This window comes from Aureibaculum luteum, from assembly GCF_003449015.1.
GTDB classification, from domain to species: Bacteria; Bacteroidota; Bacteroidia; order Flavobacteriales; family Flavobacteriaceae; genus Aureibaculum; species Aureibaculum luteum.
In genome coordinates this window covers 519,044-576,714 of record NZ_QRGD01000002.1, presented here as the reverse complement: position 1 = coordinate 576,714, position 57,671 = coordinate 519,044, and the positions used below count along the sequence as shown (strand labels likewise).

The 57,671-nt window shown below is 31.6% G+C and carries 52 protein-coding genes (2 of these 52 running past the window's edge); 23 read left to right on the top strand and 29 right to left on the bottom strand.

What is annotated here, in order from left to right:
- Window positions 1-1,426 carry the 5' portion of a circularly permuted type 2 ATP-grasp protein gene (locus D3P13_RS07730; protein ID WP_117880819.1) on the bottom strand. The gene continues 17 nt to the left of window position 1, outside the view, so only the first 1,426 of its 1,443 coding nucleotides appear in the window; the start codon lies at window positions 1,424-1,426; its stop codon lies beyond the left edge, outside the window.
- Between the two features lie 230 nt (window positions 1,427-1,656).
- Here D3P13_RS07730 and D3P13_RS07725 point away from each other — a divergent pair, with 230 nt between their 5' ends.
- The 5 genes from D3P13_RS07725 to D3P13_RS07705 all read left to right on the top strand — a co-directional run bounded on the left by D3P13_RS07725 (window position 1,657) and on the right by D3P13_RS07705 (window position 5,358).
- On the top strand, window positions 1,657-2,475 hold the full coding sequence (locus D3P13_RS07725) for a DUF1853 family protein (RefSeq protein WP_117880817.1): 819 nt from the start codon (window positions 1,657-1,659) through the stop codon (window positions 2,473-2,475).
- Between the two features lie 153 nt (window positions 2,476-2,628).
- A complete protein-coding gene (locus D3P13_RS07720) occupies window positions 2,629-3,174 on the top strand; it encodes a hypothetical protein (protein ID WP_117880815.1) in 546 nt (181 codons plus the stop codon).
- Between the two features lie 183 nt (window positions 3,175-3,357).
- Window positions 3,358-3,786 (top strand): hypothetical protein, encoded by a 429-nt coding sequence (locus D3P13_RS07715; RefSeq protein WP_117880813.1) that lies wholly within the window; start codon window positions 3,358-3,360, stop codon window positions 3,784-3,786.
- 56 nt (window positions 3,787-3,842) lie between these two features.
- Window positions 3,843-4,454: a hypothetical protein gene (locus tag D3P13_RS07710; RefSeq protein WP_117880811.1), complete on the top strand. Its 612-nt coding sequence runs from the start codon at window positions 3,843-3,845 to the stop codon at window positions 4,452-4,454.
- Complete coding sequence (locus D3P13_RS07705; RefSeq protein ID WP_117880809.1) at window positions 4,432-5,358, top strand: HTTM domain-containing protein; 927 nt, start codon at window positions 4,432-4,434, stop codon at window positions 5,356-5,358. The genes D3P13_RS07710 and D3P13_RS07705 overlap by 23 nt, the downstream gene beginning before the upstream one ends.
- Window positions 5,359-5,364: 6 nt before the next feature.
- Here D3P13_RS07705 and D3P13_RS07700 read toward each other — a convergent pair whose 3' ends face one another.
- Window positions 5,365-7,365: a tetratricopeptide repeat-containing sensor histidine kinase gene (locus D3P13_RS07700; protein WP_117880807.1), complete on the bottom strand. Its 2,001-nt coding sequence runs from the start codon at window positions 7,363-7,365 to the stop codon at window positions 5,365-5,367.
- A 179-nt stretch (window positions 7,366-7,544) separates the two neighbouring features.
- Between D3P13_RS07700 and D3P13_RS07695 the strand changes: the two genes are divergently transcribed.
- From D3P13_RS07695 to D3P13_RS07680, 4 genes are all read left to right on the top strand, one after another.
- The gene (locus D3P13_RS07695) at window positions 7,545-7,898 is read left to right on the top strand and encodes a hypothetical protein (protein WP_117880805.1); all 354 of its coding nucleotides are present in this window, start codon (window positions 7,545-7,547) and stop codon (window positions 7,896-7,898) included.
- A gap of 58 nt (window positions 7,899-7,956) precedes the next feature.
- Complete coding sequence (locus tag D3P13_RS07690) at window positions 7,957-8,646, top strand: hypothetical protein (protein ID WP_157972858.1); 690 nt, start codon at window positions 7,957-7,959, stop codon at window positions 8,644-8,646.
- 74 nt (window positions 8,647-8,720) lie between these two features.
- On the top strand, window positions 8,721-9,365 hold the full coding sequence (locus D3P13_RS07685) for a response regulator transcription factor (protein WP_117880801.1): 645 nt from the start codon (window positions 8,721-8,723) through the stop codon (window positions 9,363-9,365).
- Between the two features lie 203 nt (window positions 9,366-9,568).
- Window positions 9,569-10,906, top strand: coding sequence for a hypothetical protein (locus tag D3P13_RS07680; protein WP_117880799.1), 1,338 nt, complete (start codon window positions 9,569-9,571; stop codon window positions 10,904-10,906).
- A 106-nt stretch (window positions 10,907-11,012) separates the two neighbouring features.
- Here D3P13_RS07680 and D3P13_RS07675 read toward each other — a convergent pair whose 3' ends face one another.
- From D3P13_RS07675 to D3P13_RS07660, 4 genes are all read right to left on the bottom strand, one after another.
- Window positions 11,013-12,293 carry an aminotransferase class V-fold PLP-dependent enzyme gene (locus D3P13_RS07675; protein WP_198679988.1) on the bottom strand — a complete coding sequence of 427 codons (1,281 nt, stop codon included), beginning with the start codon at window positions 12,291-12,293 and terminating at the stop codon, window positions 11,013-11,015.
- A complete protein-coding gene (locus D3P13_RS07670; protein WP_117880797.1) occupies window positions 12,293-15,295 on the bottom strand; it encodes a WD40/YVTN/BNR-like repeat-containing protein in 3,003 nt (1,000 codons plus the stop codon). The genes D3P13_RS07675 and D3P13_RS07670 overlap by 1 nt, the downstream gene beginning before the upstream one ends.
- 69 nt (window positions 15,296-15,364) lie before the next feature.
- The gene (locus tag D3P13_RS07665; protein ID WP_198679987.1) at window positions 15,365-16,609 is read right to left on the bottom strand and encodes a WG repeat-containing protein; all 1,245 of its coding nucleotides are present in this window, start codon (window positions 16,607-16,609) and stop codon (window positions 15,365-15,367) included.
- A gap of 91 nt (window positions 16,610-16,700) precedes the next feature.
- Window positions 16,701-17,315, bottom strand: a complete 615-nt coding sequence (locus D3P13_RS07660; protein WP_117880793.1) for a hypothetical protein — start codon at window positions 17,313-17,315, stop codon at window positions 16,701-16,703.
- 161 nt (window positions 17,316-17,476) lie between these two features.
- Between D3P13_RS07660 and D3P13_RS07655 the strand changes: the two genes are divergently transcribed.
- Complete coding sequence (locus tag D3P13_RS07655; protein WP_117880791.1) at window positions 17,477-18,106, top strand: TMEM175 family protein; 630 nt, start codon at window positions 17,477-17,479, stop codon at window positions 18,104-18,106.
- Between the two features lie 27 nt (window positions 18,107-18,133).
- On the opposite strand, the gene D3P13_RS07650 is transcribed toward D3P13_RS07655, so the two are convergent.
- Both D3P13_RS07650 and D3P13_RS07645 read right to left on the bottom strand, forming a co-directional pair.
- Complete coding sequence (locus D3P13_RS07650; RefSeq protein ID WP_117880789.1) at window positions 18,134-18,676, bottom strand: DUF4251 domain-containing protein; 543 nt, start codon at window positions 18,674-18,676, stop codon at window positions 18,134-18,136.
- Between the two features lie 103 nt (window positions 18,677-18,779).
- Window positions 18,780-20,891 carry a M3 family metallopeptidase gene (locus D3P13_RS07645; protein ID WP_117880787.1) on the bottom strand — a complete coding sequence of 704 codons (2,112 nt, stop codon included), beginning with the start codon at window positions 20,889-20,891 and terminating at the stop codon, window positions 18,780-18,782.
- Window positions 20,892-21,189: 298 nt separating this feature from the next.
- Here D3P13_RS07645 and D3P13_RS07640 point away from each other — a divergent pair, with 298 nt between their 5' ends.
- The gene (locus tag D3P13_RS07640; RefSeq protein WP_117880785.1) at window positions 21,190-22,113 is read left to right on the top strand and encodes a M23 family metallopeptidase; all 924 of its coding nucleotides are present in this window, start codon (window positions 21,190-21,192) and stop codon (window positions 22,111-22,113) included.
- A gap of 10 nt (window positions 22,114-22,123) precedes the next feature.
- Here D3P13_RS07640 and D3P13_RS07635 read toward each other — a convergent pair whose 3' ends face one another.
- Window positions 22,124-23,560 (bottom strand): T9SS type A sorting domain-containing protein, encoded by a 1,437-nt coding sequence (locus D3P13_RS07635; RefSeq protein ID WP_157972857.1) that lies wholly within the window; start codon window positions 23,558-23,560, stop codon window positions 22,124-22,126.
- A 129-nt stretch (window positions 23,561-23,689) separates the two neighbouring features.
- Here D3P13_RS07635 and D3P13_RS07630 point away from each other — a divergent pair, with 129 nt between their 5' ends.
- Window positions 23,690-23,911, top strand: coding sequence for an RNA-binding S4 domain-containing protein (locus tag D3P13_RS07630; RefSeq protein WP_198679986.1), 222 nt, complete (start codon window positions 23,690-23,692; stop codon window positions 23,909-23,911).
- Window positions 23,912-23,929: 18 nt separating this feature from the next.
- On the opposite strand, the gene tamL is transcribed toward D3P13_RS07630, so the two are convergent.
- The 5 genes from tamL to D3P13_RS22490 all read right to left on the bottom strand — a co-directional run bounded on the left by tamL (window position 23,930) and on the right by D3P13_RS22490 (window position 33,431).
- The gene (gene tamL, locus D3P13_RS07625) at window positions 23,930-26,257 is read right to left on the bottom strand and encodes a translocation and assembly module lipoprotein TamL (RefSeq protein WP_317124790.1); all 2,328 of its coding nucleotides are present in this window, start codon (window positions 26,255-26,257) and stop codon (window positions 23,930-23,932) included.
- On the bottom strand, window positions 26,254-31,257 hold the full coding sequence (locus tag D3P13_RS07620; RefSeq protein ID WP_117880777.1) for a translocation/assembly module TamB domain-containing protein: 5,004 nt from the start codon (window positions 31,255-31,257) through the stop codon (window positions 26,254-26,256). Before D3P13_RS07620 ends, tamL begins: the two co-directional genes overlap by 4 nt.
- A gap of 164 nt (window positions 31,258-31,421) precedes the next feature.
- On the bottom strand, window positions 31,422-32,339 hold the full coding sequence (locus D3P13_RS07615; RefSeq protein WP_117880775.1) for an EamA family transporter: 918 nt from the start codon (window positions 32,337-32,339) through the stop codon (window positions 31,422-31,424).
- A 36-nt stretch (window positions 32,340-32,375) separates the two neighbouring features.
- On the bottom strand, window positions 32,376-32,696 hold the full coding sequence (locus D3P13_RS22495) for a DUF6695 family protein (protein WP_117880773.1): 321 nt from the start codon (window positions 32,694-32,696) through the stop codon (window positions 32,376-32,378).
- Between the two features lie 63 nt (window positions 32,697-32,759).
- Window positions 32,760-33,431 carry a DUF6695 family protein gene (locus D3P13_RS22490; protein ID WP_117880771.1) on the bottom strand — a complete coding sequence of 224 codons (672 nt, stop codon included), beginning with the start codon at window positions 33,429-33,431 and terminating at the stop codon, window positions 32,760-32,762.
- A 454-nt stretch (window positions 33,432-33,885) separates the two neighbouring features.
- On the opposite strand from D3P13_RS22490, the gene D3P13_RS07600 reads away from it, so the two are divergent.
- Window positions 33,886-34,722 carry an OmpA/MotB family protein gene (locus D3P13_RS07600; protein ID WP_117880770.1) on the top strand — a complete coding sequence of 279 codons (837 nt, stop codon included), beginning with the start codon at window positions 33,886-33,888 and terminating at the stop codon, window positions 34,720-34,722.
- A 336-nt stretch (window positions 34,723-35,058) separates the two neighbouring features.
- Here D3P13_RS07600 and D3P13_RS07595 read toward each other — a convergent pair whose 3' ends face one another.
- From D3P13_RS07595 to D3P13_RS07570, 6 genes are all read right to left on the bottom strand, one after another.
- Window positions 35,059-35,496: a cold-shock protein gene (locus D3P13_RS07595; protein ID WP_117880768.1), complete on the bottom strand. Its 438-nt coding sequence runs from the start codon at window positions 35,494-35,496 to the stop codon at window positions 35,059-35,061.
- Between the two features lie 87 nt (window positions 35,497-35,583).
- The gene (gene lpxD, locus D3P13_RS07590; RefSeq protein ID WP_117880766.1) at window positions 35,584-36,576 is read right to left on the bottom strand and encodes a UDP-3-O-(3-hydroxymyristoyl)glucosamine N-acyltransferase; all 993 of its coding nucleotides are present in this window, start codon (window positions 36,574-36,576) and stop codon (window positions 35,584-35,586) included.
- 65 nt (window positions 36,577-36,641) lie between these two features.
- Window positions 36,642-37,943, bottom strand: coding sequence for an MFS transporter (locus tag D3P13_RS07585; RefSeq protein ID WP_117880764.1), 1,302 nt, complete (start codon window positions 37,941-37,943; stop codon window positions 36,642-36,644).
- Window positions 37,944-38,043: 100 nt separating this feature from the next.
- Window positions 38,044-39,309 carry an MFS transporter gene (locus D3P13_RS07580; protein ID WP_117880762.1) on the bottom strand — a complete coding sequence of 422 codons (1,266 nt, stop codon included), beginning with the start codon at window positions 39,307-39,309 and terminating at the stop codon, window positions 38,044-38,046.
- Between the two features lie 218 nt (window positions 39,310-39,527).
- On the bottom strand, window positions 39,528-41,423 hold the full coding sequence (locus D3P13_RS07575) for a CocE/NonD family hydrolase (protein ID WP_117880760.1): 1,896 nt from the start codon (window positions 41,421-41,423) through the stop codon (window positions 39,528-39,530).
- A 147-nt stretch (window positions 41,424-41,570) separates the two neighbouring features.
- Window positions 41,571-42,326, bottom strand: coding sequence for an endo alpha-1,4 polygalactosaminidase (locus D3P13_RS07570; protein ID WP_117880758.1), 756 nt, complete (start codon window positions 42,324-42,326; stop codon window positions 41,571-41,573).
- Between the two features lie 191 nt (window positions 42,327-42,517).
- On the opposite strand from D3P13_RS07570, the gene D3P13_RS07565 reads away from it, so the two are divergent.
- Window positions 42,518-44,590 carry a S9 family peptidase gene (locus D3P13_RS07565; protein WP_117880756.1) on the top strand — a complete coding sequence of 691 codons (2,073 nt, stop codon included), beginning with the start codon at window positions 42,518-42,520 and terminating at the stop codon, window positions 44,588-44,590.
- Window positions 44,591-44,763: 173 nt separating this feature from the next.
- Here D3P13_RS07565 and D3P13_RS07560 read toward each other — a convergent pair whose 3' ends face one another.
- Entirely contained in the window at window positions 44,764-45,333 is a 570-nt protein-coding gene (locus tag D3P13_RS07560) for a non-canonical purine NTP diphosphatase (RefSeq protein ID WP_117880754.1), read from the bottom strand.
- A gap of 182 nt (window positions 45,334-45,515) precedes the next feature.
- Here D3P13_RS07560 and ppgK point away from each other — a divergent pair, with 182 nt between their 5' ends.
- From ppgK to D3P13_RS07540, 4 genes are all read left to right on the top strand, one after another.
- Window positions 45,516-46,256, top strand: coding sequence for a polyphosphate--glucose phosphotransferase (ppgK, locus tag D3P13_RS07555; RefSeq protein WP_117880752.1), 741 nt, complete (start codon window positions 45,516-45,518; stop codon window positions 46,254-46,256).
- Between the two features lie 9 nt (window positions 46,257-46,265).
- The gene (locus tag D3P13_RS07550; RefSeq protein WP_117880750.1) at window positions 46,266-47,468 is read left to right on the top strand and encodes an SH3 domain-containing C40 family peptidase; all 1,203 of its coding nucleotides are present in this window, start codon (window positions 46,266-46,268) and stop codon (window positions 47,466-47,468) included.
- A gap of 88 nt (window positions 47,469-47,556) precedes the next feature.
- Complete coding sequence (locus D3P13_RS07545; protein ID WP_117880748.1) at window positions 47,557-47,748, top strand: cold-shock protein; 192 nt, start codon at window positions 47,557-47,559, stop codon at window positions 47,746-47,748.
- 117 nt (window positions 47,749-47,865) lie between these two features.
- A complete protein-coding gene (locus D3P13_RS07540) occupies window positions 47,866-48,426 on the top strand; it encodes a sugar O-acetyltransferase (protein ID WP_117880746.1) in 561 nt (186 codons plus the stop codon).
- Here D3P13_RS07540 and D3P13_RS07535 read toward each other — a convergent pair.
- From D3P13_RS07535 to D3P13_RS07515, 5 genes are read right to left on the bottom strand one after another with little or no spacing between them, the layout of a single operon-like run.
- A complete protein-coding gene (locus D3P13_RS07535; RefSeq protein ID WP_117880744.1) occupies window positions 48,423-48,842 on the bottom strand; it encodes a 6-pyruvoyl trahydropterin synthase family protein in 420 nt (139 codons plus the stop codon). The genes D3P13_RS07540 and D3P13_RS07535 overlap by 4 nt on opposite strands.
- Window positions 48,839-49,366, bottom strand: coding sequence for an isopentenyl-diphosphate Delta-isomerase (gene idi / locus D3P13_RS07530; protein ID WP_117880742.1), 528 nt, complete (start codon window positions 49,364-49,366; stop codon window positions 48,839-48,841). Before idi ends, D3P13_RS07535 begins: the two co-directional genes overlap by 4 nt.
- Before the next feature lie 18 nt (window positions 49,367-49,384).
- Window positions 49,385-49,651, bottom strand: a complete 267-nt coding sequence (locus tag D3P13_RS07525) for a hypothetical protein (protein ID WP_117880740.1) — start codon at window positions 49,649-49,651, stop codon at window positions 49,385-49,387.
- 5 nt (window positions 49,652-49,656) lie between these two features.
- Window positions 49,657-50,604, bottom strand: a complete 948-nt coding sequence (locus D3P13_RS07520) for a hypothetical protein (RefSeq protein ID WP_117880738.1) — start codon at window positions 50,602-50,604, stop codon at window positions 49,657-49,659.
- Window positions 50,601-51,062 carry a TlpA family protein disulfide reductase gene (locus D3P13_RS07515; protein ID WP_117880736.1) on the bottom strand — a complete coding sequence of 154 codons (462 nt, stop codon included), beginning with the start codon at window positions 51,060-51,062 and terminating at the stop codon, window positions 50,601-50,603. Before D3P13_RS07515 ends, D3P13_RS07520 begins: the two co-directional genes overlap by 4 nt.
- A 75-nt stretch (window positions 51,063-51,137) precedes the next feature.
- Here D3P13_RS07515 and D3P13_RS07510 point away from each other — a divergent pair, with 75 nt between their 5' ends.
- The 5 genes from D3P13_RS07510 to D3P13_RS07490 all read left to right on the top strand — a co-directional run bounded on the left by D3P13_RS07510 (window position 51,138) and on the right by D3P13_RS07490 (window position 54,028).
- Complete coding sequence (locus D3P13_RS07510; RefSeq protein WP_232829153.1) at window positions 51,138-51,848, top strand: peptidylprolyl isomerase; 711 nt, start codon at window positions 51,138-51,140, stop codon at window positions 51,846-51,848.
- Between the two features lie 250 nt (window positions 51,849-52,098).
- Entirely contained in the window at window positions 52,099-52,734 is a 636-nt protein-coding gene (locus D3P13_RS07505; RefSeq protein ID WP_117880734.1) for a DUF1801 domain-containing protein, read from the top strand.
- A gap of 104 nt (window positions 52,735-52,838) precedes the next feature.
- Complete coding sequence (locus tag D3P13_RS07500) at window positions 52,839-53,372, top strand: RNA polymerase sigma factor (protein WP_117880732.1); 534 nt, start codon at window positions 52,839-52,841, stop codon at window positions 53,370-53,372.
- Between the two features lie 11 nt (window positions 53,373-53,383).
- Window positions 53,384-53,800, top strand: a complete 417-nt coding sequence (locus D3P13_RS07495; protein ID WP_117880730.1) for a hypothetical protein — start codon at window positions 53,384-53,386, stop codon at window positions 53,798-53,800.
- A gap of 9 nt (window positions 53,801-53,809) precedes the next feature.
- On the top strand, window positions 53,810-54,028 hold the full coding sequence (locus D3P13_RS07490) for a hypothetical protein (protein ID WP_117880728.1): 219 nt from the start codon (window positions 53,810-53,812) through the stop codon (window positions 54,026-54,028).
- A 120-nt stretch (window positions 54,029-54,148) separates the two neighbouring features.
- Here the strand turns inward: D3P13_RS07490 and D3P13_RS07485 are convergent, their stop codons facing one another.
- The 3 genes from D3P13_RS07485 to D3P13_RS07475 all read right to left on the bottom strand — a co-directional run.
- Window positions 54,149-55,831, bottom strand: a complete 1,683-nt coding sequence (locus tag D3P13_RS07485; RefSeq protein WP_117880726.1) for a SulP family inorganic anion transporter — start codon at window positions 55,829-55,831, stop codon at window positions 54,149-54,151.
- A 37-nt stretch (window positions 55,832-55,868) separates the two neighbouring features.
- Entirely contained in the window at window positions 55,869-56,348 is a 480-nt protein-coding gene (locus D3P13_RS07480) for a hypothetical protein (protein ID WP_117880724.1), read from the bottom strand.
- 85 nt (window positions 56,349-56,433) lie between these two features.
- Window positions 56,434-57,671, bottom strand: the 3' portion of a protein-coding gene (locus D3P13_RS07475) for a HAMP domain-containing sensor histidine kinase (protein WP_117880722.1). 142 nt of this gene lie beyond the right edge of the window; the window shows 1,238 of its 1,380 coding nt (coding positions 143-1,380); its start codon lies off the right edge, out of view — the gene reads right to left on this strand; the stop codon is at window positions 56,434-56,436.

Here is a 57,671-nt window from a genome sequence, read left to right as displayed (position 1 = left end):
TGTCTTTACTACCTCCTCCTTGAGAACTATTTACTACTAAAGATCCTTTTTTTAAGGCTACTCTCGTCAGTCCTCCAGGTGTTATATCAACTCCATCTACTCCGTTAAGGGCAAAAGGCCTTAAGTCAACACAACGAGGTGTCAGTTGCCCATCAATACTGCAAGGTGCCGTTGAAAGTCTTAGAATAGGTTGTGCAATAAAACCGGCAGGATTTTTATCAACGGTATTAAAATAATCTTTTATTTCTTCATCATCTGCTTCATGACCCATTAGCATTCCATAACCACCACTACCATCTGTTTTTTTAATGACCATGGTTTTAATATTATTCTTTACGTGTTTATATTCCTCAGGATTAGCCAATTGATAAGTTTCTATATTTTTTAAGAGAGGTTCTTCATTCAAATAGTACTTTATCATGTCAGGAACATAGACATAAATAGCTTTATCGTCAGCAACACCGGTACCAGGAGCATTTACTATGGCAACATTTCCTTTTCTATAGACGGCCATAATACCAGCTACCCCTAAAGTACTGCTTGCATTAAACTCTAATGGATCTAAAAACTCATCATCAACACGTCTATAAATAACATCAACTCGCTGTAAACCATTGGTTGTTTTCATATAGACATGATGGTCTTTTACCAATAAATCTCTTCCTTCTACCAATTCTATTCCCATTAACCTTGCTAATGTGGTATGCTCGTAATAAGCTGAATTATAAATACCAGGTGTTAACAGCACAATATTAGGTTCATTCTGATCTGAAAGTTCCTTTAATTTTTTATACAACAAATCAGGATAATTAGCTACTGATCGAATATTGTTTCTAGGTAAAATTCCAGGATAAATTCGTTTTGAAATTTCTCTATTCTCAAGCATATAACTAACCCCAGAAGGGGTTCTTAAATTATCTTCTAACACATAAAATTCACCATCATTATTTCGTATTAAATCTACTCCGGCAATATGAACATATATATCATGCGGCACATTAACACCCATCATTTCACGTAAAAAATTAGGACAATCAAAGATTAATCCAGCAGGAATAATTCCATCTTTAATGATAAATTGGTCGTGATAAATGTCTTTTATAAATAAATTAAGTGCTTTTAAACGTTGTTTAATGCCTTTATCTATTTTATCCCATTCTGATGCTGTGATAATTCGTGGTACAATATCGAAAGGGAATATTTTTTCAATACCTTCATTATCACTATACACGGTAAAGGTTACCCCTTGACTCATAAACAATTGCTTTGAAAGCTCTTCCTTTTTATCTAATATTTCTGTAGTAACACTTTTTAAATAGGTATTAATTATATCATATTGTGTTCTTATTTCAGTGTTGTTCTTATACATTTCATCATATGTATTGGGAACTCCGTCGTAGGACGAAAAAAGCTTATCGTTTTTCATAATCTATAACTAGTATGGTAAATATAATATTATATTTTCAACAATAAATATTATTATTTAAAATATATTCATTAATACTGGTATTTTGTTTAATTATCTGTAAATCGAAGTGTATTTGAGTTTTTCACACAAAAAAGGTTTTTATTTTGAAAATTCAACAAAATTTTAGTTTGGCTACTTATTATAATTAGTATTTTGGCTCTATGAAGTTGTAAAAGAATTGTTGTGTAATGAATATTAAAACAAAAGACGTCCATAATCAATATCAAGGTAGTATACATACGCCACTACTGTGGTTGAAGGATACTGTTTTGGGATTGGAACAATTTGTATTTTCTAAAAAGGATGACACCATTTTTAACGAAGTACTTCCGTCAAATTTAAGATTAGGTAAACGTGTAGAACGTTTTGTGAGCTATGAATTGAGGCAAGATGATGCGATTGAAATTCTATTAGAAAATATGCAAATTCAAGATGGGAAAAGAACCGTTGGCGAATTGGATTGTATCTTAAAGAAAAATAATACACCCATCCATTTGGAAATAATTTACAAATTCTATTTATTTGATGAACGAGTAGGTACAACTGAAATTGAACACTGGATAGGTCCTAACAGAAATGACACCTTGGTTAAAAAACTAACTAAGTTAAAGGAAAAACAACTACCACTACTCTATTCTGAGCACACAAAACCTATTTTGCAAGGTTTAAAACTCAATGCAGAAGAAATAAAACAATGTGTTTTCTTTAAAGCCCAATTGTTTGTTCCCTATACTTCAGAAATTCCAAAATTTAAACTTTTGAATAAGCAATGTTTAACCGGGTTTTACATTCACCTCCCTGAAATAGATAAGTTTACGGACTGTAAATTTTATATACCCGCAAAATTGAATTGGCTTATGGCGATTCAAACACAGGTAACTTGGCTAAATTTCGATTCTTTTTCCAGACAAATAAATACACTTGTCCATGAGAAAAAGGCACCTCTTTGTTGGTTGAAAAGACCAAATGGTACTTTTGAAAAGTTTTTTGTGGTTTGGTGGAGTTAAAACTATGTTTTAATTAAAAGGTTTGTATTCTATATTGATATCGTAAATTAATACCAACAGAATTCATAGATTTTTTTTGACTATTTGAATTGATAGATGTTTTAAAGTTAGACTGTTTATACTTTGCAGTTCTAATTTAAAAATATATTAAAAATGAAAAAATCTATTATTTTAAGTTTAGTGTTTAGTCTTGTTTTAGCATTTAATGCAGAAGCTCAAAGTTGTACTCAAGGAACGAAGATGGCGAAAAGAACATGGGAAAAATTTGGCACTTGGAAGCCAAACATTTCTTTAATACCGTTTAAAAGTAAAGTTGATAAAGTCAAAAGAGCATGGAACTATATTGCTGGTAATCGCTCATCTACAGTTGGCCCTCGTTACTTGGAAGTTGATGGTGGTAATGAAACGGGGAGTATAACTGGCCAAACGAAAAGAACGTTTGTAACACCTCCTTCATTTAATAATACGATGAAAATAACCATAAATAAGTATGATGGTAGGGCTGAAACTGGTGTCGTAATCTGTTCACATGGAAAAGACGGGGTTACTAGAACTATAAAAACCTACACATTTCCAAATAGTAGAAATGGAAAAAACAAAGTGTTTACATTAACAGGAGTTAAAGGTAAAGTAATCACTGTAGCCATGCTTAATAAATCTGTGGCTAATAAGTTTAAGTACCGTATAAACGCTAAATAAGTTTTATTGTTCGGACTTCCTCGAACTCGTAAATCCAGGTAATTCATATTATTAGGACTTGCCACTTTTATACTATTAAAATTAGATAATTTATGAAATTACATTAGGGAATTGCATGGCATATTGCAAGTATCAGAGACCCCTTATAAAAAATCTGATGCGTTAAATATTAAATAGATTAATATGAAAAATGTTATTTTTATGATAGGAGCTGTCTTATCATTAACCCTAGTTTCTTTTAGTGAAACACAGAAAGGTACAGTAGTAAAACTCAGAGATGGAAATTATCAGGTCAAAAACCTTGAAACTAACCTAAAAGATTTAATATCTCAGTTAGGCGAGTTTAAAGGCTGGAAAGAAAGTACCGTACTTGCAAATAAGGTAAATGAAATTGACCTAAATGGTAAAGTGATTGATCTTTCTAGGCTTAAAGGAGTTAAGGGCTGGAAAGAGACTGCGGTAGTACATAAATCGACTAAAACTGCAGCTATACATGATAATATACATAAAGATTTAGTTTCCAAAACGATATGGCGTGATAAAGAGTTTAAAATGGAGGGGGTAAGTAATGCTCAAAACCACATCGATAAAGTGATGAATGAATTTAATTAAACCTAAAGGCATTATTATTATTATTATTATTTAATAATGCCTTTTAAAGTTTTATTATGAGGTACATAAATACTTTCTATACTTTTGTTTTTTTTGTTATTTTTATCTTAACCATATCCGTTAATACAAGAGGTACAATAAAATCGTATACTCAATTTTACAAAGCTGATAAGGCTGATTCAATTTTATCCAAAAATAATTTATTTAATGCGACGCTATTTATTGAAAAAGAACCTATTTCAATATTCTTGTCTTATACTGGTTTAGAAACAGGTTTTGGCTTTTTTGCACCAAACGTAGCCAGCGAATATATTACAGAGTTTAAAGTATATTCAGAAGACAGTACCCTAATAAAAACGAGTAATTTTCCACACCTTAAAAGAAAAGAGAGTATTACAAGGATTAAAAGTGCATATCTTATGTTTGAAGAATATTTTAATGACGACAAAGATTCTTTGAGGTTAAAAAAATGTAATATTTTTTTAAAAGGGTTGGCTCTTCGAGTATTACTTGACGAAGAAAAAGGGAAATATGTGCACTCCAAAGTTTACCTCTATCACCATCCATTATTGGGTCAATTAGAAGATGAGCCAGAAATGATACCAATCTATACTTTAATAAAATCTCAAAAATACACCAAAGATAATGCTTGGAAACACCTTAAGTAATAAAGTTAATTTAGAACACAAAGATGATTATTTGGTGTTTTTTAGAATGGCAATTGCATTATTTGTTGGGATACATTTTATTTCTATTTATCAAGATCTTCCATACTTGTTTGGTGAAGAAGCATTAATTCCAAATAAGGTAACTGACATATATGTGCCAAATTATGACATTAGTCTCTATAGATTTTTAAAAATTACAAATTTGGACCCTGCTTTTGCCTGGTCTATATTGACCTTTTTGTTCGGAATGGCAGTGCTATTTTTATTACTTGGTTTTTTAACACAACCAAGTGCCATTTTACTTCTTTTGCTACATTTATTATTAGTTAAGACCAATGTGTTTTTTAATTATGGTGTTGATTACTTTACAAGTATTTGTTTGTTTTTCCTTTGTTTTCTACCATCTAATGTTAGTATGTCAATAGATTCATTAATTTTTAAGACACTCATGAAAAAAGTAAGAAATAAGCTTAATTTTCAACGAATCCGTGTTTATCTACAAGTATTTATGGTTATTTCTTATTTTTTTTCTGGATTTGATAAATTATTAGGGCATAATTGGAGAAATGGTGAGTCGATCTGGAAAACCTTGACCTTGCCATATTCTAATTTAGATTTTAATATCAATTTAGAATGGTTGGTTAATTACCAATGGATTATGATCGGTATGGGCTGGTCTGTTATTATAGTAGAAATGTGTTACTTTCTAATAAATATAGAGACACTTAAAAAGTATTGGTTAATTGCCATTATAGCTATGCATTTTGGAATTGCATTAGTTTTAAACTTGTATTTCTTTTCCACTATTATGATTATTCTAAACCTAACGGCTTATTATAATTTTGAGGCAGCTAAACATAGCCCAATTAAATATCCTAAATTACTTACTAAAGCTTTAAACTAACACTTTTTAAGTGGGAAAGTTAATATTTATAGTGGTGCCTTTACCTTCACCTGTATCCCAGTCAATCATGCCATTTAAATAGGCTACCCTACTTTCAATACTTTGTAATCCGAGTCCTTTTTTGTCATTAATTTTTGAAAGGTCAAAACCTTTACCATCATCTTCAACCATTAAATGCACAGTAGTAAAATGTGCATAAAGCTGAATAAATATAGATTTAGCGTTAGCATGTTTTTTTATATTGGCTACAATTTCTTGAATTAATCTATATACCATGATTTCTTGTGTAGCATCTAGTTTTGGCAATTGGTTTATTTCTAAGGTTACGTCATAATTATCAATTTCTAATCGTTCAGTAATATCTTTTATTCCATCTTTCAATCCTGAAATTACTAATGCATGCGGCATCATATTATGAGATATTCTTCTAACTTCATTACATGCTTGATCAATTAAAAGTTCAGTTTTCTTTGCTGTTGACTGGTTTTCAGTTTTGTCTTCTTGTGTTGCTAAAAAATGGGACTTTACAGAACTCAGAAGGCCTCCTAACCCATCATGTAAATCATTGGATATTCTTGCTCTTTCTTTTTCTTGACCATCGATCATACTATTTATGGCAGTTAAACGGTTCTCTTGTTGTAGTTTTACTATTTCCTGATTCTTTAGAGTTTGCTCCTGTTCAGTAATTTTACGCTGATATTTATGCCTTTTTCTATAAAAAATCACAATCAATAAGGCAATGATTGTAAGAACAATGAAACTTGATATTAATCTATTTCTTAGCCTATTCTTTTTTTCGATAATTAATTTTTGTTGAGCCTCTTTTTTATCAAACTCGTACTGCATCCCTATTTTGGTAATATTCCGAATATTCTTTTCGTTATAAACTGAGTCTTTGAGTTGGGTAAAGCGTTCATATTTTTGCAATGCAGCCTCATGATTACCTAAACTATTTTCTACTTTATATAAACAGTCGCACGATTTTATTTTAATATCACTATCATTTGTTTTTTCTGCAATTTCTAAGGCTATAGTACAATCTTCTTTAGCTTCTTTTATTTTATTTAATTCAAAATTTATTAAACCCCTTTCAGACAATGCCATCATTTCACCTCGTTTGTAGTTTTTTTTTCTGCTTTGAGTTAGAACTTGGTTAAAATAGGTTAAGGCAAGAGCCGTACTATCTAAGTTTTTATATGCCACGCCAATATGAAAGTTAGAAATTGCTATAAACCTTTCAGGTAATTTCGCTTCCAATTTTAATTGTTTTGCTTGTTTAGAAACCTTTAACGCCTCTTCGAATTTTTTCATTTTATTTAAAAGCTCTCCTTTATTGCTTAGAATAATTGCCGCGTTGGGCTTGTTTTTAAGAGCTTTTGTAAGTTTAAAAGCATTTTCATAATTAATCAATGCATTATCAAAATCATCTATCTTAAGGTATAAATTCGCTAAACTATTGGTTATGGTAGAAATATTTCCTCTTCTTTTAACTCTTTCTTTAAAATCTAAAGTTAGTGTGTCTACTTTTTCTAAAATTTCCTTCGCTTTTAATTGTGTGGTAATTGCTAATGAAACATCCCCCACTTTATTGTATATACCACCTCTGGTTGTCATGATTGTAGCTTTTAAAACCAGATCATTTTCACTTAGGTTTTCATCTGCAAAATCAAGGGCTACAAGGCTAGAATCAATTTGAGAATGAAAAAAGTGATAATTTCCTAAAGCATAATAAGAATTTGCTAACAATAACTTTTTATTCTCACCTTCTAGCGATGCTATTTCTAAAGCTTTAATGATAAATTTTTTGGTAGCAGGAACATATCTATTTCTACCTGCGAAAGTGAGTAAGTTCATGACCTTTTCCTTGGTCAATATTTCACTATTTATAATAGAATCAAAAGCTTTATCTATTTTGTTTTGGGCAATAATGTTGGATATTGAGAATAAATACAACATAATAGTTACTACAACTTTAGCAATAGATGGGAGGCTTTTTTTAAAAGACATAATGAATGATTATTTTGAATCGATATGAAAAATACTGCTTTTTAAATAAAATATCCTCTATTTTAAAATTAGAACCAAAAAATCCATGAATTCATAGATTTTTTTTGTCTATATGATTTAAATGATAGTTATGGTGTACAATCCATCTAATTTGCAATTGAATTTAAATAATCAAAATTATGGAACTGGCAATAACAACTCAAACCAACATTTCAGAAATTAAAGAAAGCCTAAGTACTAAATTCCCAAATTACAAGGTAAAGTATGCATTCTTAAACAAAAAAGCCCTGAATGTAATTAATGGTTCATCTATGGTCATCATTTTTCATAAAAAAAATGAACTCAAAGTTATGAGTAATTTAAACATTATGAAGTCTTGGATGTTTATAGTTTTTGTACTACTGTTATTTTTAACTTTTATTGGTGGTTTTATTTTTTACGGAATTATTTGGCACAAAAAAAAGAAAGAATTTAGAGCATTAGAAAAAGAAGTTGCAGATTTCTTAAGGGAAACTTATGGAGAAGGTAATTAATCTATTCGTAAATACTTTCATTACTAATGCTTACAATCTAAAAAAATACTTTAAAATCATGAAAAAATATGTATACCTAATAGGAATAGTAATTTGTTTTTCTTGTGCTTCTGAAAATCAACAAAAAGGACTGGACAAAGTGGTCTCTCATTTTGGTGGAAATGCATCTTTTTCAAAAAGTTTCAATTCAACTATAGGTCAAGAGACCATAAAATCTTTTGATATAAAAATTTCCAATAGCTTTATGTTAGACACTTTGCGACAAGATTTGTCAACTGCTAAAATAGCAATGCTATTGTATGATAGTTTTTCACAAGAAGAAAAAGATGATTATAATCAAATTAATGTAGAATTAGAAAATTCTAGCTCCAACAAATCATCTATCTTTAAGTATAATTCCAAAACTTTAATTAATCTTTTGGATCAAAATGAAATATTTATTGAATTTTCAGAAAACCTTAAAAAAGAAAATTATCAACTTATATCCGAAAATGTAAAACCTAAATATAGAACAGAAACTTTAGCAGATGGTTTAAAGCAATTTATGAAAAACTTAACAGACCAACATGGACGTTTAGTTAGTTATAAAGCTACAGAAGTTGGAGTGTTTACTGCCAAACAAGAGCAACAATATAAATACAAGGGGTTTTTAACTTTTGAAGACGATTATTACCGAAATTATTTTATAACTACTTCAAAAGAAGTTGATATAGATTATATTGCAGGATATCAATTAGATCTTTATTAAAAATAAATAGTATTTTTAAACAAAATATGATTGCACATTGAGTTAACCACTATATTTTTAAATTAAACTGCTTTATGATTAAGGTTTTTATTATTGACGATCACCAAATGGTTATTGAGGGTTTTAATTTATTGTTACAAAATGAATCTGAAATAGAAGTTATTGGACATGCACTTAATGCGGAAGATGCTATTGAAAAACTTCCTAGTATACATCCTGATGTAATACTTTTAGATATAAATATGCCAGGTATGAACGGGATAGATGCCTGTAAGGAAATTGTAAAAATTCTTCCATCAGTCAATATTATTGCAATTACGATGCACAAAGAAAGTAGTTTGATAAAAATGATGCTAGGTAATGGTGCAAAAGGTTATGTTTTAAAAAATGCAGGAAAGGTGGAACTTGTCGAGTCCATTAAGACCGTTTCTCAGGGCAAAATGTACTTAGATGAGGCTTCAAATCAAATTGTGATAAACAAATTAGGAAAATCAAAAAAGAAATTGAGTACCTGTAGTCTTTTTCCAAAACTATCAAATCGCGAAAAAGATGTATTAAAACTGATTCTTGATGAGCATACTACAAACGAAATTGCTGAAAAACTCTTTATAGGTTTTGGTACTGTTGAAACCCATCGTAGAAATATGTTGATTAAAACAGGAACTAGAAATACTGCCGGTTTAGTACGTGTTGCTCTTGAATATGAACTCAACAAATAACTTTTCAACCAATATCTAAAACCTATATGAATTCATAGACTTTTTTATTGTCACTGAATTCTTGGATACTACCAACATAATTGTAGGGTATATTGCAATTATAAATAGACAACATCACAATACTTTTATAAATCTAGAATATGGTTGAGCCATCTTTTGGTTGTCGTTGTTAGTTACTCTTGTTAACATATAAACTTATACAAATGAAAAATCAAATTTTATTAATTATTACGCTATTCACTGTGTTTAACGTTGCCTTTTCGCAAAATACATCTCAAATTTTCTCTAATGAAGGAAGAGACTGGTACGTAAGTAAAAATACAGGCTCAGGTCAATTAGGAACAAAAGAACGTCCGGCAAAAGATTTAGGAAATATTTTACATCATTTAAAAGCTAACGATCGCATTCATGTTGCTGAAGGCGTTTACTTGAGTAAAGGTGCCAGAGGCTCTGACGAAATAAATGTTCCTGTGAAAATCTATGGAGGTTATGATGCTACATTCTCTAAAAGAGATCCTTGGGGTGAACATAAAAGCATTTTTACGGGCACCAACGAGTATATGAAACTGACTACTCCTAGAATTTATATAAGAACAGACCAACAACGAGAGAGTAATGGTCAAAAATCAATGGGGTCAGAAATTATTGTAGATGGTATTATCATAGATAATGGCCCGAGAAATAGATATCATACCGATAAAAATTTAGCAATACGTAGAATGGCGAATCCGAAAACTGGAAAAAATCCATCACCAGAATCAGGAGGCATTGTAATCGTTGGAAGTAAATACACAAATATTGCTGTTTTAAATTGTGTTGTAATGAATACTGCACCTACTGAAGGTGCTATATCTGTAAGAGTTTTTGAAGGTGGTAAAGGAGTTATTCAAAACAATTTTACGATCAATAATACAGGATATGGTATTCATGCTAGAACGGGATACATGGGAACAGATGCTACAAAACTTCCGGTTTTCAAAATTAAACATAACACTAGTCTTTTTTCTTGGAAACATGATGCAGTAGCCTCTTACGGAGGAGACGCTCTTGCTTTTGATCAAAATTTAATAGCAACCGTTGAAAATAATGCTCTAGGTTTTGGACATATGGGTGGTATTTATAATAAAGGGGCAAAACTTACTATGATAAATAATCTATTTACAGGAAATGGGAAATATGATTATAAAGAGATAAATGATAAAATGGCAGTAGCCGATATTTTGGATGAAGCCATGCATATTGATCCGAATAGTGATGGCAACCAGAGTATGATGATTAAAATTTCAGTGGCAGAACGATGGGCAAACATCTATGGAAATAGAAAAGAAATTAGTAGAGCAGATGTTGATGCTGCGGTAACTGTATCAAATTCTGGAGCCAATCAATTAAGAAGCATGCTAGGGTTAAATGTACAAGGTGGTGCAGTAGCTATGGATGCTGAAATTTTTCTCCCATTAATAACCATTGATGAAGCATTGCCCGCTGGAATATTTCCTTGGCAAGGAATGGGGTGTAATATTCCAAAATATGTTGCCAAATAAAATTAAAGAAGTTGGTTCAAATTGTATTTTGTTTTTAGAATATCTAGGACAGAAATGTAGCTACTTATCATAAATCAAAAAAATAAGTATGTTATTAAGTTCATTTCTATATACTTTCTAAAGCATTTACCAAATAATCAATATCTTTTTTGGTGATGTAAATAGCAAAAGATAGACGTACCGCATTTAAACCAAAGGAGCTCATAGGGCGGCAATCGATACCATATTGGTCAATTAATCTCGTTTTTACACGAGAAACTGGCTTGCCAATAACTTCTACTACTTGAATGGCAGCGGACAGGTTATCAGCCGCTGGTGTTTTTAATTTTAAACTAGCATTCACTGCTATTTTGTTTCTAAAGTACTTTTTTAACTCATACGTCCTGTTATGGATTTTCTCTAAACCAATGGCATTTAAAAAATTGATGCTCGCACCTAAACCTAAAACTTCAGGTAAGTTACGTGTGTTGTAATTCTCTAAACGTCTTATAGTCTCATCTTTATGTCCTTTACAGACCATTAAAGGTTTTAGATACTGTTGGCTTTCTTTTTTTGAATAAAAAATACCAACACCTTTTGGTGAGAACAACCATTTATGAGAACTTACAGTATAAAAATCACAACCCAAATCATGTAAATCAATACTAAACATACCCGCTGCTTGAGCCCCATCAACAGCTACTAGAATGCCCTTTTTATGAGCCATTTCAGAAACTTCTTTTACTGGTAATATCATACCATTCGTATTAACCATGTGACACATTGAAATCACTTTAGTTTTTGACGTAATGGCTTTTTTATAAATAGCAATGAGTTCTTCTTTATTTTTTGGAAGAATAGGTACTTTAGGCCTTACTAATTTCACACCTTTTGTTTCTTGCCATACTTCCCAAGGTATGGTACCACTCGTATGTTCATGATCAATAAGAATAACTTCATCTCCTTTTTTTAAGTCCATACTTCGGGCAATAAGATTCATGCCTTCTGTGGTATTATGTATAAGGGCAATTTCCTCATTAGATACCGAAAAAAAGTCAGCCACGGTTTGACGCGTTTTTTCCTTTTCTTCGTCCCATCCACCCCACATATATTTAGAGGGAAAACTATCTAAAGTTTCTCTAAAATTTCTTGTGGCTCGTTGTACTAAAACGGGTGAAGAACCCAAGGAAGCATTATTAAAATATTTAAGCCCATCAACAAAAAGAAATTCTTGTTTTACTTTTTCCCAATAGGCTTCTGAATTATCATTTACAAGAGATAGATCACTTGTACTATTATTAACTTTATCAAAGTTCGTGGAGGTAAAAGCAGGAGCAACTGCAAAGCCAGCCATAGCTGTAGAAATCGTTTTTATGAATTTTCTACGATGGTTATTATGATCGTTCATTAGTGTCCAGCTTCTATTTTAATTGCATTAAATTTTTTCTTCAACTCCTCGTATCGATCTGTAGCCTCTTGCCCAGGTAATTGGTCAGCACCACTTATCATGTATAATACATACGAAATTTGAGAGACTAACATTTGTTGAGGGTAAGCACCCTCATCATTCTTTAGTTGTTTCAAAATAGCCTTTAGTTTATCTAATTTTTCTCCTTTCGCAGCTATAACTTCTTTTTCTAATTTAGATTGTAATTGATTTGCTTCAGATAACAAGTCAATTATTTTATTTTGCATTTTAATTTGTGTCTGAATATCATTTTTAGTTAAACCCGCTTCTTCAACTCTTGGATCCATTACAATGTCAAAAGGCTGTGTAAATGTTTTCGTTCCCACCGTTAGTTTCACCATATATGATCCAGGAGCAACCATTGGACCATTTTTATATCTTCTCTTTTCGTTTTTTGTCCAGGGTCCCTTTGATGAAAGATCCCAATGAAAACGATTTAAACCTGGTTTATCTTCTAGTTTGGCATCTACATATCGAAAAGTATGACTTAAGTTCATATCTTCCACAACCTTTACCTCAGATTTGAGTTGTTTTTTATCACTTACAATAGTAACAACAGATTCATTTTTATCATTAAAAATCTCTAATTGAACCCCGTCTTTATTTCCTTTCGGGATAAAATAATCAATAATTACACTGGTTCTTGGGTAATTAGGAAAAACTCTGCTACTTACTTTTGGATAACGATAGCGTATGATATTATCAGGTTTGAATACATGTGGCGTATATGCTAAAGTATTGATAGCTTGTTCTCTTAAGGTGGTAATATTATCTAAAATCCAAAAGCCACGCCCCATAGTACTTAGAATTAAATCACCTCTAAAAATCTTTATATCGGTAATCGGTGTAACTGGTAAATTCTGTTGAAATTTAATCCACGTTTTGCCATCGTTGAAAGAAATAAAAACTCCAAATTCAGTTCCTACATACAACAAACCTTCACGTACAGGGTCCTCTCTTAAAACACGTGTTGTATAATCAGTAGGAATACCGTTTGTTTCAGTAGATAGTAATTCCCAACTTTTTCCATAATTATCTGTTTTATACAAATAGGGTTTAGCATCACCTAATAAATGTCTATCTACAGCTATATATGCCTTTGCAGGATTAAATTGTGAAGGTTCAACGGATTCTACGCGTCCACCTTTTGGTATCTTTTTAGGGGTAACATTTTTCCATGTTTTACCACCATCCTGAGTAACAGAAATTACACCGTCATTAGAACCTGTCCATATCACACCTTCTTTTACCTTCGATTCACGTATCGAATACAACGTACTGTAATATTCTTCACCTGTAATGTCTCTAGTAATCGGACTTCCAGAAATAACTTGTTTATCGGCTTCAAAAGCAGTTAAATCAGGAGAAATAGTTTCCCAATTGAGTCCGTCATTGCTTGTTTTATGTACATGTTGAGATCCGTGATAAACTATATCAGGGTTGTGCGGTGATACATGAATTGGAGCTACGCGTTGAAACCTATATTTTAAATCTTTGGGATTATGACCATAAATATTTGATGCACCCACATAGTAACTTTTTTCAGTACCTGTGCGTTTATCAAATACACTAAAGCGTCCTTTGCAATTGGCGTATATTATGTTATGATTTCCTGGTTTTGGTACACCAGGCCCTGTTTCACAACCACCAGTATTTATTATCCAACCCGTACCCGGATTTTGAATACCACTTGGCGGAAAACTAGGTACCGCAATGGTAGATGAATTATCTTGCATACCTGCATATAACCAATATGGATATTGATCATCTACTTCTACTTGATACAACTCTGCTGTTGGTTGATTAAATTGTGTTGACCATGTTTTACCTCCATTATGAGAAACATTGGCTCCACCATCATTACATTGGATTAGTAAATTTGGATCGTTAGGGTTTATCCAAATATCATGATTATCACCATGAGGAACGCTCATTCTCTCCCATAATTTACCACCATCAATTGACTTTAATAGTGGATTTGCATTTGAATAAACGATATCTGGATTTGTAGGGTCTAACTCAACATTTATATAATAAAATGGGCGATTTACTAAGCCCTTATTATCAGAAATATGTGTAAATGATTTACCTTGATTTACCGATTTATATAAACCTCCCTCCTTTCCTGGAGCTTCTATGATTGCGTATAAAATGCTTGAGTCTACCGGCGATACTGCTAAATCAATTTTACCAATTAAGTCTTTTGGCAATCCATCTTCCAGCTTAACCCAATCTTTACCACCATTTATAGATTTGTATATTCCACCTTCATCGGCTTTACCACCAGAAATAATGGTCCAAGGCTTCCGTTCTGCTTTCCAAGCCGCAGCATAAACAATATTCGGATTTCCTGGAAGTAATTCTAAATCAGAAAAACCAACTTTATCCGATATATACAATACCTTATCCCAATCTTTACCACCATTAGTTGTTTTATAAATACCACGTTCAGTATTGGCCCCAAAAGCATTTCCGATGGCAGCCACCCAAACGGTATTATTATCTGTAGGATCTATTTCTATAGCACCTATTTGCCCTGTTTTATTTAGACCGATGTGTTCCCAGTTTTTTCCTGCATCAATTGATTTGTAAACCCCTTTACCGGTAATTACATTACTACGTAAACCATCAGAACCAGTACCCACATAAATTATATTAGGGTCATTTGTTGCGACTTCAATAGCTCCAATTGATGGCGTATTAAAAAACCCATCAGAAATATTATTCCATGATGTACCATAATCATCCGTTTTCCATACACCACCACCAGATGCTCCTAAGTAAAATGTACCTGGGAAATGTGCAGTTCCCGTTACCGTAGTAACTCGTCCACCTCTTTCGGGACCAACAGTACGATATTCTAAAGAATTAAAATCTTGTGCTGTAAGTGATAGTGGTAGAATAAATAATAGGAAAAATAGCAAATGAAATCTATTTTGCATGTCTTAATAAAAAGTTGATTAGATTTCAAAGTTAATAAAAATTAAATATTACAAAATTATTCTTTTGAATTACTTTTTATCTGCTGTATAAAGTAATTTTCCTTTTTTATCGATATAGTTTTTTTTAGGATTGGCATTTTTATCAAACACAGACGCTACACCTTCAAAAAATGGAGTGGCGTTAAAAAAGCGTGGTTCTATAATATAATTACCTTTTGTATCAATATAACCATAGGTGTAATCATATTTTCCAGTTTTTATAGCCACAACCGCAATACCATCAATAAAGGGTTGAGCCACAGCAAATTTAGGCGAAATAACCTGTTCCCCTTTTTTATTAATGTACCCCCAATGAACGTCTCCATCTTCTCCTTCTTTACCCTCTCTCATAGCAACAGCAGCTAAACCTTCCCTAAAACCTTGAGCATAATCATATACTGGAGAAATGGCCCATTTTCCTTTTTTATCAACAAACCCTTTTTTCTTGTTATAATACGTTGCCACCGCCATGTCTTCTTGAAAATTCTCTAATTCTTCAAAATCTAATGGGACAATGGTGTCATTGGAAGTGTTTATAATTCCATTTTTAAAATAACTTGCCTTTACCACAGCATATTCATCAATAAATGGATTTACCTCACTATACTGTAAAGGAATTTGTTCATTTCCATCAGAATCTATAAATCCCCAATACCCATCTTTACTAACTGCCGCATAGCCTTGAAAAAAATCACCAACTTCGTCATACACAAGCTCCGTAATATATTCTCCTTTCTTGTTTATAAAACCATATTTATCATCCACCTTTACAGCAGCAAAGCCTTCATAAAATGAATTAGCTACGTTAAAAATAGGCTCTACAATTACATCTCCTTTTGTATTTAGGTATCCATAAATTCTAGACTGGCCTATATTGCTAAAAGCTGCCATACCATTACTGAAATGAAAAACAAAATCATATTTAATTGGAATTACGACATCTCCTTCGAAATTAACAAATCCGTATTTTCGGTTTAAGCGTACACTTGCTAAGCCATCGTTAAAATAACGAACACGATCATAAATAAATCCTGTAATCTCTTCTCCTTTTTCATTAATAAAACCATCTTTACCATTAAACCCGACACCAATAATACGGTTAGAATAGCCTTCAAAATCATCATAGATGGGTTCTATAATCATCTCACCTGAATAATTGATAAAACCAAAATTACCATTGACACTAATTGGGAGTAATTGGTTCTCCTTTTCTTCATTTTGACAATTCAATAACAAAGTACTTAAAATGATAATAAATATAAATAACCTGTTCATATACATTTTTTACGATAAAAATATTAGATTTTAAAATATAAAAAGCCCCTCTAAAATAAGGGGCTTTTTTTCATAGCAACTTTCCACAAATTTAGTCTGTCATTACAACATTTCCTTCAGCGTCTGCTTCAAAGTTTGCTTCATAAAAATTGGTAACGATGTTACGACCTTCAATTGATGTACCTTCACCTTTTTGCGTTACATGCAATTCAAAATCACTTGTTATAGCATTCGTTTTAGGATCAACATTTATTGTGTAATTTCTTAATTGATGTGTATCTACATCTTCGCCCATTAATGTAAGTGCTTTATCAATATTAGCGATGATTTTATCAGTATCAATATCACTAATTTTCATTTTACCTTGTGCCTTGTCTAAAAACATTTTCTTTTGAAAAGAATCAGAATCTGCTTTTTCATCTTGAAGTTTAGCCTCAGTGTGTGCTGTTTTTTCAGAATACATCCTAGAATAGCGTTTGCCATCTTTTATATATTTCATGGTTACTAATCCTAAACTAGAATTTAAATCTTCTTGTGAATAAATGGTCATGGAATAAACTTCCATATCACTTCCAAATTTCTCATTGGCAATGGTCTTAATTTTTTCTAACCCGTCCTTTGTATTCATTTGTGGAGCATCTGATCCTCCACAAGAGAATAAAGTAAATACTAAGCAAATACTTGTGATTTTTAATAAATTCTTCATTTTGTTGGTTTTTTATAATTGTTTTTTTTATTTATTGAATACCGCAAATATATATTGACTATCTATAGTGATAAGGTGCGAAAATATATTCGAGAACATTTAGGACATATTTGTAGAAAATGTAGTAATTTTCGTTTTATAGAAACTATAATTTAAAGAAAATGAACCAAACCTATGATAAAAATCGGATTATTAGTTTTAGTGATGCTGTATATTCTATAGCAATGACCTTGCTAGTATTAGAAGTTGCAATTCCCTCAAGCAAAGCTATTGCAACCTTTAATTCATGGGATATATTGACAAATAGAATCCCTAATTTTATTGGTTTGGTCGTAAGTTTTTTGGTAACAGCCTTGTATTGGGTAGCACATTTACGCTCTATGCGGTTAGTATCAACCGTCGATAATAAATTATTATGGATTAATATTTTCCTATTACTTTTTATCGTTTTAATGCCCTTTTCTACTGGATTTTATGTGAGTGGTTTCGGTTATGTAATTCCGTTTGTCTTTTATTGTTTCAATCTTTCAGCAATTGGACTTTTAAATTTTATAATGATAAGGTATATCATGAAAAAGGAAAAAAACAACCCTGAACTAACGCCATTAGCTATTAGATGGCACACGTTAACAGGTTTAAATGCACTTAGTGTTTGGATATTGGCAGCTATTTTAGCATTTATATTACCAAATGTAGCACGTTATATATTTGTGCTCATTTTTGTGTTTCAATTTTTTATTAATAGAAATTATAAACGAAATACAAATAAAGTATCAGTAGAAGATTCTTAGATTTTAAGATTATTTATTATTAAATGGTTATTCGTCCTCTGGTAAAGCACTCACTTTACCAATATATGTTATACCAGTTCGCGATGCACTATTTAGTGTAACATAACTTTTAAGGTTTGGATATAAATTCATTCTAACATCAAACCACTCATTATTACTTTTTGCTTTAAAGGTTATTGTGTAATATTGCTTTTTAGCGTTCCATTCCGTATCGTAATTTTTAATTAGGCCTTCAAATTCAATACCCCCATTGTTTGAACCATAGCCAACGTTTGACTGTCGCTCACCATAATATGGTAAATATGAAGAAATTGAGTCTCCTTTTATATTTAAAAAGTTATTGTTACCTATAAGGCTAATATTACTTGATGAATTTCCCACACCTAATATACCTGAATTTTGTAATTTAGACAAACCTATAGTAGCCATAGGTTGAGCTATATCTGATTCGATAGTAAACATTTGATGTGTTACTAATTCTTTTATTTTACTGCTATCTAAAACTTTAGTACTTGCACAACTACTAAAAAATGCCATTACTAAAATAAGATAAATAGGATGATTTTTCATTTTTTCGTAATTAAAGTTTCGTTTTTTACCACAAAAAATATGCCGATTTATATCAACTATAAATAGATCTAATAAATTTTAAGACAAACAATATAAGTTAACTCTATTTCAATCCTCTTGCCTTTAACATTGGTTCAATTTTAGGATCACTACCTCTCCAGTCTTTATACATTTTTTCAAGATTTAATGTATTCCCTCGAGAGAGAACCATGTCACGGAAACGTTGACCGTTTTCACGTGTAAGACCACCATTGTTTTTAAACCAATTATAAGTATCATGATCTAACATTTCTGTCCACAGATAAGAATAATAACCCGCAGCATAGCCACTTCCAAAAACGTGTGAAAAATAAGTAGATCTATAACGAGGCGGTACCGCGTGTACAACATCTAATTTTGTATTGTGTAATGCTTCTTTTTCAAAAGCATTGGCATCAGTAATATTTCTATCAGTAGCAATAGTGTGCCATTGCATATCTAAATTAGACGCTGCCAAGTTTTCAGTTAAACTGTACCCTTGGTTAAAGGTTCCTGATTTTTTAATTTTATCAATTAATGCCTGTGGAATTTGTTCTTTTGTTTTATTGTGGATGGCATAATTCTTTAAAACATCAGGATATAAAGCCCAATTTTCATTGAATTGCGATGGGAATTCAACAAAATCTCTCGCTACAGCTGTTCCAGATAATGATGGATATTGTTGATCTGCGAAAAATCCGTGTAACGCATGCCCAAATTCATGAAACATAGTAGATACATCATCAAACGATAATAATGCAGCTTCACCTTCTGCCGGTTTAGAGAAATTACACACATTATAAATTACTGGTTTCTTATTGTAAAGTTTAGATTGGGTTACGAAATTGCTCATCCATGCTCCTCCTCTTTTACTAGAACGGGCAAAAAAATCACCATAAAACAAGCCTAATTTATCACCGTTTTGCTCAAACACCTCGTATACCATTACATCTTTATGATAAACAGGAATATCTGATCTAGATTTAAATGAAATACCATATAATTTTTCTGCAGCATAAAACACTCCTTTTTCTAAAACGGTTTTCAATTCAAAATAAGGTTTTATTTGATCTTCGTCTAAATCGTATTTTGCTTTTCGTACCATTTCAGCATAATAGTTCCAGTCCCATGGTTCTAATGTAAAATCACCACCTTTACTATTAATCATTTTCTGTATCTCTTCAGATTCTAACTGTGCTTTTTTAGTGGCTGCAGGTATAAGCCCTTTAAACATATCAAATACACTTATGGCGTTTTTTGCCATTGTTTTTTGTAAGCTCCATTCAGCATAATTATCAAAACCTAATACCCCTGCTTTTTTAGCTCTTAGCGTTGCAATTTTTATAATAATTTCTTTAGTGTCATTTTTTGAACCATCTGCTCTGTTCCAAGAAGACTTAAAAAGTTTTTCTCTTGTCTCACGGTTTGTCAAAGACTGTAATAAAGGTTGTTGCGTTGTGTTTTGTAAAGGGATCATCCAACCATTTTTCTCTTTATTTTCTAATGCTTTTAGTTGTGATTCAGAGAGCCCAGCAAGAGCTTCCTTATCTGTAAATAATAAGGCTCCTGCATTATTAGCTTCTAATAGTGTTTGATTAAACTTGGTAGTAAGTGTTGCCAGTTGTGTATTGTATTCTTTTAAGGTTTCTTTTTTTTCTGCTGATAAATTGGCCCCAGCAATTTCAAAATCTTCAAAGTAATTTTCTATGAGTTTTATAGCTTCAGAATCTAAATCTAAACTGTCTCGTTTATTGTAAATGATTTTAATTCGGTTAAATAATTTGTCATTCAAATAAATAGCATCTCCTAATTTGGAAAGTTTAGGAGCAATTTCTTCTTGTATAGCTTTTATACTATCATTAGTATGAGCTCCAGACAGCCCATAAAATACATTTGAAACTCTTTCTAATAATATACCACTTTTTTCTAAAGCCAAAACGGTATTGTCAAAAGTTGGATCATTATATAAATTGGCTATTTTTTCTACAGCTTCTTTCTGCTCTGAAATACCCTTTAAGAATGCGGGTTTAAAATCACTATTTTTAATTTTTCCAAAATCAGGAGCGTGATAGGGCAAAGTACTCTCTTCCATTAGAGGATTATTAGTTGTATTCATCGTATTTATTGTGTTTTTTTTGTCATTTTCACAAGCGGTAATCAAAACCGTTAATAATAACAAGTTGTAGAAAGGTCTCATATAAAAAAGTTTGATAATTCATTGTAAAGATATGTAAAATGGTACAATCTGTTTATTTTTTACTGGTTTTTAACAAGCAACAAAAATTGATCGAAATCCGTTAAACATAAGTTAAATACGAACCGTAAACAGCTAAAAATGTGATAGTTGATATTTTTAATATCGAAACGAGAGCTCTATAAACAGAAACATTTAATTAAAAAGTTTACTTTTGTTGCAATTAAATTTTTTGGAAGAATTCAATTGTAAAAACTTCTTAAAATAAAATAAATGAGAAATTAAAATTGAGTTACATTTTATGAAGATATTTTTCTCCTCCATTCTCTTTTTAATATCAATGTCTACTATATTTGGTCAAGATAGAGCCATAGACCCCATGTACATTCATGGTTTAGAAGAAAAAATTAATACACATCTTGATTTTTTATCAAAAGAAGAATTCAATCTAATGGTTGATTATTCAAGTGTAAACCCTTTCATAAATGAGTATTGGGATAATGATAAATTAAAACCTTACCCTATTCCCATTAAAAATGTTCCGTTTGAAATTGATTTTAAGGACAGTATCTATGCATCTCCAGTATTAATAGATAAAGTAGTCACTTCACGTTATGGTTGGCGAAATAGACGACCACATAATGGAATTGATATTGATTTGGTAACTGGTGATAGTCTAAGGGCCATATTAAGTGGTAAAGTACGATATGTAGGTTATAATAGAGGGTATGGTAAATGTATAATCGTTAGACACTCGAATGGTTTAGAGTTACTTTATGCACATTTATCCAATCAAATAGTAAAAGAAAATGACTTAGTTTTAAAAGGTCAAATTATAGGTAATGGTGGTGTTACAGGAAATGCAAGAGGGAGCCATTTACATTTAGAGACGAGTTTTAAAGGTAATTTTATTAACCCTGAGTATTTATTTGATTTTGGTGAAAAGAATAAAATTAGAAGTGATAAAATTTGGGTAACTAATAAATGGACAAGCCCTCATCTTCATAGTTCTAAAAGGAAGAGTGATATTCAAGTAGCCACTACATTTAAAGAAGCTACAAATCAAAAAGTGGTGCAAGTAAAAACCCATAGAATTAGAAGGGGTGATTCACTTTCAAGAATAGCAAATAAGTATGGTACTTCGATTTCAGCTTTGTGCAAAGCAAATAAAATTAGAAGAACAACTATTCTAAAACCTGGTAAAAGGTTAATTATTGGTTTTTAAAATAATCAGATTACTTTTTTAATATTTTCTCGACAGAAATCAAGTGGGTGTCTAAATTTTCAATTACAAGAAAATACATTCCGTTAGCAAAAGAACTTAAGTCTATATCAAAACTTTTTCCTTTTTTCTTAGAAGAATAGATAGTTGCACCAATAGTGTTTACAACATTAATAGTATAACTTGACTCAGGTGCATCAATTTTGATAATACCGAATGTGGGATTTGGATAAATTTGTATATTTTCCGCAGTATTAGTTGGAGTATCAAGTGCAGCTCCTGTCTGATACACTACAATTATTGGCGGATTAGCATACGTTCCTTGTTCATTATCGGCATTTTCAATTGAAAGGTATAGATTTCCTGTAATTGGGTCAAAACTACCTCCATTAATACTATGAGCAGAACTCTGAAATGGAGTATTAAATTTACCATAAGCATAAGGTTGTACATCATAGGGTAAACGTTGCCCATTTTTAACATCTAACAAATCATTTAAATCCCACAACCAATAGTAATTATAATTATCGTTTGAATCGGGTGTGCAATAACCGCCACAGAGATTACCATTCGTTTGTGTACATTTATAGCAAACACCTGTTTGGTGACCACCACTTTTTCCAATAGTTACATAAGTCCTTGTTCCAGGAACAATAAACCCATAAACTGCTCTTGAAAGATGTGTCCATATATCATTTGCTAAACTTGAATTTGAAAGATCTGAATGAAGTGGATTTGTCAGACTAAAATCTAATAATTTTGTTGTGTTGATGGTATTTGCTGTATTAAGCAAGTTATCCATATTAAAAACAAAAGCTGATGGACCTACACTCGTTCTTGAAATTATTGGAATACCACTCGATTGTCCTGTAATATGCGTTCCTCCGAATATGCTTTTTAAATTTTCTGGAATGGGCGAAATCCACCCAGAAGTATGCCCTGATCCTCCTTCAAATTTTAAATAGCCTTTTGCAGTACTATTCTCTAAATTATTCGCATTATCAATAAGTAAGGTGGAAAACTTGTTGTCTCCTGGAGCATCGTAATATTCGTAGGCATTAACAATTAATTTTTGCTTGCCATTATATAGTATGGGATACAATCCTCCTATTCTATCTATGCCTTCAGGGTTACCGTCTGGAGTTGCATTTAGAAATTGCTTAAAAATCTGAATGGGTTGTTCAACGGTGTTTAAATCAGCGATGACAGTACTATTTACTAAACTGGGTATTTTAAACTCTGCAATAGCTTGATGATGGCTATGACCAACAATAAAAATTGAATTATTTTCAGAATTATAAGCCAAAGGACCTTGAGCGAAATTCATATTTGAAGCTCCATAAGTACCCGCATCTATTCTGAAGGCACCTTGATAGTCAAGATTATCCATGCTAAACAACGGTAAACTCGATAGCTCTTGTGCAGAAACTATATTTAATGAAAATGCCAAAAATAGATATGTAATATAATTTTTAATCAAACCAAACCCATTAACTTTGTGGATATAACGAAAAAACGTAAAAAAAATTATAATAACGTTGGAGAAAATTCTTTTAACTAACTCCTAATCAAGCAGTAAATGATGGATAACAAAACTTTTAAATTAAAAGAAGGTCAACCTTATATTACCTTAAACAATCTACTTCAGGTTGTGGGAATTGCACAAACTGGTGGACACGCGAAAATTATTATTCAAAATGAGGAAGTTACAGTTAACAACCAAGTTGAAACTAGGGTAAGAAATAAATTGGTAATTGGTGATATTATAAATACAAACAACATTCAAATTGAAATTGAATAGACTTTTTAATAAAATGGGTTAAAATGGATATCCAATTGCAAAATTGAATACAGGTTCATCCCATTTAAAATTATAACTTTCTTCTTTGGGATCGTGGAAGGGTGCTGCCAAATCAAATCTAATTACAAAACCTTGAACATCAATACGAAGTCCTATTCCCACTCCAATTCCTAATTCATTTGTAAAATTATCAGTGAATTTACCATTTGGAAAAGTCTCATTTTTATTAGACGTCCAAATATTTCCTGCATCCGCGAAAACAGCTCCCTTAACAAACGAATAGATAGGAAACCTATATTCGATATTTGCTTCCAATTTTATGTTTCCTGAATTATAGAAAAGATAATCAGAATCACCACCATCTACATCTTCATCATATTGACCAGGCCCTAAGGTTCCAATTTGAAATGCTCGCACACTATAGGGTCCACCAGCATTATATTGCTTTGTAAACGGTAATACATCAGAGTTTCCATAAGCATAACCGTAACCCGCAAACACCCGTGTTGCAATTTTCTGATCTTTTCCAAAATTAAAGTGATAATGTAAATCAAAATCAGCTTTGGCATATTGTGCAAACTCAAAACCGAATATCGTTTTAGAATCTTCTCCATTATTTTTACCAAATAAACTTAAAGAATTACCCACAATCTCTAATGTGGAATTGATATAAAATTGATGCGTTTTCTTAGTGTCGACCATTTCATTATAGGTAAATGAATAATTGAGTCCAGAAATAAATTCTTGATCAAAACTACTACTCAAATACTCATTTTCAGAAAGAATTTCGTCAAATGCTTCTGTGGTATTGGACAGTTGGGTGTACGTAGTTGAAATTGGAATAATTTCATGCGTAACATATCTATTGGCATTCCATAAATATCCAAATTGTGCTGTACCTGATAATAAAGTGTATAATTGCGTTCTTTGTAAATAATCCAACCCTAAACTCATTTTTGTCTTAGGAATAGCATATTTAAAGTAATTGCTACTTATTTTTATTGGAAAAATAATCCTTGGATAGATTAATTCAGAGGATAACCCTAATTGAAGAATGCTTGTTCCATTACTGTTTCCTCCTGTAATTTGCCATTCATAACCAATATTTGCACTAAGATTCAATATTTCTCCACCACCGAATAAGTTTCTATTCGTGTAGGTTAATGCCAACGTGGGGCCTGCAAAATTATTTGATTTAGATACCGCTTCTAATGAGGCTTTAAATGCCCTTTTGTTTAACGGGGAAAGAAAAATATTAGTTTCTAAAAAACCTATGCTATCATTTTTTGCAATAGTATCCAATTGGTTGTACTGAATATTTACAAATTTATAAGATCCAATGGTGGACAATCGTCTCGCCGTATTTTTTGATGTTTGAGGATTGTAAAACTCCCCTTCTTTTAAAGTAATATAAGGGTCAAGATATTTCGTTTTAAAATATGGTATTTGCTCAATGAAGTTTTTATGATTATACCGAACAACTTTATTAGATAATGAATCTTGTTGGATATCATAATTTGAAAAAATATTAATTTTAGAGATTCTATAGGGGACTATTGCTTTTTTAGGGACATCTTTTTTTAATTTTAAAAATAAATCAAATCGTTTGTCTTTATATCTATTTGTATCCGCTTCAAAAATTAAAAAATTAGAGTTAAAATTGTAGTAACCTTTCATTTTCAAACCATTGTCTATACGGTCTCTTTCTAATTTTAATAAAGATAAATTAAAACGCATATCCTTTTTAAAAGGCGTATCCGATAGGTACCCTTGCATTTCTTTATAAATTGGAGGTTGCAGCGTATCTAATTGATAACTTTCCATTCTATATGGTTGCTGAACGGTAATATTATAATCGATTGAAGCTGTTTTTTTCTTATCATTACTCGTCCAATTAGAGGTAACGTTATTGTAATAAAACCCATTATTTTCTAGCCGGTTTATCAGCACTTCTTTAACGGCAGTAGTCTTTATATCTGATTGATATACAGGCTCCTCCCCTATTTTTTTATTTAGCCATCGGTTAATAAATCCTTGCCTTTTATTTTGAGATTTGAAATGATAATACAATCCATAATACCATCCTAAAATCTTTTTATTTGTTTTTTTTTGAATAGCAGTTTTTAGATTTTCTTCTAAGGCCTTTTCATTTTTAACGATACTATCTGATTTTATATCAATGGAAGCACCTATATAAAGTCGTTCTTTATTGGGAATATATTTTTGTATACTGCATGATTGAAATAGAATCAATAGCACAGACAGCATAAAGCCTATAGCGTATTTTATTAAAATATTCGTTTTAATAAATCGTATTATAGCTATATTTTTATGTTTATATCTCAATTTTGTTTCTTTTCCTTTTTATTTTTATCTGATTTTTCAACTTGAGTCTGACCGTGTAATAGAGCATACCACAGCTCATCAAACTTATTAAATTCTTGAGTAAAAATTAATGCAATACCACTAATAATGGTTTGACCATCAATTACATTTTCAAATTCATTTTTTCTAAAGCCCTTAAGTCTATATCTTCCATTATCAGTTAATAAATATTCTACACTTACATTACCAATAATTGGAGTAGATTCGTCTGTACTGCTACTTCCTTCTATATCAATATCACTACCAACACTTACAATTAATCGATCATTAAATAGTTTTTTCTTAGCCGCAACTTCTAGTTGTGTCCGGTCTTCTGGTGAATCACCTTGGTAATCGGTATAACTATCTAAACCAAAATTGAGTTCAACACCTGTATCACCTAATAATTTATCTGAAAATACATTCAATTGATCAGAAAGTGCATCATTTAGATTATCTCTAGCAATTGAAGCAAAACCACCACTGCTTCCATCACTATCAGATTGTGGATAGAATCTACTTAATACTAATAATGAAAATACTTGTTGATTAAGTTCGTTTTCTTGCTTATTCACTTGTTGAACACGTGCATATACTTGTCCACTTATAGCCCCTTGTTCTTCCTCTGGCATATCTAATTCAAAGGAAATTTCTGGTTGCATTAGCTCTCCATCAACATTCAAATACACATAAAACGGCAATACTTCCTGATATTGGTTTTTTATAGATGCATCGGAACTTGTTGTCTGCGATGCCATTAATGGTGATGCTGATGCGTCTATTTTATACAATGCCTTAACATCTAATTTAGCATCAAATGGATCTCCATACCAACTAATACGACTGTCTGACGTTAATTCAAATTTTCTATTTACGATATTATATAAATTCATTTCATAATGACCATTAGCAATTTCATAAACTCCTGTTAAGTTCATGGAACCATTAGGGCTCATTTTCACCTTAAAATCTCCGGTTCCAGAAACTTGAAAATTATCATTCGTTTCGGCATCAATGATTACCTTTATTCTTGCACTTTTATCCACTTTTAAATTAGCATTGACATCAAAACCGGTTATTTTAACTGACTTCTCTTCGGTTCGGGTTAAGATGGCATCAGGATTTTCTCGGTTTACAAAAATAACCACACCGTCTTGTTCTTCAATATTTACCGATGCCGATGGTAATATATAGGTAATGTCTGTTTCTGAACCTACTTTTAGGTTCAAATCTATTTTTGGGATTTCCAAATTGCCTTTAATTGTGCCGTTGGCATCAAAAACGGCTTTACCATACACTAAATCGTTGTCTTCTTTTGTTGCGTTAATGACTTGAAAATTCTTGGCATTTATTTTTAAATCAAACGTTGGATTGCTAAAACTTTCAGTACCAATAAAGCCCGAAAACATGAAAGTATTTTTATTTTCATCTTGAATCGTAAAGTTATCCATCGACAAGCCTTTGTTGTCGATGTTTATTACATCATTATCCAAGCTAAAACTTTCGTTGAGTTGCGTGATTTTAAAATTGGCATTTTTAAAAGCGATTTTTCCAAAATATTCGGGCTTATTTAAATTGCCTTTCAAATTAAAACTTCCAGACAAATAGCCCGAAGTACTGCTCACTTCACCTTCGGTAAACCCTTCTAAGGCTTTCATATTGAATTTATTAATTTCCAAATCTAGATTTATTTGAGGTGCAATATCATCTGCCAGAAAATCACCTTTCAATGTCAAATCAACTGCTCCACCATTCAAATCTACATTAAAGTCATAATTATTGTTCTCGCCCGATTTTGCATCTAAAGATAAAGTACCTAAATCAACGTTTAAAAGTTTCAATTGCTGGATTTTTAAATCTGTTACAATTCCCAAATCTTCAAAGGGATTTTCAACACTAAATTCACCATTTAGAACCCCAGAAGCTATTTCATTTTCGGGATTTAGGTAATTAATGATTTTGTTAAGTTTAAAGTTGTCGAAATTGATGTCAAATCTATCCTTGTTGGAACTGCTTACAGCGTCCGTAATAGCAACGGATTCGCCATTTCTGCTAAAGTTAAAATCATTGAAGGATAATTTGTTATTGGTAATTTTAATTTCGTTGGAATTAGGTGTTTCCCATTTATTTTTATTCAAAATAAGATTATCGTTCAACACGTGAAAACGTAAGGAATCTCGATGACCGGTAATTGTAGATTCTATATTTATTAATTTTTCTTGGTCATAGAAAGAAGTGAAACTTAATGCCAGTTCATTATTTGCTTGATTTCCTGTAATGCTCGTTTTTTTGATGGCAAGTTGACCACTGTTGATTTCTTTAAAACCCAAATCAAACACAAACTTATCCATTTCTGTATCGATATTTAAAGCTAAGCTATCAATCTCATTTCCATCATAATTGATATGCGGTGCAGTAATATTGGCTTTTAATTTTCTGGCGTTTTCGTTAAATTTAACGGCCACATCTATGGTGTCCAACTCTATTAGATTGAGCAACAGTACTTCGTTCAGCACAGGGGCTTGACTAATCTTACCTTTTAATACCAAATTCACTGGATTTTTTATCGAATCTGCAACTTTAGTATCTCTATAAAAATAGCTTGTCAAATGGCGTTCGATGGCGGTTGTGAAATTTTGTGGATTCGAATTCGAATGCAATTCAAAATTCAAAACCTTGTTTTTTATGGAAGCCGAAGTGGTGTCTTTGTCAACAAACGCGTTGATATCAACGCCACCTAGCAAATATGATTTGTCATCATAGACCACTACACCATCTTCAACACTTGCCTTCAACTTAAATTTCTCTGAATTTCCTTTAAAATCAGCATTTAGTTTTAACCCTGTTCGCACATTGCGTTGCATAATACCTAAAGCTTGCAAATCTGCACCAATGATATCTAAATTCATGGAAACTTGTGATGCAATAGAGTCCAACCTTACGTCTACAAGTAAATTGAGATTTAAGTTGTCATCTTTATAATTTGATTTGATTTTCCCAACTCCGTCTTTAAATTTTCCATCAATTATTAAGTCTATAATTTCATAATTATTTAGCCCAAAATTCTCAACAGTTGCTAATAATTCCCCATTCAGATGATTGATATCCTTTCCTTTTCCTTTAGTAGTAACACTTAAAGTTAATTCACCTAATTTATTATTATTTAAAAGTTTGCCTATCTCATAATTGTCAATTTTAAAATCTGCATCAAAGACCAATTGATTCTCATTATTGAAATTCCCCTTAAGGTTTGCTTTTCCTTGTGAAGTATTTAATTCAGCGATGGCGTTGATATCTTTTAAACTGCCTTTTACATTCCCTTTTAAATTAACCAATTCAGGAAAATTGATTCCCAAACTATCCTCATTGACAAAAAGCGAAAGACTTTTTTTATTGGTTTGTGCGTTAAATTGTGGAATATCAAATTGCAACTTATCAATGTCAGTAACATTTTCTAAATGCCCATTTAGGGATAATTCGGTTTCATTACCCCAGTTCACTTTTATTTTGGAGATAGTTATCGACGATAACTTCCCAGAAGCTTCAATATTTCCTTTAAAATATTGTTTTGAAAGCGATTGAAACATCTCAATTTTACGCAAGTCAGGTTGAAACTGGAAAACATCTTTTAAATCAAACTGAAAAGTTGGAATACTAACGGAAAGCTGTGCATCATCTGGTTTTTCGATGAAAGAAGCCAAGCTATTATAATTTAATTTGGCGTTTCCTTGAAGTTTATTATCGTTTAATGATAAATTAATACCCTTAACTAACAGCGAATTATCCGACAAATTAGCATTTAATTGAAGTACTTTCAATTGATTTCCAGAAGCTTCATTAAAATTGAGGTTTTCAATATTAAGACCAACTTTTTTATCCTTTAAGGAAATATCTTTTCCTAATAAAGTAAGATTATTAAGAACAATCGCATCACCATTAAAAATACCCTTTTGAGGAATAGCATTGTTATTTACATAGCTAAATGTATTATTTTTCATACTGAGATAGCCTACATTTATTTTAAAATTTGGCCATTCAAACGTCGTTGCAAGTTTAAGACTATCATTTTCAACGGCAATTTTGTTGGCAGTCGTTGTGTTTATTACAATTTTAGAGTCATCTAGTTCAAATTTTACAATTTCCAAAGTAGTATTGGTTAAATCAATTTTTGGGATTTCTGTATGAAGTTGAGCAATGTTAACACGATAACGACTATTATCAATTTCTGAATTATAATCTGCAACGACATTATTTAGATTTAATTTGTCAACAGCTAAAAAAGGTAAAACAGCGTTCTCGTCAGACAGTGATGGAAGAACAGGACTTTGCGTGTATTTAATAGTAGCATCTGATAGTATAATTTCCGTGGCTCTATAATCCATCTTATTAAGATCTGTTTTATCCATCGCTAAGGATAAATTTCCAATAATAAAGCGGCTATTTATTCCTAAAACAGCATCATTAAAAGTAATGTCAAAGTGATTTAAATCGATGCTATCAACAATTAAGTCTACTGGAGTTGAATTGATGTCTTGCTGAACTGAAGTAGTATCTTTTGATGTAAAAGCATCTATCAAAAACTGAAAATTATACCCTTCAATGGAATCTTTTCGAATAATATTCGCCTTGAGCCCATTCCATAACAAATTATCAATACCTATCCCTTTTCCATTAATAATTGACCAAAGCGGCATATTGGCTTCGAGAGATTTAGAATAAACAAGTGTATCTCCTTTAGTGTCTTCCAAATAAAGACCATTGAGCATTATATTTCCACCGAAAGTAATGTATAGTTTGTCTATTTCTATTTTGGTATTGGTTTTTTTTGAAACATAGTTCACCACTTTGTTTACGATGACTTCTTGTCCCCATTTACTTCTAATAAATAAAATAAGCAAAATAAATAGTACCACAATACCAAGACCTAGTTTACCTATACCTCTTAGTATGCGACTTTTAATACTTTTTTTTTTATCTTTCAAATAGAATAGTGCTAATTGAGTAATCCTTAATTTAACAGGTAAAATTACTCTATAAAAAATTAGTGAATTAACTTTAATACTTAAAACTTTAGCTCAAAAGAATAAGCAGTTAAAAATTTAAACTTATTGAGTTATAATAAGACTCACTTAAAAAAATGACAATGCTATTTTTTAAATCTAGAATATTTAGTTAATTTCTTTGTAGTATTAATAAAGTATACACCTGTTAAAAGTACAACAGCTGCGATAATAGACTGAGTGGTAATTTGCTCTTCTAAAAAATACCATCCCAAACCCAAAGCAATTATAGGATTTACATACGTAGAGGTTGCTACTTTTTCAGGAGAAACATTTTTTAAAAGGTAATTAAAAGACGTAAATGCCACGATACTTCCAAAAGTAATTAAAATGAGCATTGAAAATTGGACTTTACCACTCCATTCTATGGGATTAGTCCATTGTTCTCCAAATAGAAAACTGGCAATGAGTAACATAGTTCCACCTGTTAACATTTGATATCCTGTATTCACAAAAAAATTACTTGGTAAGTCGGCTTTGGCTACAAATAAGCTACTGTATCCCCAACTTATCATACAAGCAAATATCATTAAAAGTCCTATCATTGTATTTTCATTACTAATAATTTCTGATTGACTGACTAATAAGTACATTCCTATCATGCCTAAAACAATGCCTACAAGAGACATAGGCTGAATCTTTTTCCCTTCAAAAAATCGCATTAATAGAAGTACCACAAGAGGCTGGGCTGAAATTTCAAGAGCTGCAAAGCCACTATCTACATATTTTAAAGCCCACACCACTACTCCGTTTCCAAAAGTTAAGAATAAAAAACCAGCAATAATGGTGTTTTTAAACTGCTTTCCGGTAATAGCGATGCTAATACCTAAAATTTTGGCTATTATAAAAATAAGTAAGCTTGCAACTAAAAATCGAATAGCGGCTAATTTAAATGGAGGAAGCTCTGTAACTGCAATTTTGTTAAGTAAATAGGTAGAACCCCAAATTACATAAATTGAAAAAAAAGCTAATACAATAAGTACTTTGTTGTTGGGTTTGGTCATTGATTAAAATAATTCGGGATAAAATTATACATTAATCTATAACGAATCTATATTTATGTGATAATTAAAAATAAATAGTTGATTGTTCTGTTGAATCCTACATTTATTACAATGTGAAACATGTACAAATTCGTAGGGTTGTCCTATTTCAAAAACAGAGTCGTTCTCAACTAATTTAAAAATACGATCACAATCAACTATACCTTGAGGTGTATATCTTACTATTCTATAAGTATTACTAATGGTAGTTGTTTCCATACTAAACCAACACCCCGTACCTTGACCTGATAACCATTTAGAATTTTCTGGAATAGTTTTTGGCAAGTTCGGTGGTATTAGTGTTCCTATCAATCCCATAGATAGTCTTTAAAAGTTATGATTCTCTACTTCTTTTATTGAAGTATTATCTTAATTAGTCTATTAATAAACAAACCATTTTTTTAAAAAATAAAATTTGCTTTTCTTTTTATAAATTTCACCATTAATCACCTCATAATAATAAGGTAAATCATTCAATACTTTTGTGTTTGACCTTGGTGTCGCTGAAATGGTATAAGGTACTCTTATCAATAATTTAGTGAACCAATTTTTAGTAGAAGCTAAAACTACTTGAACTACAAAACGTGAACAGTTGGTTCCATACCATTCAAAAGGTCCATAGCTTATTGCTTCACGATCTTGCATTGCTTTTACTTTCTTAAAAGCACGTTCAAAATTAATTCCCTCAACAATTGAGGCCGATAATCTTCCATCACCATGACAAGCTTTATTTCTATATCTATCAAACAATATTTGATCTAAATTAAGAATCTCTCCATTCTCAATTTGTGCCTTTATTTTTACTTGTATATCTGGATCGGTCAGTTTACTCCTTACCCTTCCATATTTTATAGGTGTATGATATCTTCCAAAATCAAAGTAATGGACATCTTTGTTGTTATGGTTAATGAGTAAAAATGCGGCATGCCCTGCTGAATAATGCCCGTCTTTACAGATTCCAACCCACTTCATAGGGATATCATACCACTTACCTTCATGAATGACTTTTGTGTCTGGCCAAGCTAATGCTATTATTGTTGCGTCTTTAACCATAAAAAGGAATCATATGCTAAACAAATTTATAGTTTCTATTTCCTAAGTCCTATCCTAGCTCAAAATATGACTAAGATAATTCAGTCAATTTATATAGAATATTTTTTATTACCAAAACCTTCATTATTAAAAGTATTACAAGTTGATGAGCAGTAATTATAAATGAAGTCAACCCAAAAATAACATAATTAATTGTTGTAATAGTAGTGCCAATGCAAATATTTAATAAACCAGTAATAAGGCCGTTTTTGAACTGTTTGCAGATAATAACAAGACATTAGCTAATTGTTATTAACGACAACGTTATGTAATCATTTAGTTTTCAGTGCATTAAATTTAGATGTGTTTTTAATAAAACTTATTAATTATAATTGTTTAATTCATAGTTTATTATAAATTTGCAGCTACAAAAAAACACTAGTTAAACTCTAAGTTAAATTAAAAACATTAAATTATGAGAAAAGTATCAGTATTATTATTGACAATGGTATTATTGTCTGCATGTGTATCAAAAAAGAAATATGTTGCACTTGAACAAGACAGAGACCAAATTAAAGGTGAATTACACAAAACTGCAATTGAAAAAGACGAATTACAATCTAAATTTGCTGCAATTGAAGCAAAAGTTGATGCTTATAATTCAAAAATAAATGCCCTTAAAGAAGAAAGTGATGCTAAGTTAACTACTTCTGACGGAAGTGTTATCTCTACAGATGCAAAAAAACAAATGAGAGCTACCATCTCAAAAATGGATTCAGAAGCTGTTAAAGGTGCGAAAACATTAAAAGATTCTATGAACCTTGCTGTTTCTTATAATTTAAAGAAAACAATGGCTGGTAGTGAATTAGGTGAAGATTCTAATGGCGAAATTGATATCAATATTAACGAAACTGTAGTAATGATTACTATTGCTGACAATTTATTGTTTAGAACAGCTAGTTATAGAATGAGTAATAAAGCTGATGGTGTTCTACAAAAAATTGCTGATTTGTTAGCTTCTGAGCCTAGCTTAGATTTAATGGTTGAAGGTCATACAGATTCTAGAACTATCAATACAGGTGCTATTAAAGACAACTGGGACTTAAGTGTATTACGTGCAACTTCTTTAGTAAGAAGAATGCAAGATAAATTTAAAGTTGATCCTTCAAGATTAATTGCTTCAGGAAGAAGTAGCTACCAACCTTTAGTTGAAAATGATTCTAAAGAGAACAGAGCAAAAAACAGAAGAACTCGTATCGTTATTATGCCTAATATTGATAAATTCTTCGCATTAATGGCTGACAAAGAATAAGCTCATTATAAATAATTTATATAAAATGCCTGATGAATTTTCATCAGGCATTTTTTTTTACTTCACTTTTTATAAAATTACTCTAATGATATATCAATTAGCTTAAGCAGTTCTATTAGCAAAATTATATGAAAGGTGAATGCTAGATTTAATATCTTTTAAATAAGCTTTAAAAGCTACTTTCAATAGGTTTATTTATTTGTTGCCTAAATAAAAGATCGCCGTATATCTCACTCCATTTGAATTGTGGAATGTTGTTTATATATATAAGTGAGTTGCATAAAAAAAAGCCCAATGATAAACTCATTGGGCTTTTTTTATACGGTTACTATTTGCCTACTGTTGTTTTACTCTTACTGCATTTAGACCTTTTTGTCCTTTTTCAAGTTCAAAAGTTACTTTATCATTTTCTTGAATGTCATCTATTAAACCACTTACGTGACAGAAATATTTTTCATTATTCTCCATATCCACAATAAACCCAAAACCTTTCTTATCGTCATAGAAATTAACCTTTCCTTTTCTGATTGGATCTTCTTCTTCGTAATCCTCTTTCTTAGGTACACCAACTACAATATCCGCAGCGGCAACTTTTAACTTTCTTGCTGGGTCTGGCGGTGTATCTGTAAGCTGCCCAAATTCATCAACATATACAAATGTATCATCCTTTTCACCAGATTTACGGGCTTCTTTACGCTTTTTTTTATCTTCGCGTTTTTTTAATCTCTTTTTTTCTCGTTCTTTTTTTCCAAAGGTTTCTTGTGCTCTTGCCATTCTTTATCTCAAAACTGTTTTAATGCTTTTTAAAGCTGTTATCCTGCAAAGATAGTGAATTTTGAGGAATTTATTTTTAATTATTGATTATTGCTTCGCTAATTTACGTAAAGCCACCCATTGTTTTAGCATTTCTCTTGATTCTGTTGCTGGATAACCAAGCATTATTTTACCTGCCGCAACATCACCCATCACACCAGATCCTGCACCAATAGTGGCTCCAGAATGAATTGTAGTATGATCTTTTATAGAAGCACTACCTCCTATAATAACACCATCTCCTAATGTAACAGAACCTGCCAATCCACTATGCCCAGCCATGATACATGACCTTCCCATTATACAATTATGAGCAATTTGCACTAAATTATCAATTTTACACCCGTCACCAATGATGGTTGAGCTAAATTTACCTCTATCTACACAGCTATTCGCTCCGATTTCAACACCATTGCCAATAATTACATTACCAATTTGCGGAATTTTCACCAATCCTCTACCATCATCACTAGGTCTGTAACCGAAACCATCAGCTCCAATACTCACATTGGTATGAAAGATACAGTAAGCACCAATTTCTGTGCGTTCTCTAATAACGGTACCTGACCAAACAATAGTATGTGCACCTATGCTTGTTTCATCCATTATGGTAACATTTGGATATAATATAACGCCATCTGCCAATACTACATCTTTTCCAATATAACATCCTGCTCCTATTTTACATCCTTTACCTAATTTTGCAGTTTCATGCACCACTGCTGTAGGATGGATATCAATATCAAAAACTGGAGGTGGTGGATTAAAAACTTCTAAAAGCTTTGCCATAGCCAAATCTGCATTTTTCACTTTTATTAAGGCACGATTCTCTCCGGGTTCAACGGTGAATTTTTCATTTACAATGGCGGCTGAAGCCTTAGATGAATTCCAATATTTAATATATTTTGTACTCCCAATAAATGTTATATGGTTATTTTCTGCTTTATCTAATTGTTCTGGGCCTGTTATTTGAGAAGTTGTATTCCCAACAAGCTCTCCGTCCAATATATTATTAATTTCTTCTATTGAATATGATTGCATAGTACTATTTTACTTTTTTAGTTTGATTGTTAAATATAATGCTAATTAATATAACAGTACATTTATTACTGAGGATTTTTAGCTTTTACAGATGCAATGATAAGTGTTATAAGAAAAATGATATTAAGGTAACTGATATAACTGTAAGATCCCAAAGTAGTATAGCTATAACTAAACAAGCTCGGAGCAATAGCACTTGCAATCACTAAAAAACTCATTATTTTACCCGTTATTGCACCTAAATGTAATCTACCATAAAATCTCGGCCAAGACACTGCATTTATAACTGAAAACATACCACCCATACCTCCTAATCCTATAACTAATAAATAGATTCCAATTGAATTACCAAGGAATAATAATCCTACGGTAGCTAACAAACCACTAGACAACATCAGGTAAAGCAATAATTTTTGACGTACATAATCGCTTAAAATATTAAATAGAGTCCCAACAGAAATAGCTATAATTGATATGGGTAAAAAAATGGAAATGGCCTCACTTTTAGAATAGTCGTGATTAGCGAATATGGATACAATATGAAAAGTAAATCCTGTTATAAAAAAACTATTAAATGCTAATGTAAGTCCGAACACCCAAAAAGCTCGTGTTTCTTTAGCTTCTTTTAACGTAAATTGATGTTCTACTTTTTTTACTTTAACCTTATCTTCTATTATTTTAGAACCATCGGGTATCATGTTGAAATCTTCAGGGTTATTTCTATAGAATTGTAAAATGAAAAAGCTAAAAATCAACAAACAAATAGCTATAAGTTGCCAACTGAGTTGCCATCCATGATCATCAATAAGTCTATTAAGCAATATAGGAGAGCTAGAAAAGCCGAGAGAAACCGCAACGCTACTTAAAGCATTAACTTTACCTCGGTTCTTATCAAACCATATCATTATCATATTTCTAGAAGCCATGGTTAATACACCTTGCCCAGAAAACCTAATCATAAAAAACAACAGAGAAATTACTGAAAATGGAATAATCCAAGAGGTATTGTTGAACAACGTTTTAAGGAATTCACTTATTGAAACCGATACGGAAGCTAATAATAATGAAATAGCTAAGACTATGGCAGCAAAAAAAGCAACATACCGAGCACCATATTTATCAAAAAGTACTCCTGCCCTTGCGACAAAAAAGGAACTCATAAAAGTACCAATCATATAGGCATTACTAAACTGATTTCTGGTAAGTCCTAAAGCATCTTTAACCGGATCAGTAAATACTGATACTCCAACCGTTTGACCTGGTATACTAGCCCAAACACCAATAGTACCAATAAACAAAACGATATACCCATAAAAAAATGGAACTTTATTAGGGTTTACAAAGGAGAATTTATTAGTCGTTGACATCAATGATTTTAGAGTTGTCAAAGGTACTGATATAAGTAATTTTGAAGGTCTTAATTAAATCTAATTTTAAAAAATTATAAGATTAGATTTAAATTAATTCTTATTCCTTTTCATGTTCTTCTATATCCTTACGAAGGTCTAATTTTCTTAATTTAGGAAAGAAAACCCCTGTCATACTCACGGTAAGTAAGGTCATGGCCCCTCCAAATACAACCGCAGTTACAGTACCCATAAGTTTGGCCGTAAGTCCACTTTCAAATGCTCCTAACTCATTAGAAGACCCAACAAACATTGAATTTACCGATGCTACTCTACCACGCATATGGTCGGGTGTTTTTAATTGTAAAATGGTTTGTCTAATAATCATAGAAATTCCATCTGTAACACCACTTAAAAAGAGGGCCACAACAGAAATCCAAAACCAAGAAGATAAGCCAAAGACGATAATACAAATACCAAATCCAAATATGGCGGCTAATAATTTCATACCTGCATTTTTATTCAGCGGAAAATATGCAGAAGTGAACATTATCAATAGTGCCCCAACTGCTGGAGACGCTCTAAGAATACCAAACCCTTCTGAACCAACATGTAAAATATCTTGTGCAAATATGGGTAATAAGGCTACTGCTCCACCAAATAAAACAGCTATCATGTCTAAAGTTATGGCTCCTAAAATAACTTTGGTAGAATAAACAAACTTGATTCCTTCTTTTAAGCTTTTGAACACATTTTCACCAATTTTGGGATTTAATATCGGTTTTTTAGAAATAAAAGATAAACTGATTAGAGCTATTATTGAAAAAGCAAAAACTAGACATAAAGACCAATGTACACCAATCCAATTGATAGAAAATCCGGCCAAAGCAGGACCTAGAACAACTCCCATTTGCCAAACAGAACTGCTCCATGTTGCTGCATTAGGATATATTTTTTTTGGTACAATTAACGCAAATAAAGAAAAAATTGTTGGACCTAAAAAGGCACGGATAAATCCTCCTAAAAAGACTAAAAAATATATAGAATAAAGAATTTTATTGGAAGACCAACCAGAAACTACTTCTGGCCATGTTAGTAAAAACAACCCAAAACTAATCACTGAAAAAGCTAATAGACATTTAATTAGTAATCCTTTCTTCTCTTTTTGATCTACAATATGTCCTGCAAAGAGAGCTAAGGAAACTGCTGGAATCACTTCCATTAAACCAATAATCCCCAACGAAAGTGGATCTTTGGTTAAACTATACACCTGCCATTCGATAACTACAAATTGCATGGACCAAGCAAATACCATCGCAAAACGCATTACTAAAAATATATTAAATTCTTTAAAACGTAATGCTGCGTAAGGATCGTTTTTTTGCACTTTTATTATAGTTTTAGTTCTATTTCGAAAATTTTAGTACAAATAGGTAATGCTATTATAAAATTATCGTTGAAGAGATCAAAGATAAAAAAACGCAAAACATGCAAAGCTATACAGCCTAACTATTTTACGTTTTTAAATTAAATAAATTAATTTGCTAAAAAAATAACAAATCAATGCTATAAGTCTATAATTTCATACTTCAAAAAACGAAGACTTTATTTTAATACTATAGGTAATTTAATATGAGATGGGTATTGTCTAGAATGATGAATCTTATTATGAGCTACAACACCTTCTGTTTCATCGTAATTTTTACCACCCGTATTCAAGTTTCTTGCAAAACGAGGAAAATTACTACTCGAAATTTCTATGCGAATACGATGTCCTTTTTCAAAATAATTACTCGTGGTCATCGGACTTAAATTTACTTTGTAAACTTTACCATTTTCCATAAAAACTTCTTTATCATAACCTTCTCTATATCTAACACGTTGAATTGTTTCATCTAAATTATAAGCCTTTCCATCAGGATACACATCCATAATTTTGATGGTAAAATCAGTATCCTTTGCATCAGAAGATACGTAAAGTGTAGATTCTATAAAACCACTCACTTCGATACCTTTTTTTAAAGGGTCAGAGGTATATACTAAGATATCGTCTTTTTTTTCCATTTCACTTTGGTCAAATGCTCCTCCTTTTACAGCATTACCTGTGCAACAAACATTACCTCCATAAGAATTAACAGGGCTCATTGGGTCATATGTAAATCCGTCAGGCTGATCTTTACTACTTGGTTTTTTAGTTGCTAAGACTCCATCTCCATTTAAAGTATTTGCCTTACCTGCACTATTCAGGTAATATGTAAAAAGTTTAGCTCCTTGAGGCGGAAAAGTCTCAGAAGACTGCCATTTATTGATACCCATCGTAAAATACTGAACTCGAGGCGTTTTTTCTTTAAAATCATTTTTTTCTCCTTTCAACCATAAATCGAACCAAGCATATATTTGTTCTTCATAATTTAGTCTGGCATCACCAACAGAACGCTCTCCAACTATCGTATTTTCTTTAGCTCTAGTATACCCGCAATGCATTGTGGGAGCAATAACTAAATATTGATTATCTCTAACTTCAGCATCTTTACCGTGCTCTCTAACATGGTTAAATAAAGCTATATTTGGCCCAACAGAAACATCATACCAAGAGGCAAACCAAAAACTTGGAACTCCGAAATTATCATCCGCTTGATAAATACCGCCTTTAGCCCAATCTGGATGATTAGGGGTTCTACGTATCATTTTATCAAAAATTTCTTTTTTACCGTTTATGTTTTTTAAAATATCTTGTAAAGGCAAATGATTTAACGCTTCCGCCATATCCACTTTTGGATTTTCAGGAGCTAAATCATAAAATCTTGAAATTCTAATTAAATCTTCCTGTGTAGCTCCAGCAGGTATTCTAGGTTTAAATTTATCGTGCTCAACACCATATAGCCAAGAAAAAAAGAGCATTTGCTCTACGCCGCCTCGATACCAATTACCTTGCTCGTTAAAAGGCCCAACTTTACCAACACCTGCACCATAACCTTGTGGAATCATTGCGGCATGTGAAGGATGATCTAAAGCGGCAACCGCCATTTGCCATTCTGCAGTTGAAGAACAACCAATGGTTCCTATTTTTCCATTAGACCATTCTTGATCTTTCATCCAGCTAAAGGCATCGTAACCATCTGTTAAGGGTACACCTAAAATATCCCATTCACCTTCAGAATAGTATCTTCCTCGTTCATTTTGTACTACATAAGCGTAACCTCTCTTAATTGCAGACAATGCATTATTAGCTGTTCTTGTTCGTTGTTCTCCATCACCCCATGAGTTAAAATTGTAGGGTGTTCGTGAAAATATAATCGGATATTTACCATCACCTTTAGGCCGATAAATATCTGTTGCTAGCCGAATTCCATCACGCATAGGCATCATCACTTTTTGATCAACGACTGCTATTTCTTCCAGTTCTTTTAGGGTGCTATTTTCTTCTTGTGCTTGTAAGAAAAAGTTTCCGACAGTAAAGAAAAGAACTAGAAATAAAGTGTTTAGAATTTGTTTTTTCATGATTTGGAGAGGTTTAGTTTAGTTAATTGTAAAAGTAATCAAAAATACAGAAATGAATTTTGATTGAATTCCGATCCGTTTTTACTCATTAAAATGTACGTACTTTTTAAGATTAGAATCCTCACAGATAAAGGAAAGGTTTTCGTTTTAAATTCCCTTATACTCAAAATATACTTGACCACAATTGGATTCATTATAATGATTGATAATAACAAGTTTTCCTGCATCTAAAAAGCTTTGTGCTCCAGATTGATCCCACCAATTTTTATCGTCATTATAAGATTCATATAGTACACCATCAAAATCAGAAGCATTCTCTACCCTATTTTTTGCCATACATTTCATTCCTTTAGAATGAACATAACTACAAAGTTTTTGATAGTAATCAATACCTTCATTTTCTGTTACTTCCACTCCATAAGCAGTTCTTAATTCATCATCATAAAACCAGTCCATATTATCAAACTCTACCCAATCAAAGCCCCATGCAGCAATTTTATCTATTCTTGCTTTCATAACTTCTAAAATACCTGAGGTAGTAGATTTTACAAAAAACTCATCTGGCCATTCTCCCCAAGGCGTCGAAACTAAATAAGCTTGCATTTGATTATAATCATCTCTATACGTTTCACCCGTACCAATACTAATATAAGCTCCAACTTGATTGTTCTTAGCTTTTATATCCTCAATATGTTCTATAACATCATCTTGAAATGGATCCAGTAAAACATAACCATTTTCTGCATTATTTTTAATATAATCAATGGTATCTTCTGCATAATTCTCTTGATAGGCTTGGTTATAAATTGGGATTGCATCACTATTAATAGGCTCATCTACTTTAGAGTCGCTATTACAAGAATATAAAATAAAGATAAGAGCAATCAAATGGTAATATTTCATTTTAGTATGTTTAGTTATTTATTTTTTTTAAAAGTATTGCCTATAATTTTAATAGAAGTATGGATGTCTTATAAAATTATTTAGATGTATTTACTTACATAAATGATACTTAAACTTTAGTACCTTACTTTTAAAAATTTGATTATTTTTACCATTCTATTAATCTATATTTTTAATAAAATCTTTATTTTATGATTCTTTTAAAACATTTTAAAAAATTATTATTATTTGTTGTTACCCTAAGTGTAACTTTTGTTTTTGCTCAAGATAAGCTTAAAAGTATGCCTGGCTATGAACGATACTCTGAAATTGCTCCTCAAATTAGAGGTGCTATGAAAAGTGGAGCCATAAGCGTAGATTGGCATAAGAATGGTAATAATTTCGAATATAATAAAGATGGGAAACGTTTCTTATATGACATTACTATAGATGAAACAAATGAAATTGGAGACGCTGTGGTTCCTGATTGGAGAGCCAGATATGCTAACAGACCACAACGTGGTAGACAATATGCTTCTACTGATTCTCCTGATGGTAAATTAAAAGCCTATACCAAAGATAGAAATATGTATATCAGTGATATTGATGGAAATAATGTAGTAGCGATAACCACTGAAGGAAATGATGACAATCAAATAAAATATGGAATAGCTACTTGGGTTTATGGTGAAGAATTAAGTCAAACTACTGCGATGTGGTGGTCACCTGATAATAAAAAAATAGCATTTTATCGTTTTGATGAAAAAGAGGCTAAAAAATACTATGTATTATATGATCAAACTAAAATTCAAGATTCTGTTGAAATAGAAGCATATCCGAAAGTTGGAGCTAAAAATTTACCGGTAGATTTGATGATGTATGATTTGACCACTAAAAAAATGATTACGCTTGACACTCGCAATGGAAAATTATTTAATGATGGTGATTTAGGTACCTATTTATATGACATCTCGTGGTCTCCTGATGGTAAAGAATTATTGTATCATAGTACCAATAGAAAGCAAAATATAATGGAACTTAAAGCGGCTGACCCAGCTACTGGTAAAAGTCGTGTTGTAGTGCGTGAAGAATGGTTACCGAGTTTTACGGAGAACTCACCCGAATTTCATATTTTAAAAGATGGAAAACGATTTATTTGGGCTTCAGTACGTAATGGTTTTAACAATTACTATCTGTACGATTTTAACGGGAAACTTCTAAAAACTTTAACCAATCATAATTTTGAAGTTTCAAGTATTGTAGATGTTGATGAGAAGAAAGGCATCTTATATTATATGGCTAGAAGTGGTGATAACTTCATGAAAATGCAATTGCATAAAGTGAAGTTAAATGGTAAAGGTGATGTTCGTTTAACAGACCCTGTATATAATCATAGTGTAAGTATTTCACCAAATGGTAAATATATTGTTGATGTGGCTGAAACACATGATATTGCTCCTTTTACTAATTTATTAAATGCAAAAGGTAAAATCATTAAAAAGTTATATCAAAGTGACATGACTGATTTTGAAAAATTAGGATTGAAAAAAGTAGAAGTCTTTACTTTTACTTCAGCTGATGGAACAACCCAATTACACGGTATGTTGCATTTTCCTTCAAATTTTGATCCAAATAAAAAATATCCTCTTTTATTAAGCAACTATGGTGGTCCGGCAACCAATGCATTTAGAGAAACTTTTAGAACTCCTGATGCCTTAACGGAATATGGCTTTTTAGTAGCAAATATTGACGGAAGAAATGTACGTGGACGTGGTAAAAAATTATTAGATCAATTGTATGGTAATTTAACCATTGTAGAACAAGACGATTTTGCTGAAGGTATCAAGTCCTTATATGATAGACCTTATTTTGATAAAGACAATGTTGGTGTATTCGGTACTTCTTATGGAGGTACAACGGCAGCTGCAAGTTTATTACGTTTTCCTGAGGTATATCATGCAGCTGTGGCAAATTCAGCAGTAACCGATTGGAGAAATTATGATAATATTTACACAGAACGTTTTATGAATACGCTTGAAGATAATAAAGCAGGCTATGATGCGGCTAGTTTAATGACGTATGCTCCTAATCTTAAAGGCGAATTAATGATATTTTTTGGTTCTAGTGATAATAATGTACACCCAGCAAATTCGTTGCAATTAATTCAGGCCTTACAGAAAGCTGGTAAAAGTTTTGAAGTCCAAATTGGTCCTGATAAAGGACATACACGTTTAAATGTAGATAGAATGATGGAATTTTTTATTGAACATTTGGTATTGGATTAGTAGATGAATTCAAATAATAATTAAACACTATACTAAAATTCCCCTTCTTGAATAAGAAGGGGAATTTATTTTATCTATAGGATGCTAAATCGTTTAATATACCTTTAACTAGATAAAAATATGCTTTTACCAGGCGGTTCAAAACTTATCTATATTTTATAAATGATTATTACTTATTTAAAAAAACCAACTAATTTTTGAATGGCTTTGCCTCTATGGCTAATTGCACTTTTCTCTTTCATTGACATTTCAGCAAAAGAAGTATCAAACCCTTTGGGTTTAAAAATGGGATCATAACCAAAACCATCTTTTCCTTGTTGTACTTTTAGAATTTCACCTTTACAAATACCATCAAAAACATGTTGTTCACCATTTAAATTCAACACAACAACCGTTTTAAATTGAGCTGATCTATCCTTTTTGCTTTTTAAATTTGATAATAATTTCGCCATATTGGCTACAGCATCATTTGCTGGTCCGGCATACCTAGCAGAATACACACCAGGATCACCATTTAAGGCAGTAACCTCTAACCCTGTATCATCAGCAAAGCAATCGTAACCATAAGTTTTGGTAATATAATCTGCCTTAATTTTTGCATTACCTAATAGGGTATTGGCTGTTTCTAAGATTTCTTCGTTACAATTAATATCTGAAAGACTTAATAATTCGATGCTCTCTGGCATTAATTGTTGAACTTCTTTTAATTTATTAGGATTATGTGTTGCAAATACTATTTTCATCCGTTCTCTCTTAATTATATTTATTGTCAGTTACAGCTAGATATTTAGCTTTTAGGTAGCTAGCCAAAAATGATCTGTCTCATTTTTAACTGTTCACAAAATTAAGAAAAGCTTTTAATGGAAGGGTTGCATAACTCAACATTTATTAGCAATTTTATAAGCTATAATTTAAATCCACATAAATGGAAATATTAGGTATAGATGTTGGCGGTACTGGCATCAAAGGAGCAATAGTAAATATAGAAACAGGTGAACTGGTTTCTGAAAAACATCGTATTCCTACACCGGAAGGGGCAAAACCAAATGATATTGCTGATGTTATAGCACAAATAGTAGCACATTTTAAATGGAAAGGAGAAGTTGGCTGTGGTTTTCCGGCAATTATTAATCACGGACAAGTTTTAACTGCCACTAATATTCATGATAGTTGGAAAGAGGTACATGCGGACGAATTATTTTCAAAACGTACAGGTTTAGAATTTCATATAGTTAATGATGCCGATGCTGCGGGATTGGCTGCCATGACATTTGGGGCAGGAAAAGATAAAAAAGGCACGGTAATAATGATAACTATCGGTACAGGTCTAGGTTCTGGAATGTTTTACGATGGTGTACTTATACCAAATATTGAATTAGGGACGGCCCCTTTTAGAAAAAACATGAATTTTGAACAATACGCCGCAGATTCTGTACGTAAACGAGAAAATTTATCTTATAAAAAATGGGGGAAACGTTTTAATGAATTTTTGAACTTTGTTAAATTTTTAGCGTCTCCAGATTTAATTATTTTGGGTGGTGGAGCCAGTAAAAAAATAGATAAATTTCAAGATGAATTAACGGTAAATGTACCCGTAGTGCCTTCTCAATTTGAAAACGAAGCTGGTATTGTTGGTGCTGCAATTGCTGCTTCAAGAAAATTGTAATTAAATGATATGAAAAGAAGAAAGTATATTTTTACGTTTTTAGCATTTAGTATTTTTATTTTTACATCTTGTGAAAGTAATGTTGAAAAAACTCAAGAAAATCCATTAGAAAATCAAATTACCCTTGTTAAAACTGAGTTTGCACCTGACAAAAGAGTTGCCTTATTTGATGTAAGTTCTGTTAAAAATGATAATCAAATTATTCTTAAAGGGACTTCAAACTTACCTGAAGCCGTTAAAACACTAAAGGAAAACTTAAAAAAAGAAGAAATTACATTTGTTGATAGTATTCAAATGTATCCTGATGCTATTTTAGATGGAAAGATAAAGGCTGTTGTAAAAATATCAGTTGCCAATTTAAGAAGTAATCCTAAACATTCTGCAGAATTAGCTACACAAGCTACTTTAGGTACGCCCTTAAATGTATATACAAAAAAAGACAATTGGTACCTAATTCAAACGCCTGATAAGTATTTAGCTTGGGTTGATAGTGGCGGAATTCAATTGATGAAAGAATCAGATTTTGCTACATGGAAACTGGCAAATAAAATAATATTTTTGGGTACTTACGGAGAATCTTTTGAAAGTGAGAGTAAGTTTAGTCCTGTTGTTTCTGATGTGGTAGCTGGTGATATTTTTGAAGTACTTGATGAAGTTGGATTATTTTTCAAAGTAAAATATCCAGATGGGCGGATGGCTTACATCGAAAAAAACAAAGCTATGAATTACAATAGTTGGTTGGCAAGTCTAAACCCAACACAAGAATCGATGGTAGAGACTGCAAAAACGTTAATGGGTCTTCCGTATTTATGGGGTGGTACATCTTCAAAAGGTGTTGACTGTAGTGGTTTTACTAAAACGATATTCTTTTTGAACGGATTGGTTATACCTCGTGATGCTTCTCAACAAATACATACGGGTAAATTAATTGATGATGATAAAAGTTTTGATAATATGGAACCTGGTGATTTACTATTCTTTGGTAAACCTGCAACAGAAACTTCGAAAGAAAGAGTAATTCATGTAGGTATGTGGATAGGGAATAATGAGTTTATTCATTCTGCAGGCCGAGTACATATTAGTAGTGTTGATAAAAATGCAGCCAATTATGATGCCTATAATTACAACAGATATTTACGCTCTAAACGGATGCTTAATGAAGAAGATGCTAACATTATTAACCTAAAAGAACCAGGTGTTTTCAGAGATTAAATACGATTTTATTAAAAATAAAAAAAATTATTAAAATTCAATAAAAATCATTATATTTGCGACTAATATTAATTTATAATTTTTAAACATGAGTAAAGGAACAGTAAAATTCTTCAATGAATCTAAAGGATTCGGTTTTATAACAGAAGAAGGCTCTAACAAAGAACATTTTGTACACATTTCTGGATTAATCGACGAAGTACGCGAAGGTGATGAGGTTGAATTCGATTTACAGGAAGGTAGAAAAGGACTAAACGCAGTAAATGTAAAAGTATTATAATATATATCTTTTAATTTTTTTACTTACAAAGGCCTATCAAAATTTGATAGGCTTTTTTTATGTCTTAATTTTAAATTTTAATTATTTTGCAATTTAATTTCAGATTACAACCTATTTATGAAAAGTGAAAAAGAAAAAATGTTGTTGGGTGAACTCTACAATCCAAATGATAAAACGTTGGTTAAAGATAGGCATGAAGCACGTTTGATATTTAGAAAAATTAACACAATATCAAATAATGATACCAAATTAACGAATAATTTATTTCGTGAACTTTTTGGAAAAACTGGAAAAGGTTTATTTATTGAACCTCCTTTTTATTGTGATTATGGCTACAATATAAAACTTGGAAATCAGGTTTTTATGAATTACAACTGCTGTATTTTAGATGTAGCAGAAGTTACTATTGGCAATAGAGTAATGTTTGGTCCAAATGTTCAAATCTATACGGCCACTCACCCACTCGATGCCAAAACTCGAGCGTCATGGTTAGAATTTGCCAAACCTATTACTATTGGTGATGATGTATGGATTGGTGGTGGTGCAATTGTGTGTCCTGGAGTTACCATTGGCAACGGAGCTGTAATTGCAGCCGGTGCTGTAGTTACAAAAGATGTAGAAGCCAATGTTGTTGTGGGGGGAAATCCTGCTAAAATTATTAAGAAAATTGATAATTAATTTCCACTATAATTTACAAAATTTCTTGGTGTTTCGTATAACGTAACCGAAAGCTCATGATTCTTATTGATATGTGCACGTAATTTATTCCAAATAACAACCACTATATTTTCTGCAGTTGGGTTTAGCCCATCAATATCATTAAATTCAGCAACTTCTTTATTTAGGTTTTTATGATCAAAAGTGTCTTCAATTTCTGTTTTAATTAAATTTTTTAACACCTTCATATCCATTACAAAACCAGTATCAGGATCAATTTTTCCAGTAACAGCTACTGTTAAATCATAATTATGTCCATGGTAATTAGGATTGCTACATAACCCAAAAACTTCTAGATTTTTTTCGTCAGACCAATCTGGTTTAAATAACCGATGTGCGGCATTAAAATGGGCCTTTCTATTTACAGTTACCTTCATACTTTTGCTTTATTTATATGCGTATAAAACCTATCGAAAATAATTTTAAACCATTCCGTATATAGTTCAGGTCGTTTTTGCATATCTGATTTCACTTCCTCCAATGTCATCCATTTAAAGGCTTCCACTTCTTCTGAATTAATGTTGGGGTTATCATCATAACTACCAACCAAAACATGATCAAGTTCGTGTTCTGTTAAGCCATTATCAAAAGGTGCTTTATAAATAAAAGACAACACATCTTTTAATTCGGTTACAAAACCCATTTCTTCAAATAAACGACGTTTACCCGCTTCAATATTTGTTTCACCTACACGTTGATGGCTGCAACAGGTGTTCGTCCACAACAACGGAGAATGGTACTTAGTAGCAGCACGTTGTTGCAATAACAACTGATTGGTATCATTAAATACAAATACTGAAAAAGCTCTGTGCAACACCGCTTTTTCATGAGCCTCCATCTTGGCCATAGTACCAATTTGCTCATCCTTTTCATTTACTAAAATTACTTGTTCTTCTACCATAATATATGCCGCAATTTACTAAATAAAAATAGTTGAATCAACACTTTTTATTTTAATAGAAGTAGTTTCTCCATTTAGGTCAGTCCAAGCTACATAGATAATACCATTTACCAATTCTAATTGAGGAAAACCACTAGCTCTTGCAGCCGATATATTTGCTATCGTTATGGGTTTAGATTTTGTTCCGTCTTTATGTACTTTTAATACTTTTATCTCAGCTTCATCCTTAGTAGATTCCATCCAACTTACCAAAGCATTATCTTTATCTAACAAGGCTACATCCACCCTACCTATCGGTTTTCCATTATCGATTTGAATGGGGCTATCAAAATTTCGACCGTTATTACTAGAAAAATTAAATTTACTTTAGGCACAGAATTGGCTGCGGTAAACCAAGAAACTACTAATGTAGAATCAATCGCAGCGGCTTTTGGTCCATTTACTGGGCAACCTTTTATAGCCCAATTATCATTATGGATGATTTTAGGGATTGTCCAACTACCATCTACAAATCTGGAAATAGAAATATCTCTTACTTCTTCATCTGACCGATCTCTATACACTACAATGGGTCCGTTATTTGTAATTGCTGCACTCGTTTGGCAACATTCACATGTTTTAGTATCTAATAAAAAATCATCAATAACATCTCCGGTAGACAGTACCGTAGCTGCTCTTATATTCATGGCTCCATTACTCTCATGTTCCTCGCCATGTTCTCCTCCACTTGTATTTCTGCCATCTAACCAAGTGGCAAAGAAATGGTCTTTATAGGGTAAAAGGGTCACAAAACCATGTTCCGTGGCAGTATTATCATTATGTAGTAAAAAATCATTGCCAAACGTATCGCCATTAGTGCTTGAAACCATTAAATGAACATTGTATGCATAAGTAGCTGGTGCTGATTTTTTTAAATATTGGATAAGTATGTTATCATTATTTTTTGCTGTTGCTGGGAAATCAGCCCAATTGACAAATAAATTATACTCTTCGGTTAATTTAATAGGACTTGTCCATTTTCCATCAATATATTCCGCATAATTTACAGAAGCTAAAGAATCGTTTATTTGTTGTGTAAATGAAAGTAATAATTCATCACCATTAGCAAATAAAAATGGATGTTTACTGTTTTCAGGTAAAACAATAGGAACGTCTGATATTACAATATCTGTTTTATCTTTTTTACAAGAAATAAAGACACTAACAACAACTAGGTAAATAATAACAATTCTTTTCATTCTATACTTTTTAATTGTTTTATCATTTCGGCAGAATTCCATTCTTGTGCTCCATCCAATCGTTTTACCAATTCTCCTTCTGTATTATAAATAAAAGTGGCTGGCAATGCATGAATGTTTAATTTGTCTAATGAGGTCTGGTAGCGTAAATACTGAAAAGGAAATTGATGTTTTTCTTTAAACTTATCAATTTTACTCATTTCATCTGTAGTGGCAAATAAGAAAACATAGTTTTCTGAGGCCAACAATTCATGAGCCTCAGCCATAGATGGCATTTCATCAATGCAAGGAACACACCAAGTAGCCCAAAAATTTATCAAAATTCTTTTCCCTTTAAAATCAGATAGTAATACGGAATTACCTTCTAAATCTTTAAAGTCCGCTGTAGATTCAGTTTTATGAGCACAACCTATAATTATTATAAAAAGTAAACTGGAAATAGTGTGTTTTAACGACATTTATACATATATAAGAATCAAATTTACAAAGATTTACTTGAATACTTATATATTTGTAAGAGATTAACAATGGACATGAAGGGAAGAATTTTAAAATTATTTATGCTAATTTGTATTGCTTTTAGCATTATAAATTGCAAAAAAGAAACGTCAACCGAAATTAGCAAACCGAAGGCTGTTGAAAAAATAAAACAAGTGCAACCTCAAGAAGTTGAAATTGTTGCCTCCAAACCATGGGACTCTATTACTCATGATAACGCCATTGATTTTTTAATTGCCTATGGCAAAGAGCATAAAGAAAATAAATTACGTGTTAAAACCCGTTTGGGAGATATGATTGTTCAATTGTACGATGATACTCCATTGCACCGAGCTAGTTTTTTGTTTTTGGTAAATGCAGGATATTTTAATACAACTTGTTTTCATAGGGTTGTGCCCGGTTTTATAGTGCAAGGTGGTAATTCAGAAAACTATTCAACCGTAAAAATTAAAAATAAATACGAAAACTACACAATTCCACCTGAGTTCAGAAAAAACCATAAACATAAATTTGGGGCGTTAGCTGCGGCTAGAGAATGGGAAAATAACATCAGTAAAAAATCAAATCCGTTTGAGTTTTATTTTATTCAAGCTAAAAATGGTGCCCATCATATTGATGGAGAACATACCGTTTTTGGTGAAGTTATTAGTGGGTTTAATGTATTGAATAAAATTGCGAAACAAAAAACAGGAAGAGATGAATGGCCTTTAAAAGATGTTTTTACGGAGATTGAAGTGATTGAGTAAAGGAAAGCCTGCACATCACCAAAATAATAAAATAGTAGAACTTCATCAGAACTAGAAAGCTAATGAAAATATAAAAATTCTTCATTTAATAGAAATTTATATTAAAAATGGAGAATGAATCTAACACCTCAATTCAAAACTTTCATTAAAGCATATCTCAAAGAATTCCAACAGCTTACACTCATATTATAAGATTTATTATAAATGTGGTTCCATTCTTTTTGCTATATTTATTAAATATAAATTACTCATGAATGAAAAAGTTGATGTCTATTTAAATAATCTTGACCAATGGAAAGAGGAACTGACGAAACTTCGTGAAATAATTCTCGATTGCGGATTAACAGAAGATTTTAAATGGATGCATCCGTGTTATACAATTAATGGAAAAAATGTTTTATTAATCCATGGATTTAAAGATTATTGTGCCCTTCTCTTTAATAGAGGGGCTTTATTAAAAGACCCTGTAAATATATTGATTCAGCAAACAGAGAATACTCAATCGGCAAGACAAATTCGATTTACAGATATAACAGAAATTGAAAAACAGGAAGCTGTTCTCAAAGCCTATATTCTAGAAGCGATTGTAATTGAAAAGTCAGGACTTAAAATAAATAGAAAAAAGACTTCAGATTTTGATGTACCAGAAGAATTAAACAAAAAATTTGAAGAAGATTTGAATTTTAAAAAGGCCTTTAACCAACTATCACCTGGTAGACAACGAGGATATCTATTGCATTTCTCACAACCCAAACAATCAAAAACACGAACATCTCGAATAGAAAAGAACACGGCTAAAGTTTTAGAGGGTAAAGGCTTAAATGATTGTACTTGTGGGCTTTCAAAACGAATGCCCAATTGCGACGGTTCTCATAAACAATTATAAAACAACCTTCGTATTCTATATTTTTTATTCTTTTATAAAAAAAATGCAATAGATTAAAAAAGTGTCGTCTTTACTATCAAAGAACCTTCAAAATGGTTTTTTAAATGAATTTGGAATCAGAAAACAACAAAAAACTTAAAGATTTTTTCGGAAGAGAATATCAATCACTCAAGAGGTATGTGAACACAAAAATCAGTGACACCGCCAATAGAGATGCCGAAGATATTATTCAAGATGTAGCTTTAAAGTTATTTTCTGGGGCAGATAGATATGCTCCTATAAACAATGTAGCAGGTTTTGTTTATAGGTCAATTAGAAATAAGATAATTGACGTATTGCGTACTTCTAAGCCCACGCGTTCTGTTGCTATTGATAATAATTTATTAGAATTAGCGGAAGTATTTAACAACACTTCTGACGATTACACTTCTGAAAAAATGATATTGATATTAAAAGAATGCATTCAACAATTAAAACCTGCATACAAAGATATTATTGTTGCCGTAGATTTTGAAGGTTATACTTATAAAGAGATTTCAAATGAAACGGGCATACCAGAAGGAACATTAATGTCTAGAAGGCATAGAGCCATAGGAATATTATATAAAAAAATAGAATTAGAAATTAACAATTATTAAATATAGAAATCATGAAAATTTTTTTCACTCATAAATTTAGAAAAAGATCACCCTTAGAGATTGTTGGAATAATCATTTTTGGTGCTACTGCCATTACAGGGCTGGCTATATTATTTGGTTTTGTAATCATGTGGTTATGGAATTGGTTAATGCCACTGATTTTTGGTCTGCCACTACTCAACTATTGGCAAGCTGTTGGGTTATTTATTTTACTTAAAATTCTTATTGGTGGATGTGGAACCGGAGGCAGTAGTAAATCATCTAAGAATTCAAAAAATGAATGTAAAGATGATTCGAAAACCGATTTTTCAAAATGGAAACATTATGATAAGTTTTGGAAAGAAGAAGGTGATGCTTTTTTTAAGCAATTTGTTGACAAACAAAATTCTCAAAATGAGGATAATAGTACTCAATCAGAATCACATTAAAATACTATAATGGAACTACTCATATTTAAAACCGATATAAAATCTAGAAAAAAGGTAAAATCTTTAAGACCAATATTTAAAAAGCATTCTGATATTTTACAATGGTCAGTTGATTTAGAGGATATTGACAATGTACTAAGAATTGAAGCTACTGATAATCTATCAGAAAATGAAATTATCGATTTGGTTCAGTTAAATGGTTTTTATATAAAAACATTACCAGATTAAAACAGCTAAACAGTAGTTAAATTATAATTGTTTATAAAATCAAAAAAAGTACTTTTGAGTAAATTGAAAGTGCATTTTCAAAATAACAAAAGTACTTAAATTAACAATAATTACTAACCACTATATTGTTGAAAGAGCCAGTTCTGTAACTTTTAAAATATTAGACGGAACTTTGGTTCCATTTACAACTTTATCTGGAGAAACAGGCCCCTCATTATCTGATACAACCGATGTAACATGCGTTGTTGAGTTATCTATCTTATATTCTTTTCGAAACCCTACAAGTTGTATAGAAATATTTTTATCTCTAGAACCATCATTTGCAAATTCTTTTATCAATTGCAATACATCATAGTCAATATAGATTGTATTAGAAGCATCAATTACTACTTCACTATTTTCTGGTAAGTGTGCAAAAGTTTGTTTGATTGCCGCTTTATTTAAAAATGATACTTCTTGTGCTAATTCCATATTAATAGTTTCACCTGCGGTATGCTTATCTTTCTTAAAGAAGTAAGCTAATTTTACATTACCACGTAAAATAAAGTAAATACTAACGGCTAAACCAATACCAACACCTACTAATAAATCGGTCATCACTATGGCAACTACTGTGATTACAAACGGTATAAATTGAAATTTTCTACTATTTTTCCACATGTGTACAAATATTCTAGGACTCGCCAACTTATACCCTACTACTAATAGAACAGCAGCTAATGATGCCAACGGAATTTTGTTTAGAAAGAATGGAATAGTAATCACTGCTATCATTAAAAAGACACCATGTGAAATGGCAGCAATTTTAGTTCTACCACCAGAGGCTACATTGGCAGAGGTTCTCACAATTACAGAAGTAATAGGTATTCCTCCAATCAGAGAACTTATCATATTTCCAATGCCTTGTGCTTTTAATTCTCTATTTGTTCTTGTATATCTTTTTAACGGATCCATTTTATCAGCTGCTTCAATACATAATAAAGTTTCAATACTTGCTACAGTAGCAATGGTAATGGCCACCACCCAAATTTCAGAATTCCCTATTTGTGAAAAATCAGGAAGACTAAATTGACTCCAAAATTGATTCATAGATTCCGGTATTGGCAGACTTACCAAATGGTCTTGTCCAATTGCCAATGAAGAACCTGTTAATTTAAAAACTTCGTTGATTGCGATACCTGCTAAAACCGCTATCAAAGCACCAGGTAAAGATTTCATTTTCATTAAAAAGGGTACTTTCATAAAAGCTATTAAAATGGCTAAAGAGGCTAATACGACAATTAAAGCTCCTGGATGTATATAATTAACCATATTGCTTAGGGTTTGAAAGATTTGATGCTCACCTGTTGCATTGATATAAAAATAGTCACCTTCATGCATTTCATCGAAACCAACAGCATGTGGTAATTGAGATAATATGATAATAATACCGATAGCGGCTAACATACCTTCAATTACGTTAGATGGTAAATAATTAGACAATACCCCTGCTTTTAAAAAGCCAAAAATGATTTGCATTGCACCTGCTAAAAAACCTGCAAGTAAAAAGGCTTCAAAGGAACCTAAACTTGCAATAGCTGCAAGTACTATAGCCGTTAACCCAGCTGCTGGACCAGAAACACTCAGTTGCGAATCACTAAGCATACCCACTACAATACCAGCCACTACACCTGATATAATACCCGCAAATAATGGGGCTCCACTTGCCAATGCAATCCCCAAACACAAGGGTAAGGCCACTAAAAAAACTACTAATCCTGATTTTATATCTGATTTTAAATATTTTGTCGAAAAATTTTTCATATTTATTTTTTTTATTGAATCTATTTTATAAATGCTACTAGTTAAAAATGTTTATTAATGAAAATTTTTGTTGTGGTAGTTCTGTTGAAACTTTATAAGGAACTTCAACAATGTTAGTTACATTCTTTCTAAGGTATTTTGTAGGATCAAACCATCTTTTACCATGGTAACAAAGAGATTTTTCTTTTGGTACAATAGCATCATTTGCATTTAACTTGATTAAGAAATTTTTAAATGCGTATGAATTTACACCCGTAAATAATTGAATACTTATACTATTGATATTCTTTTTATGTTGATGAACAAGACTTTTCTTAGCTGAAATAAAGTCATCGTTAAGTTGTTTGTTAATTTGCTCACGTCCATTAAAGTGCATTAACGTGATGCGGTTATCTGGTAATTTGTAACCTGCGAGCAAAATAATATCTATGCAACTATCTGGATAATTTAAAATAACATATTCTACAAGCTGTAATGACCCTGTTGTAAAATCAGTTGGAATTAATATTTTTTTCATGTTTTTAACTTTTGGACAAAACTAATTGCCTAAAGTTAGAACCGTATAAGAACCAAATTAGAATGAGATTAGAATTTAAAACCCCTTAATATGTATAGGTAGATTTACTTTGAAGTGTAATTTTAACCATTGTACCCCTATTTATTTGTGAAACTACCCTGATTTCACCTGAATGCATTTTTATAATACGGTATGCTAAAGGAAGGCCAAAACCAAAACCATCTATTTCTCTTACATTAGAGGCTCTGAAAAAAGGTTCAAAAATATTTTTTAATTCATCATCTGGAATACCAACACCTTCATCATTTATAAGAACAATAATGTTGCCCGTCTCTGATATTAATTTTAAGGTTACTTTTTTATAATCAGAAAACTTACACGCATTTTCTAAAATATTACTTAGAGCTACTCTTAATAAAGAGTCACTTCCTAAAACGGTTATAGCATCTTCATTTTCTGGTAACCCTTCAAAATCTATTTTTATTTTGTTATCAGGAATTGAAACGTCAAGATTCTTTTTTATATCTAATACCAATTCATCAATTCGTATGGCGTCTATTACAAAACCCTTAGAATCAAAATCAGTTTTCGCCAATTTAAGTAATCCGTTAACCAAGAAATCGAGACGCGATGCTTCTCTATCTATTTTATTCAAAATATTAAGGTAATAATCTGCACTTCTTGGCTTATAAAGTGCTATTTCTATTTGTCCTAATATCGCTGTAAGCGGATTACGAAGTTCATGAGAAGCATTATTGATAAAATTACTTTGTAAATCGAAAGATATTTGCAACCTATCCAACATCTTATTAAAAGTAGTTGAAAGCTCTGCCAATTCGTCTTTTCCATCAGCCGTATTTAAACGTAATGATAAATTTTCGGCTCGTATGGTGTTTACTTCCTTTATAATTTTTGAAATAGGACTTAATGCTTGTTTTGCGTAATAGGTACCAAATATGGAAATAAAAGCAATACTGATTAGAAATGCAAAAATTAGTGTGTCTCTTAAATTATCAAGTTTACCAAAACCATAAAGGTCAGTTGCTGATAATACAACGATAAAATCTCCTTGATTATCGTGATATAATAAACCTGTATAGTAATACTCGTTTTGTTTTAGTTCTGCATACCCATTTCTAAATATTTTATCATAAAAACTGTCTGGAAGACTATTATCTAAGGCTTTAAGTGGCTTTTTAAGCTTAGCATCTACAGGATATATAACCTCTTTTTCGTTGGGTAATGTTTGTAAATGTTTAACCCGTATATCTTCATAAATATCACTGTTTAATTCATCCTCTTCCAAATAACCTTCTGCAGCAA

Bases quoted from the DNA above. Each gene is read 5' to 3' on its own strand.
- D3P13_RS07720 (WP_117880815.1), top strand. From the start codon at position 2,629: ATGAAAAAATCTATTATTTTAAGTTTAGTGTTTAGTCTTGTTTTAGCA.
- D3P13_RS07695 (WP_117880805.1), top strand. From the start codon at position 7,545: ATGGAACTGGCAATAACAACTCAAACCAACATTTCAGAAATTAAAGAA.
- D3P13_RS07575 (WP_117880760.1), bottom strand. From the start codon at position 41,423: ATGAAAAAACAAATTCTAAACACTTTATTTCTAGTTCTTTTCTTTACT.
- D3P13_RS07585 (WP_117880764.1), bottom strand. From the start codon at position 37,943: ATGTCAACGACTAATAAATTCTCCTTTGTAAACCCTAATAAAGTTCCA.
- D3P13_RS07690 (WP_157972858.1), top strand. From the start codon at position 7,957: ATGAAAAAATATGTATACCTAATAGGAATAGTAATTTGTTTTTCTTGT.
- D3P13_RS07570 (WP_117880758.1), bottom strand. From the start codon at position 42,326: ATGAAATATTACCATTTGATTGCTCTTATCTTTATTTTATATTCTTGT.
- D3P13_RS07545 (WP_117880748.1), top strand. From the start codon at position 47,557: ATGAGTAAAGGAACAGTAAAATTCTTCAATGAATCTAAAGGATTCGGT.
- D3P13_RS07670 (WP_117880797.1), bottom strand. From the start codon at position 15,295: ATGCAAAATAGATTTCATTTGCTATTTTTCCTATTATTTATTCTACCA.
- D3P13_RS07685 (WP_117880801.1), top strand. From the start codon at position 8,721: ATGATTAAGGTTTTTATTATTGACGATCACCAAATGGTTATTGAGGGT.
- D3P13_RS07480 (WP_117880724.1), bottom strand. From the start codon at position 56,348: ATGAAAAAAATATTAATTCCAACTGATTTTACAACAGGGTCATTACAG.
- D3P13_RS07490 (WP_117880728.1), top strand. From the start codon at position 53,810: ATGGAACTACTCATATTTAAAACCGATATAAAATCTAGAAAAAAGGTA.
- D3P13_RS07710 (WP_117880811.1), top strand. From the start codon at position 3,843: ATGAGGTACATAAATACTTTCTATACTTTTGTTTTTTTTGTTATTTTT.
- D3P13_RS07595 (WP_117880768.1), bottom strand. From the start codon at position 35,496: ATGGCAAGAGCACAAGAAACCTTTGGAAAAAAAGAACGAGAAAAAAAG.
- D3P13_RS07485 (WP_117880726.1), bottom strand. From the start codon at position 55,831: ATGAAAAATTTTTCGACAAAATATTTAAAATCAGATATAAAATCAGGA.
- D3P13_RS07715 (WP_117880813.1), top strand. From the start codon at position 3,358: ATGAAAAATGTTATTTTTATGATAGGAGCTGTCTTATCATTAACCCTA.
- D3P13_RS07560 (WP_117880754.1), bottom strand. From the start codon at position 45,333: ATGAAAATAGTATTTGCAACACATAATCCTAATAAATTAAAAGAAGTT.
- D3P13_RS07505 (WP_117880734.1), top strand. From the start codon at position 52,099: ATGAATGAAAAAGTTGATGTCTATTTAAATAATCTTGACCAATGGAAA.
- D3P13_RS07515 (WP_117880736.1), bottom strand. From the start codon at position 51,062: ATGTCGTTAAAACACACTATTTCCAGTTTACTTTTTATAATAATTATA.
- D3P13_RS22495 (WP_117880773.1), bottom strand. From the start codon at position 32,696: ATGGGATTGATAGGAACACTAATACCACCGAACTTGCCAAAAACTATT.
- D3P13_RS07675 (WP_198679988.1), bottom strand. From the start codon at position 12,293: ATGAACGATCATAATAACCATCGTAGAAAATTCATAAAAACGATTTCT.
- D3P13_RS07700 (WP_117880807.1), bottom strand. From the start codon at position 7,365: ATGTCTTTTAAAAAAAGCCTCCCATCTATTGCTAAAGTTGTAGTAACT.
- D3P13_RS07630 (WP_198679986.1), top strand. From the start codon at position 23,690: ATGATGGATAACAAAACTTTTAAATTAAAAGAAGGTCAACCTTATATT.
- D3P13_RS07500 (WP_117880732.1), top strand. From the start codon at position 52,839: ATGAATTTGGAATCAGAAAACAACAAAAAACTTAAAGATTTTTTCGGA.
- D3P13_RS07495 (WP_117880730.1), top strand. From the start codon at position 53,384: ATGAAAATTTTTTTCACTCATAAATTTAGAAAAAGATCACCCTTAGAG.
- D3P13_RS07540 (WP_117880746.1), top strand. From the start codon at position 47,866: ATGAAAAGTGAAAAAGAAAAAATGTTGTTGGGTGAACTCTACAATCCA.
- D3P13_RS07600 (WP_117880770.1), top strand. From the start codon at position 33,886: ATGAGAAAAGTATCAGTATTATTATTGACAATGGTATTATTGTCTGCA.
- idi (WP_117880742.1), bottom strand. From the start codon at position 49,366: ATGGTAGAAGAACAAGTAATTTTAGTAAATGAAAAGGATGAGCAAATT.
- lpxD (WP_117880766.1), bottom strand. From the start codon at position 36,576: ATGCAATCATATTCAATAGAAGAAATTAATAATATATTGGACGGAGAG.
- D3P13_RS07615 (WP_117880775.1), bottom strand. From the start codon at position 32,339: ATGACCAAACCCAACAACAAAGTACTTATTGTATTAGCTTTTTTTTCA.
- D3P13_RS07535 (WP_117880744.1), bottom strand. From the start codon at position 48,842: ATGAAGGTAACTGTAAATAGAAAGGCCCATTTTAATGCCGCACATCGG.
- D3P13_RS07640 (WP_117880785.1), top strand. From the start codon at position 21,190: ATGAAGATATTTTTCTCCTCCATTCTCTTTTTAATATCAATGTCTACT.
- D3P13_RS07510 (WP_232829153.1), top strand. From the start codon at position 51,138: ATGAAGGGAAGAATTTTAAAATTATTTATGCTAATTTGTATTGCTTTT.
- D3P13_RS07725 (WP_117880817.1), top strand. From the start codon at position 1,657: ATGAATATTAAAACAAAAGACGTCCATAATCAATATCAAGGTAGTATA.
- ppgK (WP_117880752.1), top strand. From the start codon at position 45,516: ATGGAAATATTAGGTATAGATGTTGGCGGTACTGGCATCAAAGGAGCA.
- D3P13_RS07565 (WP_117880756.1), top strand. From the start codon at position 42,518: ATGATTCTTTTAAAACATTTTAAAAAATTATTATTATTTGTTGTTACC.
- D3P13_RS07550 (WP_117880750.1), top strand. From the start codon at position 46,266: ATGAAAAGAAGAAAGTATATTTTTACGTTTTTAGCATTTAGTATTTTT.
- D3P13_RS07655 (WP_117880791.1), top strand. From the start codon at position 17,477: ATGAACCAAACCTATGATAAAAATCGGATTATTAGTTTTAGTGATGCT.
- D3P13_RS07705 (WP_117880809.1), top strand. From the start codon at position 4,432: ATGCTTGGAAACACCTTAAGTAATAAAGTTAATTTAGAACACAAAGAT.
- D3P13_RS22490 (WP_117880771.1), bottom strand. From the start codon at position 33,431: ATGGTTAAAGACGCAACAATAATAGCATTAGCTTGGCCAGACACAAAA.
- D3P13_RS07520 (WP_117880738.1), bottom strand. From the start codon at position 50,604: ATGAAAAGAATTGTTATTATTTACCTAGTTGTTGTTAGTGTCTTTATT.
- D3P13_RS07660 (WP_117880793.1), bottom strand. From the start codon at position 17,315: ATGAAGAATTTATTAAAAATCACAAGTATTTGCTTAGTATTTACTTTA.
- D3P13_RS07665 (WP_198679987.1), bottom strand. From the start codon at position 16,609: ATGAACAGGTTATTTATATTTATTATCATTTTAAGTACTTTGTTATTG.
- D3P13_RS07645 (WP_117880787.1), bottom strand. From the start codon at position 20,891: ATGAGACCTTTCTACAACTTGTTATTATTAACGGTTTTGATTACCGCT.
- D3P13_RS07680 (WP_117880799.1), top strand. From the start codon at position 9,569: ATGAAAAATCAAATTTTATTAATTATTACGCTATTCACTGTGTTTAAC.
- D3P13_RS07650 (WP_117880789.1), bottom strand. From the start codon at position 18,676: ATGAAAAATCATCCTATTTATCTTATTTTAGTAATGGCATTTTTTAGT.